Source organism: Variovorax rhizosphaerae (genome assembly GCF_037889975.1).
Classification (GTDB): Bacteria; Pseudomonadota; Gammaproteobacteria; order Burkholderiales; family Burkholderiaceae_C; genus Variovorax; species Variovorax rhizosphaerae.
Map to the genome: position 1 here is coordinate 1 of NZ_JBBKZT010000026.1, position 57,671 is coordinate 57,671.

At 67.0% G+C, this 57,671-nt stretch carries 37 protein-coding genes and 1 pseudogene (1 of these 38 running past the window's edge); 11 read left to right on the plus strand and 27 right to left on the minus strand.

The genetic code is table 11. The features are described from left to right. The first annotated feature begins 236 nt into the window (after positions 1 to 236). The 4 genes from WKW82_RS34015 to WKW82_RS34030 all read left to right on the plus strand — a co-directional run bounded on the left by WKW82_RS34015 (position 237) and on the right by WKW82_RS34030 (position 4,553). On the plus strand, positions 237 to 992 hold the full coding sequence (locus WKW82_RS34015) for a 5'-methylthioadenosine/adenosylhomocysteine nucleosidase (RefSeq protein ID WP_340347426.1): 756 nt from the start codon (positions 237 to 239) through the stop codon (positions 990 to 992). Beyond that, positions 989 to 1,516, plus strand: coding sequence for an MOSC domain-containing protein (locus WKW82_RS34020; RefSeq protein ID WP_340347427.1), 528 nt, complete (start codon positions 989 to 991; stop codon positions 1,514 to 1,516). The genes WKW82_RS34015 and WKW82_RS34020 overlap by 4 nt, the downstream gene beginning before the upstream one ends. A gap of 1 nt (position 1,517) precedes the next feature. After that, positions 1,518 to 2,033 (plus strand): hypothetical protein, encoded by a 516-nt coding sequence (locus WKW82_RS34025; RefSeq protein WP_340347428.1) that lies wholly within the window; start codon positions 1,518 to 1,520, stop codon positions 2,031 to 2,033. Positions 2,034 to 2,213: 180 nt separating this feature from the next. Next, positions 2,214 to 4,553: a xanthine dehydrogenase family protein molybdopterin-binding subunit gene (locus WKW82_RS34030; RefSeq protein WP_340347430.1), complete on the plus strand. Its 2,340-nt coding sequence runs from the start codon at positions 2,214 to 2,216 to the stop codon at positions 4,551 to 4,553. Positions 4,554 to 4,839: 286 nt separating this feature from the next. Here WKW82_RS34030 and WKW82_RS34035 read toward each other — a convergent pair whose 3' ends face one another. From WKW82_RS34035 to WKW82_RS34045, 3 genes are all read right to left on the minus strand, one after another. Then, positions 4,840 to 5,406: a Crp/Fnr family transcriptional regulator gene (locus WKW82_RS34035; protein WP_340347431.1), complete on the minus strand. Its 567-nt coding sequence runs from the start codon at positions 5,404 to 5,406 to the stop codon at positions 4,840 to 4,842. 13 nt (positions 5,407 to 5,419) lie between these two features. Further along, the gene (gene pdeM / locus WKW82_RS34040; RefSeq protein WP_340347432.1) at positions 5,420 to 6,094 is read right to left on the minus strand and encodes a ligase-associated DNA damage response endonuclease PdeM; all 675 of its coding nucleotides are present in this window, start codon (positions 6,092 to 6,094) and stop codon (positions 5,420 to 5,422) included. A gap of 110 nt (positions 6,095 to 6,204) precedes the next feature. Then, on the minus strand, positions 6,205 to 8,268 hold the full coding sequence (locus WKW82_RS34045; RefSeq protein ID WP_340347433.1) for an NAD(+) synthase: 2,064 nt from the start codon (positions 8,266 to 8,268) through the stop codon (positions 6,205 to 6,207). Positions 8,269 to 8,512: 244 nt separating this feature from the next. On the opposite strand from WKW82_RS34045, the gene WKW82_RS34050 reads away from it, so the two are divergent. From WKW82_RS34050 to WKW82_RS34070, 5 genes and pseudogenes are all read left to right on the plus strand, one after another. Then, positions 8,513 to 8,899: a VOC family protein gene (locus WKW82_RS34050; RefSeq protein ID WP_340347435.1), complete on the plus strand. Its 387-nt coding sequence runs from the start codon at positions 8,513 to 8,515 to the stop codon at positions 8,897 to 8,899. Positions 8,900 to 8,948: 49 nt separating this feature from the next. Continuing rightward, a complete protein-coding gene (locus tag WKW82_RS34055; RefSeq protein ID WP_340347437.1) occupies positions 8,949 to 9,596 on the plus strand; it encodes an FMN-binding negative transcriptional regulator in 648 nt (215 codons plus the stop codon). Then, positions 9,593 to 10,219: pseudogene (yfcF, locus tag WKW82_RS34060) on the plus strand (glutathione transferase). The gene WKW82_RS34055 and the pseudogene yfcF overlap by 4 nt, the downstream one beginning before the upstream one ends. A 337-nt stretch (positions 10,220 to 10,556) precedes the next feature. Further along, entirely contained in the window at positions 10,557 to 12,722 is a 2,166-nt protein-coding gene (locus tag WKW82_RS34065) for a TonB-dependent receptor (RefSeq protein ID WP_340347439.1), read from the plus strand. 10 nt (positions 12,723 to 12,732) lie between these two features. After that, positions 12,733 to 14,037 carry a PepSY-associated TM helix domain-containing protein gene (locus WKW82_RS34070; RefSeq protein WP_340347440.1) on the plus strand — a complete coding sequence of 435 codons (1,305 nt, stop codon included), beginning with the start codon at positions 12,733 to 12,735 and terminating at the stop codon, positions 14,035 to 14,037. Here WKW82_RS34070 and WKW82_RS34075 read toward each other — a convergent pair. The 6 genes from WKW82_RS34075 to WKW82_RS34100 all read right to left on the minus strand — a co-directional run bounded on the left by WKW82_RS34075 (position 13,983) and on the right by WKW82_RS34100 (position 30,182). After that, positions 13,983 to 15,353, minus strand: a complete 1,371-nt coding sequence (locus WKW82_RS34075; protein ID WP_340347442.1) for a TolC family protein — start codon at positions 15,351 to 15,353, stop codon at positions 13,983 to 13,985. The genes WKW82_RS34070 and WKW82_RS34075 overlap by 55 nt on opposite strands. Before the next feature lie 2 nt (positions 15,354 to 15,355). Then, positions 15,356 to 16,672, minus strand: a complete 1,317-nt coding sequence (locus tag WKW82_RS34080; protein ID WP_340347443.1) for an HlyD family type I secretion periplasmic adaptor subunit — start codon at positions 16,670 to 16,672, stop codon at positions 15,356 to 15,358. Then, on the minus strand, positions 16,669 to 18,876 hold the full coding sequence (locus WKW82_RS34085) for a type I secretion system permease/ATPase (protein WP_340347444.1): 2,208 nt from the start codon (positions 18,874 to 18,876) through the stop codon (positions 16,669 to 16,671). Before WKW82_RS34085 ends, WKW82_RS34080 begins: the two co-directional genes overlap by 4 nt. 259 nt (positions 18,877 to 19,135) lie before the next feature. Beyond that, positions 19,136 to 27,592, minus strand: coding sequence for an SdrD B-like domain-containing protein (locus WKW82_RS34090; RefSeq protein WP_340347445.1), 8,457 nt, complete (start codon positions 27,590 to 27,592; stop codon positions 19,136 to 19,138). Positions 27,593 to 28,011: 419 nt separating this feature from the next. Beyond that, on the minus strand, positions 28,012 to 28,959 hold the full coding sequence (gene gshB / locus WKW82_RS34095) for a glutathione synthase (protein ID WP_340347446.1): 948 nt from the start codon (positions 28,957 to 28,959) through the stop codon (positions 28,012 to 28,014). Next, positions 28,956 to 30,182: a benzoate/H(+) symporter BenE family transporter gene (locus WKW82_RS34100; protein ID WP_340347447.1), complete on the minus strand. Its 1,227-nt coding sequence runs from the start codon at positions 30,180 to 30,182 to the stop codon at positions 28,956 to 28,958. The genes gshB and WKW82_RS34100 overlap by 4 nt, the downstream gene beginning before the upstream one ends. A 192-nt stretch (positions 30,183 to 30,374) precedes the next feature. Here WKW82_RS34100 and WKW82_RS34105 point away from each other — a divergent pair, with 192 nt between their 5' ends. After that, on the plus strand, positions 30,375 to 31,304 hold the full coding sequence (locus WKW82_RS34105; RefSeq protein ID WP_340347448.1) for a polysaccharide deacetylase family protein: 930 nt from the start codon (positions 30,375 to 30,377) through the stop codon (positions 31,302 to 31,304). A gap of 48 nt (positions 31,305 to 31,352) precedes the next feature. Here WKW82_RS34105 and WKW82_RS34110 read toward each other — a convergent pair whose 3' ends face one another. The 18 genes from WKW82_RS34110 to WKW82_RS34195 all read right to left on the minus strand — a co-directional run bounded on the left by WKW82_RS34110 (position 31,353) and on the right by WKW82_RS34195 (position 55,414). Beyond that, positions 31,353 to 32,081 (minus strand): SDR family oxidoreductase, encoded by a 729-nt coding sequence (locus WKW82_RS34110; protein WP_340347449.1) that lies wholly within the window; start codon positions 32,079 to 32,081, stop codon positions 31,353 to 31,355. 187 nt (positions 32,082 to 32,268) lie between these two features. Beyond that, positions 32,269 to 34,137, minus strand: coding sequence for a potassium transporter Kup (locus WKW82_RS34115; RefSeq protein ID WP_340347450.1), 1,869 nt, complete (start codon positions 34,135 to 34,137; stop codon positions 32,269 to 32,271). Between the two features lie 189 nt (positions 34,138 to 34,326). Continuing rightward, positions 34,327 to 35,613, minus strand: coding sequence for a glutamate--cysteine ligase (gene gshA, locus WKW82_RS34120; protein ID WP_340347451.1), 1,287 nt, complete (start codon positions 35,611 to 35,613; stop codon positions 34,327 to 34,329). A 97-nt stretch (positions 35,614 to 35,710) separates the two neighbouring features. Then, the gene (locus tag WKW82_RS34125) at positions 35,711 to 37,177 is read right to left on the minus strand and encodes a TrkH family potassium uptake protein (RefSeq protein ID WP_340347452.1); all 1,467 of its coding nucleotides are present in this window, start codon (positions 37,175 to 37,177) and stop codon (positions 35,711 to 35,713) included. A gap of 16 nt (positions 37,178 to 37,193) precedes the next feature. Next, positions 37,194 to 38,654, minus strand: a complete 1,461-nt coding sequence (gene trkA, locus WKW82_RS34130; protein WP_340347454.1) for a Trk system potassium transporter TrkA — start codon at positions 38,652 to 38,654, stop codon at positions 37,194 to 37,196. A gap of 44 nt (positions 38,655 to 38,698) precedes the next feature. Beyond that, a complete protein-coding gene (locus WKW82_RS34135; protein ID WP_340347455.1) occupies positions 38,699 to 39,976 on the minus strand; it encodes a glutamate-5-semialdehyde dehydrogenase in 1,278 nt (425 codons plus the stop codon). After that, positions 39,973 to 41,046 (minus strand): DNA polymerase III subunit delta, encoded by a 1,074-nt coding sequence (gene holA, locus WKW82_RS34140; RefSeq protein WP_340347456.1) that lies wholly within the window; start codon positions 41,044 to 41,046, stop codon positions 39,973 to 39,975. The genes WKW82_RS34135 and holA overlap by 4 nt, the downstream gene beginning before the upstream one ends. 212 nt (positions 41,047 to 41,258) lie before the next feature. After that, complete coding sequence (locus tag WKW82_RS34145) at positions 41,259 to 42,173, minus strand: arginase (RefSeq protein WP_340347458.1); 915 nt, start codon at positions 42,171 to 42,173, stop codon at positions 41,259 to 41,261. A 10-nt stretch (positions 42,174 to 42,183) separates the two neighbouring features. Next, positions 42,184 to 43,236, minus strand: a complete 1,053-nt coding sequence (locus WKW82_RS34150) for an ornithine cyclodeaminase (protein WP_340347459.1) — start codon at positions 43,234 to 43,236, stop codon at positions 42,184 to 42,186. Between the two features lie 246 nt (positions 43,237 to 43,482). Then, a complete protein-coding gene (locus tag WKW82_RS34155; protein WP_340347460.1) occupies positions 43,483 to 44,358 on the minus strand; it encodes a universal stress protein in 876 nt (291 codons plus the stop codon). Further along, entirely contained in the window at positions 44,355 to 45,821 is a 1,467-nt protein-coding gene (locus WKW82_RS34160) for an APC family permease (protein WP_340347461.1), read from the minus strand. The genes WKW82_RS34155 and WKW82_RS34160 overlap by 4 nt, the downstream gene beginning before the upstream one ends. Positions 45,822 to 45,891: 70 nt before the next feature. After that, positions 45,892 to 46,986 (minus strand): porin, encoded by a 1,095-nt coding sequence (locus WKW82_RS34165; RefSeq protein WP_340347462.1) that lies wholly within the window; start codon positions 46,984 to 46,986, stop codon positions 45,892 to 45,894. Positions 46,987 to 47,276: 290 nt separating this feature from the next. Further along, the gene (locus WKW82_RS34170) at positions 47,277 to 48,152 is read right to left on the minus strand and encodes a universal stress protein (RefSeq protein ID WP_340347463.1); all 876 of its coding nucleotides are present in this window, start codon (positions 48,150 to 48,152) and stop codon (positions 47,277 to 47,279) included. Continuing rightward, positions 48,149 to 49,597, minus strand: a complete 1,449-nt coding sequence (locus WKW82_RS34175; RefSeq protein WP_340347465.1) for an APC family permease — start codon at positions 49,595 to 49,597, stop codon at positions 48,149 to 48,151. The genes WKW82_RS34170 and WKW82_RS34175 overlap by 4 nt, the downstream gene beginning before the upstream one ends. Positions 49,598 to 50,234: 637 nt before the next feature. Then, entirely contained in the window at positions 50,235 to 50,708 is a 474-nt protein-coding gene (locus tag WKW82_RS34180; protein WP_340347467.1) for an Lrp/AsnC family transcriptional regulator, read from the minus strand. Then, positions 50,708 to 51,178 carry an LPS-assembly lipoprotein LptE gene (locus WKW82_RS34185; protein ID WP_340347468.1) on the minus strand — a complete coding sequence of 157 codons (471 nt, stop codon included), beginning with the start codon at positions 51,176 to 51,178 and terminating at the stop codon, positions 50,708 to 50,710. Before WKW82_RS34185 ends, WKW82_RS34180 begins: the two co-directional genes overlap by 1 nt. Before the next feature lie 116 nt (positions 51,179 to 51,294). Continuing rightward, entirely contained in the window at positions 51,295 to 53,937 is a 2,643-nt protein-coding gene (leuS, locus tag WKW82_RS34190) for a leucine--tRNA ligase (protein WP_340347470.1), read from the minus strand. A 157-nt stretch (positions 53,938 to 54,094) separates the two neighbouring features. After that, entirely contained in the window at positions 54,095 to 55,414 is a 1,320-nt protein-coding gene (locus WKW82_RS34195) for a hypothetical protein (RefSeq protein ID WP_340347471.1), read from the minus strand. 169 nt (positions 55,415 to 55,583) lie between these two features. Between WKW82_RS34195 and glgB the strand changes: the two genes are divergently transcribed. Then, positions 55,584 to 57,671, plus strand: partial view of a 1,4-alpha-glucan branching protein GlgB gene (gene glgB, locus WKW82_RS34200; protein WP_340347508.1) — the 5' portion only. 78 nt of this gene lie beyond the right edge of the window; 2,088 of the gene's 2,166 nt are visible here — the first part of the coding sequence; the start codon lies at positions 55,584 to 55,586; its stop codon lies beyond the right edge, outside the window.

A 57,671-nucleotide genomic window follows, 5' to 3' on the forward strand; every position in this document is an offset into this window, starting at 1 on the left:
ACCCATGGGCGGCGATGCTGCGCTACATCAGCCACCGCATCGCACCCACCATCGGCCCCTTCAGGCCTCCGAATAGGCTCCCGGGGACTGGGTAACCGCCGGATTTAGGATAAATTGTTGCTCGCCCCCAGGATACGCGTCACTTCGTGACGCTCCTCCAACCCCCTGGCAGGGGCAACACCCTCCCCATACAAGCCGGTTCCGCGGTGTTCCTGGCGTGAATACCATCCTCTTCGATGACCACTGCAGTTCTCAGTGCGCTCCCTGAAGAGCAGGAGGGGCTGTCCTCGCAGCTCGACGGGCTGCGCGTCGTGCGGCATGCAGGGCGCGACTTCCATGCCGGCGAATGGCAAGGCCGGCCGGTGGTGTTTGCGCTCTCGCGCATCGGCAAGGTGGCCGCGGCCACGACGGCGGCGACGCTGATCGAGCGCTTCAACGCACGGCGCATCGTGTTCACCGGCGTGGCCGGTGGGCTGCATCCCGATGTGCGAGTCGGCGACACGGTCATCGGCACGGCATTCCTGCAGCACGACATGGATGCCTCGCCGCTGTTCCCGCGCTACGAGGTACCGCTCTACGGGCGTTCCCGCTTTGCAGCGGACGCGCAACTCGTCGGGCTGCTGCTGGCGGCGGCGCGTGATCCGGCCGTCGATGCGAGGTCGCATTTCGACGCGGCCACGCTGGCGCGCTTCGGCATCGATGCGCCGCGCGTCCACCAGGGCCTGTTGATCAGCGGCGACCGCTTCGTCTCGCGAGCGGACGAGGCTTGCGCATTGCGCGCCGCGCTCCCGGATGCGATGGCCGTCGAGATGGAAGCCGCGGCTGTCGCGCAGGTTTGCCATGACCATGGCGTGCCCTTCGCGGCGGTGCGCAACATCTCGGACCGGGCGGACGACCAGGCGCATGTGGACTTTCCCGCCTACCTCTCGCAGGTGGCCGGGCGGCAGGCCCGGGCGCTCATCGCCGCGCTGCTGCCGACGCTGCCGCCGTGAACGGACTGCGCGAACTGACGAGCCGCTTCGCCCACGCGGGCCGGCTCGACGCGATCCTGTTGCGACCGGCACGCGGCGCGCCGATCCAGCCTGTGGCGCAGGTCGTCGCACTGGCCGGACGCGGCCTGGCGGGCGACCGCATCGCCGCACGAACGCCCTCCGCAGCCGGCGGCGGCAAGCGACAGGTCACGCTGATCCAGGCCGAGCACCTGCCGGTCATCGCCGCCTTGTCGGGCCACGCTGCCATCAGCGCAGAACGGCTGCGCCGCAACCTGGTCGTCTCGGGCCTGAACCTGCTGGCCGCGCGCGGACTGTTCCGCGACCAGCCCTTGCATTTGCGCATCGGCGCCGAGGTGGTGCTCGAGATCACCGGCCCCTGCGAACCCTGCTCGCGCATGGAAGAAGCCCTCGGCCCGGGGGGCTACAACGCCATGCGCGGGCACGGCGGCGTGACGGCACGCATACTCGTGGGCGGTCCGCTTCGCTGTGGCGACGCGGTGATGGTCATGCATGCCCCGACTTGAAATGAAACCCACCAACGTGCGCCCGTTGCGGCCGTCCTGGCTTGAAAAGGCGCGGACCGCGTGGGTCGCCCTGAAGACTGGCCTGGGCCGCGAAGGAGGCATGAAGCTCCTGTTGTTCCCCCTCGCCGGCGCGATGCTCGGCTACTACCTGAGTGAACGCGGTGGCGGCGTGGGCGTCGGCGCGCTCATCGGCGCGCTGGCCACGCTCGTCTTCACGCTGGTGGGGGCCGGCATCGGCCTGCTGGCCAGCCTGGCGATTGCCGGCATCCAGGCACAGACCCCTGAAACGGAAAAGCGGCACCAGCGTGTCTGCAACGGCACGGACGTGTGTCCCGGCACCGGCGAGTGGATCGCCTGCGTGGACGCGAGGCATCCGCAGGCGCGCGTCTTCAACGTCTGGAACCGCACGGCCTATGTCGTGGAAGGCGAGGCCTTTCCGGATCCGCAGTCGCTGGTCGCGGGCGTGCAGGCGGTGGAAGTCACCTGGCGATGGGTGCGCCCCAGCCCCAGCGAATAGATCCAGCGCCGGCCCATGCCGGCCCGCCTCCTGCGGCGGATCAAGTCAAGCCCCGTCGACCTCAGAAATACCCGCGTCGCGCACGCGTCCGACCCCTCGATTGACCGCTCACACGACATCGCGTTTCGTGGCAAAGTCCACCCGCTGGCCGCTGGGGCCATTGATTGATGAGGTCGACACTTGAACACTTCCGTCTCCACCCCCGTCCCTGCAGCCGGCCGCTTCGGCAGCGGCAAGGAAGTCCGTCGCGTCGAGGACGACACCCTGGTCGCAGGCCTTGGCCGCTACACCGATGACATCTCCTTCGATGGCCAGGCGCAGCTCAGCTTCTCGCGCTCGCCGTACCCGCATGCGCGCATCGTCTCCATCGACACGGCCACCGCCGCGGGCATGCCGGGCGTGCTTCAGGTCATCACCGGCGCGGACCTCGTGGCGGCCGGCGTGGAGCCCCTGCCTGGCGCGGCCGGCTTCGTGCGGGCCGACGGCAGCCCCGCCGCCACCGCGCCACGCCGCCCGCTGGCGCATGAGCGCGTGCGCTTCGTCGGCGAACCCGTGGTCGCGGTGATCGCCCAGACCCTGCAGCAGGCGCGCGATGCGGCCGAGGCGGTGTTCATCGAATACGAAGCCTTGCCGATGGTCATCGACCCCGCGGAGGCCATCGCGCCCGGCGCGCCGGTGCTGTGCGACGAGGCGCCCGACAACATCTCCTGCGAAATGCGCCACGGCAGCGCCGAGGCCACCGACGCCGCATTCGCCAAGGCCGCGCACGTGGTCAAGCTGCACATCGTCAACCAGCGCCTGGCAGCCGTCACGCTGGAGCCGCGCTCCATCGTGGCCGACTACGACAAGGCCAGCGGCCGCACCACCATCCACATGAGCACGCAGATGCCTTCCGGCGTGCGCGACACGCTCTGCGACGCCGTGCTCAAGATCCCGCGCGACCAGATCCGCGTGCGCGTGCCCGACGTGGGCGGCGGCTTCGGCATGAAGACCGGCATGTACCCGGAGGACGCCGTCGTCGTCTTCGCAGCCCGCGCGCTCAAGACGCCGGTCAAGTGGATCGCTGACCGCAGCGAGGAATTCACCTCCACCACGCACGGCCGGGACGTGCACGTGGACGCCGAACTGGCGTTGGCCGCCGACGGCAAGATCCTCGCGCTGCGCGTGCATTCGCTGGCCAACGTGGGCGCCTACGGCACCGGCGTCGGCGTGGCGATCCAGCTGCTGATCGGACCGTGGGTGCAGACCAGCATCTACGACATCCAGACCATCGACTTCCACTTCAAGGCGGTGATGACCAACACCGCGCCGACCGGCGCCTACCGCGGCGCCGGCCGGCCGGAAGCCATCCACAACATGGAGCGCCTGATGGACGAGGCCGCGCGCCAGATCGGCATGGACCGCATCGCGCTGCGCCGCCGCAACATCATCCATCCGGACCAGATGCCCTACACCAACCCGATGGGCCAGGTCTACGACACCGGCCGCTTCGAGCACGTGATGGACCAGGGGCTGGCGCTGGCCGACTGGAAGGGTTTCGATGCGCGCGCCGCCGAATCGAAGCAGCGCGGCAAGCTGCGCGGCCTCGGCATCGCCACCTTCCTGGAATGGACCGGCGGCAATGTCTTCGAGGAACGCGTGACCGTCTCGGTGCTGGCCGACGGCATCATCGAAGTGTTCTCGGCCGTCAACGCGATGGGCCAGGGCATCGCCACCTCGCTCGCGCAACTCGTGGTCGACGCCTTCGGCGTGCCGCTCGACAAGGTGCGCGTGGTGCTCGGCGACACCGACCGCGGCGACGGCTTCGGCAGCGCCGGCTCGCGTTCGATCTTCACCGGCGGCTCGGCCGTGCGTGTCGGCTCCGAGCGCACCATCGACCATGCCAAGGGCCTCGCCGCGAAGGAACTCGAAGCCGCGCCTGAAGACGTGAAGTACGCGGAAGGAGCCTTCACCGTCGCCGGCACCGACCTGAGCATCGGCCTGTTCGAACTCGCCGGCAAGCAGCCTGATCACCGCATCTTCATGGACTCCACCAGCACCGTGGCCGGCCCGACCTGGCCCAACGGTTGCCACATCAGCGAGGTCGAGGTCGACCCGCTGACGGCGGATGTCGAAGTGGTGGCGTATGCCTCCGTCAACGACGTCGGCAACGTCGTGAACCCGATGATCGTGCGCGGCCAGCTCGATGGCGGCGCCGTGCAGGGCATCGGCCAGGCGCTGCTCGAGCAGATCGTCTATGACCCGGAGACCGGCCAGCCCCTGACCGGCAGCTTCATGGACTACGCGATGCCCGTGGCGCGCACCTCGCCTGACTTCAAGACCGAGATGGACCAGTCCACGCCCTGCAAGAACAACCCGCTGGGCGTGAAGGGCGTGGGCGAACTCGGCACGATCGGCGCGACGCCGGCGGTGGTCAACGCGGTGGCGGATGCATTGGCGCGCAACGGCCTCGGCGCCAGGACGACGCAGCTGCAGATGCCGTTGAGCCCGACGCGGCTCTGGGCGCAGATGCACGGCTAGCATCAAGCCCACCCCCGAATGCGCCTGCGGCGCCTGGGCGGCCGCCAGATGCGGCTGCTCTTGCAGGCCGTCCGAGCCTGCACAGGCAGGCTCGGAGCCGCGGCCTTCAGCCCCTCAAGGGGGCGCACCCAACGGCCCGGCAAAGCCGGTTCCGCGGGTGCCCACGAACAGGCATTGCTCGCTCGGTTTTCATTCGTCCTGGGTCACGCGATAGCGTGGTGAAAAACTGAATGACAGATGAATCCTCGGGCTCTTAACGAGCCCTGCTCGCACCGGAGGTTCTCGTTCAGGCCCCCAGCAGGCGGCGATTCACCGCGTGGGTCGCATCCAGCTCCTTTTGCACCGCGCGGCTGACGTTCGACAACGCCAGCAGCCTGCGGTTGTTCTCGCGCAGCCGCGCTGACATGCCGGTGCAGACGGCCAGCAACAGCCGCGCCGCGACGGCCGGGTGCTCGTCGATCAGCGCCAGCAGCATGGCGCTGGACAGGATCGCCAGCTTGACATCGGTGAGCGCGGTGCAGGTGGCCGAGCGCGGCGAGCCGTCGATGGCGCCCATGTCGCCAAGCAGGCCGCCGGGGCCGATCATCGAGATCACCATCTTCTCGCCCACGATGCCGTTGCCGCTCTCGGCGCGCAGTTCGCCTTCAAGCACCAACGCCATGTAGCCGGTGTCCTCGGTTTCACCTTCTTCCATCACCACCGTGCCCATGGTGACGAAGACAGGTTCCATTGAGTCCACGATGATCATCGCGTCGGCCAGGGTGAGTTGGGCCATGGGCGCGGACGCGATCAGCAAGCGGGCCGCGCGCTCGCGCGGGCCGGGTCCGGCGAAGGAGGGGTGTTCGAAAAGCATCGAGGATCTGTCGCTAAAGTGCCGGCAACGTCCATACGCTGTTGCCACCGACGCCGTGAAATCGCCGGTGCGGCAGGGCTTCCATCAGCCAGCCGCCAGTGAACTCCCCGAACGCAGGCAGGATAGCGCGATCCGGCTCACTCACGAAACAAGGTAAGCGCAAACTGTCGCGCCCGCGCCCATGCAGCTTGCAAACCGGGTGCAAATGTCCGGCCAGAACGAAGTGCGTGGGATGCGATTGCGGGTGGTGGCAGCAGGCGAAAGGGCCGAGCAGCCAGGGCTCATCGACGCGGTCGATGTGGAGTGCATCGGGCGGGTCGCCGGCGCGGCTGTCGTGGTTGCCGCGCACCAGCGTCATCGCGATGGCCGCATGGCCCGCGCGCCAGGCTTCCACAGCGCCGAGCACGGTACGCGCCTGTGCGGCATGCAGGAAGTCGCCGAGGAACACGATTCGCCGCGGCGCGTGGCGTGCGATCAGGTGGTCAAGCCGCGCCAGGTTCTGCCGCGTGGTCCCGCCCGGCACCGGTTGGCCCAGCGTGCGATAGGTCGCGGCCTTGCCGAGGTGCAGGTCGGCAACGAACAGCGTGTGCCCTGCCGGCCACCAGAGCGCTCGCTCGGGCAGGAGGTGCAGCGTTTCGCCGGCCCATGCTTGTGGGCAGGCGGACGATTCGGGCGCGAGGACGGGCATAGGGCGCAATGTGCGTCGAGTTTCGCAAAAGGCGAATGCCCTCGAATGCCATCGGTATGGCGAAGCCTCTCGCGGGGCCGTACGAGCGCTGCAGCCGTATTCGGCCGGTCCTATCCGGGAACCCCCTTCAATTCGGCCAGCCAGACCTCGGCTTCCGAATCGCTCGGCGCGCGCCAGTCGCCGCGCGGGGACAGCGAGCCCCCCGAACCGACCTTCGGCCCGTTCGGCACGCAGGAGCGCTTGAACTGGCTGGTCTTGAAGAAGCGCCAGAGGAAGGTGCCGAGGTGGCGCTTGATGTCGGCCAGCCCGTATTCGTTGCGCACCAGGTCGTGCGAGTCGTCGGGCCACGCGCCCAATGTGCGGTCGTGCCAGGCGGTGTACGAGAGGAAGGCCACCTTGGTCGGGCGGAAGCCGTAGCGCAGCGTGTAGTAGAGGTTGAAGTCCTGCAGCTCGTAGGGGCCGATGGTGTCCTCGGTCTTCTGGCTCGGCTGGTCGGCGCCTGGCGTGGACGGGATCAGTTCGGGGCTGACCTCGGTGTCGAGGATGGCGCGCAGCACGTCGCTGCCGTCGTTGCCGATCTGGCCCGTGTCGGCGACCCAGCGCACCAGGTGCTTGATGAGGGTCTTGGGCACGCTGGCGTTCACGTTGTAGTGCGACATGTGGTCGCCCACGCCGTAGGTGCACCAGCCGAGCGCCAGTTCGCTGAGGTCGCCGGTGCCGACCACGATGCCGTTGTGCAGGTTGGCCAGCCTGAACAGGTGACTGGTGCGCTCGCCGGCCTGCACGTTCTCGAAGGTGATGTCGTACTGGGGCGCGTCGTCGGAATGCGGATGCTTCAGGTCCTTCAGCATCTGCAGGCAGCTCGGGCGGATGTCGATTTCCTGCGCCGAACAGCCGGTCGCCGTCATCAGCTTGTGCGCCTGCGAGAGCGTGCGGTCGCTGGTCGCGAAGCCGGGCATCGTGTAGGCGAGGATGTTGGCGCGCGGAAGCTTCAGGCGGTCCATGGCCTGCGCGCAGACCATCAGCGCATGCGTGGAATCGAGGCCGCCGGAAACGCCGATGACCAGCTTCCTGATGCCGGTCGCCTCCATGCGCTGCACCAGCGACTGCACCTGGATGTTGAAGACCTCATGGCAGCGCTCGTCGCGCGTCTTCGCGTTGGCCGGCACATACGGGAAGCGCTCCACCTTGCGCAGCAGGCCCTGCGGCACCTGCGCTGGCACGGCCACGTCGAAATGCACCGTGCGCCATGTCGCCAACTGCGCCTTGTGCTTCTGCACCGACACGCCAAACGAGTTCTGCCGCATGCGTTCGCGCGAGACGCGCTCCAGGTCCACGTCGGCCGAGACGATGTGCGAGCTGTTGCTGAAGCGCTCACTCTCGGCCAGCATCTCGCCGCTTTCGTAGATGAGGCCCTGGCCGTCCCAGGCCAGGTCGGTGGTCGACTCGCCGATGCCCGCCGACGAGTACAGATAGGCCGCCAGGCAGCGCGCCGAATGCAGGCTCACCAGTTGATGCCGATACGCCGACTTGCCGATGGTGATGTTCGATGCCGAGAGGTTCACCAGCACCGTCGCACCGGCCAGCGCGGCATAGCTTGACGGCGGGATCGGCACCCAGACGTCCTCGCAGATCTCGACATGCAGCTTGAGCAGGGGAATCTGGCGGCACTGGAACAGCAGGTCGGCGCCGAAGGGGATGCGCTCGCCATGCCAGTCGAAGTCGGTGGACAACGCGCTGTCGGCGGCGTTGAACTGGCGACCTTCGTAGAACTCGCCGTAGTTGGGCAGGTAGGTCTTGGGCAGCACGCCGAGCAAACGGCCACTCGCGACCACCGCCGCGCAATTGAACAGCCGATGGTCGACGCGCAGGGGCAGACCGACGATGGCCACCGCGCCGATGTCGGCCGAGGCCTCGACCACCTGCTGCAACGCCACCTCGCACGCGTCGAGCAGCGCAGCCTGGTGGAACAGGTCGTCGCAGGTGTAGGCCGACAGGCCCAGCTCCGGGAAGGCCACGACGACGGCACCGTTCGAGGCCGCCTCGCGGTAAAGCTTGATCGCCTCCGCCGCATTGAACACCGGGTCGGCCACGCGGTTGCGCGGCACAGCGACGGCGACGCGTGCGAAGCCGTGGGTGTAGGGGTTGAGGAACGAGAGCTGCTGGTCAGTCATGCATGTCTTCCGATGGGACGTTCTTTTCTGGCGCCACGCGGATTGTCGGAGCACCGCCCGAATCCGTCTGGTGCAGGGCCATGCTACGCAGTCGCACGAAAGGCTTCGTCGCGGGCATACTTTGCGGCCATCGGTGAGCGCGAGTCCTGGCGCACAGGCCATGAGGACTCAGGCCGAAAACATGAGCCCGGCACGCTGCCCACGAACCTGGTCCCCATCATTTCACCCCACAGTCGAGGCACACATGATCGATCACACAGGCGTGTCCGTCAGCGACTTCGCCAAGAGCAAGGCCTTCTACGCCAAGGCGCTGGCGCCCATCGGCTACGGGCTGCTGATGGAAATCCCCGCCGCCGTCACAGGGCGCAGTGACGTGGCCGGCTTCGGCGTCGCGCCCAAGCCCGACTTCTGGATCGCCAGCGGCACGCCCAACGTCCCGCCGATCCACATCGCATTCCGTGTCGAGACGCGCGCGGAAGTCGACGCCTTCCATGCGGCCGGCCTTGCCGCGGGTGGCAAGGACAACGGCGCGCCGGGGCTGCGGCCGCACTACCACCCGAACTACTACGGCGCCTTCGTGCTCGATCCCGATGGGCACAACATCGAGGCGGTCTGCCACACGCCGGCGTAGTTCAACCGCGCCGACCATCGCGCCGAAGCGATCCCCAGGACGAAAAGACATGTACATCGCGCCCCATCACGAAGAACGCGATCTGGCCGCATTGCAATCGCTCATGCAGGCGCACCCGCTGGGCGCCTGGGTCACGCCCGGACTTGGCGGACTGGTGGCCAATCACATTCCGTTCGTGCTGGACAAGGACCGCGGTGAATTCGGCACGTTGCGCGCCCACGTCGCGCGCGCGAATCCGGTCTGGCGCGAGTTGCCTGCGGCCGTGCCCTCGCTGGTGATCTTCCAGGGGCCGCAGTCGTACATCACGCCCTCGTGGTATCCCGGCAAGCAGGTCGACGGCAAGGTGGTCCCGACGTGGAACTACGTCGCCGTGCATGCCGGCGGCGTGGCCTCGGCCATACATGATCGCGACTGGATCATGCAGGCGATCACGGACCTGACGCACCAGAGCGAGTCCGGCCGCATCGAACCCTGGCGCATCACCGATGCTCCGCGCGAGTACATCGAAGGTCTGTCGCGGGCCATCGTCGGCATCGAGATTCCCATCGCCAGCATTTCCGGCAAGTGGAAACTCAGCCAGGACGAAGCGATTGCGGACAGGGTGGGAACGGTGGCAGGACTCCGCGCGGGCGGCGACGCCAATTCGCTGGCGATGTCTCGCCTGGTCGCGGAGCGCATCGAGGCGCTGGCCCGATGACATCCATCCACCTGCATGTCGATTCGCAGTTCGCGAGCCCGTACGCGATGTCCGTGTTCGTCGCGCTGCATGAGAAGGGGCTGGCGTTCGACATGAGCACTGTCGACCTCGGCGCCGGGGAACACCGGGCTGCGGGTTTCGCGGACCTGTCGCTCACACGCCGTGTGCCCACGCTGGTTCATGACGGCTTTGCGCTGTCGGAATCGTCGGCGATCACGGAATACATCGACGAGGTCTTCGAAGGCCCGCCGCTGTATCCCGCACAACCGCGGAGCAAGGCGCGAGCACGCCAGGTCCAGGCATGGCTGCGCAGCGACCTGATGCCGCTGCGGCAGGAACGCCCGACGGAAGTCCTGTTCTACGGCGCCAGGCCGCCGCCGCTCTCTTCGGTGGCGCAAGAGGCCGCTGCCAAGCTGTGTACCGCTGCGCAGGCCCTGTTGCAGGATGGTGCCGAGCACCTGTTCGGCCAGTGGTGCATCGCCGACGTGGACCTCGCACTGATGCTCAATCGGCTCATCCTCGGCGGTGAGCCCGTGCCCGACCGGCTCCAGGCGTAGGCGGCGCGGCAATGGCGCCGGCCCTCCGTGCAGCTGTGGGTCGGGCAACGGCGGCCGCCACTGTAGGCGAGGGCGTCATCAAGGCCGGTCCAGACGCGTGTCAGCGCACGCTCCGGCGGTAGCTTCGCCCGAGGCGCGCCGCAGCGACCGCGGTCGACGCCATGCAGTGCGCGCGACTTCCGGAGCGATCCGCTCGTGAGCGTTGGCGCCCGGCTGGCCAACGCGCCCCGCCCGACGCACCAAGGTCATGATTGGAAATATCTGCCGCCCTGGGCACTTATTCGCGAATTCGCGCAGCAGTTCGCCCAGCGAGTGTTGCATTACGCGGAAAAACCATCGAATTCAGTGTGCACAAACGGTAATAATAACGGTTCTCATTAGTATTCGCACCAGATAAACTGACATGCCCGCCCCCGCCTTCCGCCCACTTCCTCACGTCACCGCCACGCTGTTCGCCATTTCGGCCCTCACGGCCCAAGCCCAGAACGCAGCGCCAGCCGCGCAGCCACAGCCGGGCGTGCTGCCGACGATCACCGTGGACGCTTCTGCCGACGCTTCGGCCGAAGGCCTGACCAAGCCCTACGCCGGCGGCCAGGTGGCACGCGGTGGCCGCATCGGCATCCTGGGCAACCAGGACAACATGAACACGCCGTTCAGCATCAACAGCTTCACGCAGGAACTGATCGCCAACACGCAGGCGCAGAGCATCGGCGACGTGCTGATGAACGACCCCGGCGTGCGCGTGGCGCGCGGCTTCGGCAACTTCCAGCAGACCTACTTCGTGCGCGGCTTCCCGGTCGCCTCGGATGACGTGGCCTACAACGGCCTCTACGGCCTGGTGCCGCGCCAGTACATGGCCGCGGAACTGGTCGAGCGCGTCGAGGTGTTCCGCGGCGCGAGCGCCTTCCTGAACGGCGCCGGCTCGGGCGCGACTTCGGGCGGCGGCCTCGGCGGCCTGATCAACGTGGTGCCCAAGCGCGCCGCCAGCGAGCCGCTGACCGAAGTGACGGCCGGCATCGAGAGCAGCCAACAGGGCTATGTGGCGGCCGACATCTCGCGCCGCTTCGGCCCCGACCAGTCCACCGGCATCCGCCTGAACGCAGCCGGCCGCGATGGCGGCACCGGCGTCGGCGACGAGAAGGCCAAGCTGGGCCTGGTCTCGGTCGGTCTCGACTGGCACAGCCGCAACGTGCGCCTGTCGGCCGACTTCGGCTACCAGAACTACGAACTCAAGCGCAGCCAGCCCAGCGTGACGCTGGCGCCCGGCATCCCCGTGCCGAAGGCGCCGGACGCCGCCTCCGGCTTCGCACAGCCCTGGACCTTCTCGGACGAACGCGACACCTTCGCCACCGTGCGCGGTGAAGTCGACATCACCGACAGCGTCACGGCATGGGCCGCCGTCGGTGGCCGCCAGGGCCGGGAGTTCGCTGCCTTTGCACCGCCGACGCTGACCTCCATCGATGGCACCACCACCGCCTATCGCTTCGAGAACCAGCGCGAGGACAACATCGCCACCGGCGAAGTCGGCATCCGCGGCAAGTTCAAGACCGGCAGCGTCGGCCACACGGTGATGGCGTCGGGCTCGATCTTCAGTTCGGATTCGAACGTGAACTACGGGCTGTCGAACAACTTCGCCAACAACCTGTACTACCCGTACGCGGTGCCGCCGCAGACCACGCCGTTCACCGGCAGTTTCGGCGAATCGATCAAGAACACCAGCTTCGCGGTCGGCGACACGATGTCCTTCTGGGATGACCGCATCCTGCTGACGCTGGGCGCGCGCGACCAGAAGATCGAGGACGAGACCTTCGGCCCCTTCGGCGCGGCCTATTCGGCTTCGAAGACGAGCCCGATGGGCGGCCTGGTGGTCAAGGCGACCAAGGAGATCTCGGTCTACGGCAACTACATCGAAGGCCTGGTCAAGGGCGACACGGCGCAGGGCGTCAACATCATCAACCAGGGCCAGGTGTTCGCACCGTACGTGGCCAAGCAGAAGGAAGTCGGCGTCAAGTACGACGGCGGCAAGTTCGGCGGCGCGCTGTCGTACTTCACCACCAACAAGCCCAGCGCCTATGTTCAGAACGGCGTCTACGGCGTGTTCGGTGAACAGCGCAACAAGGGCGTCGAGCTGACGGTGTACGGCGAGCCCGCCAAGGGCCTGCGCCTGCTCGGCGGCGCGACCTTCCTCGACGCGAAGATGATCAAAACACCCGGCGGCCTGCAGGACGGCAACCGCGTGATCGGCGTGCCGAAGCAGCAAGCCAACATCGGCGTCGACTGGGACGTGCCGGGTGTGCGCAACCTGTCGCTGAACGGCCGCGTGCTCTACACCGCGTCGGTGTACGCCGACGGCGCGAACCAGCAGCAGGTGCCGTCGTGGACCCGCTTCGACATCGGCGCGCGCTACCTGGTCGACATCGGCAACAACCGCCTGCTCACGCTGCGTGCCCGCATCGACAACCTGACCAACAAGAATTACTGGGCTTCGGCCGGCGGCTATCCCGGCCAGGGCTACCTGACGCTGGCCACGCCACGTACCTTCTCGTTGACCGGGACGATCAACTTCTAACTGGCCTTCGATGCGTTCCTTCTGGACGCTCATCCATCGCTGGGCGGGACTCACTGTCGCGCTGTTCCTGATCGTCGCCGGGCTGACCGGCGCGGTGACCTCATGGGACCACGAGATCGACGAGTGGCTCAACAGCGCGCTCTACGACAACGACAGCCGCGGCCCGTTCCGCGATCCGATGGCGCTGGCCGCGGTGGTCGAAGCGGCGGACCCGCACGCGAAGGTGAGCTACATCTCGCTCAACTTCGAGGAGGGCCACAACGCGGGCTACTTCGTGGAGCCGCGCATCGACCCGGTGACGCAGCAGCCCTTCGTGCTGGGCTACAACCAGGTCTTCGTGAACCCGGTCACCGGCTCCGTGGTGGGACGGCGCGATTCTACGGCCGTGTCGCTCTCGCGCGAGAGCCTGACGCCCTTCCTGCGCACGGTGCACTACAGCCTGCACATCCCGGCGATGTGGGGAACGGACCGCATCGGCTACTGGATCATGGGCAGCGTGGCGCTGGTGTGGCTGCTGGACAGCTTCGTCGCGCTCTACCTCACGACGCCGCGCCGGCTGCGGCCCTCGGTGAATCCGGACCATCGCACGCCCAAGGGTTGGATGGCCCGCTGGCTACCGGCCTGGGCCGTGCGCTGGCGCGCGGGCGGCTACAAGCTCAACTTCGACCTGCACCGTGCGGGCGGCCTGTGGGTGTGGGTCTTCATCATCGTGATCGCCTTCACCTCTTTCTCGCTGAACCTGTACCGCGAGGTGTTCTATCCGGTGCTGTCGCTGGTGTCCAGGACCACGCCCGGGCCGTACGAGACGCGCCCGATGGCGCCGCTGGGCACGACCATCACGCCGACGCTGGGCTTTGCCGAAGTGGTCGAGCGGGCCAAGGCCGAGGCGCAGCGGCGCGGCTTCGACCTGCCTCCGGGCGGCATCTACTACGAGGCGCGCTACGGCTTCTACAACGTGTCCTTCTTCGAGCCGGGTGCGGACCACGGCCAGGGCGGCATGGGCCTGGCCAACCTCTACATCGATGCGCACGACGGCCGCGTGCTGAGCCAGAACGTGCCGTGGAGAGGCACCGCCGCCGACGTGTTCGTGCAGCTTCAGTTCCCTATCCACTCCGGCCGCATCCTCGGCATGCCGGGACGCATCCTGATGTCGCTGATGGGCCTGATGGTCGCGATGCTGTCGGTAACGGGCATCGTGATCTGGGAGCGCAAGCGGCGCTCACGCCGCCTGCAGGCGCACCGTGAGAAGAGCGCCGAGGCTCAGTCGGACGCCAAGCCCATCGCGGCCAGGAAGTCGCCCCTCAACGCCAGGTAGCGCAGGCGCGAGGTCAGCAGCTTCAGGCGCTCCTCGGCGCGGCGCTGCTGTGCGACGAAACGGCTGTCGAGCAGCTGCACCAGTTGCGTGAGGCTGCGGCGGCCGGCCTGGAACTGCAGGTCGCCCACGCGCACCAGTTCGTCATATTGCGCGATCTGCTGGTCGAGCTGCGCGATCGCTTCCTCGCTGTGCCGCATGCGCGGCGGCAGCGTCGCCAGTTCGGACTGCACGTTGCGCAGCACGCGGTCGGCCTCGGCCTTGGCCGCCTGGGCACGCTTGAGTCCCTCGGCACGGCGGGCCTGGTTCTCGCCACCCAGCGGCAGGTCCCAGCGGGCGGTCACTTGCCAACCATGCAGTTCCGTCGGGTCGGTGGCTGGCACGGTCCGGTTGCTCAGCAGCTTGTTGTATTCCAGGTCGACGCGCGGCGAGAAGCTCGACAGCCACGGCAGCACGCGTTGCTCGGCAGCGTCCGCACGCAACTTCGCGGCGGCCACGATGCCGGCGGACCCCATGGGCGAGTCGGGCGCCAGCAGGCCGGGCGCCAGCTTCACTGGCAGGGTCGGGCGAAGCTCGCTGGCCGTGATGACGATCATGCGGTCGCGTGCGGCGCGCAGGTCGGCCAGCAACTGGCCGTGCGCCACCTCCGCATCCAGGTACGCGGCCTGCGCCTGGCGCGCATCGACGTCGGCCAGCTTGCCCAACTCGTTCGACTTCTGCACCAGGGCCAGCAGGCGCTTCGCCTCCTTCATGCGCTCCATCGAATGCGGCAGCAGCTCCTCGTGCCGCAGGATTTCGGCATAGGCGTCGCCGATGCGCTCGCCGATCTCCTCGCGCGCGCGACGCACGTCCTGCTGCGCGGCGGCCACGTCCTGGGTCGAGCCCTTGAACTCGGCGATGTCGTTGCCGCCGTTGAAGAGGTTCCAGCGCAAGGCCATGGAGGCCTGGTCGGTCTTGCCGTCGACGTTGCGGCCGAAGTTCGCTTCCTGCGACCTGCCGCGCGACCCCTGCACGCTGAACACCGGCCCCAGGCGCGAGCGCGCCTGCGCGCGGCGCTCCTCGGTCACGCCGAGCAGTGCGCTGGAAACCTCCAGTTGGGGGTCTTGTTCGAGGGCGCGCGCCAGCAGGGCCTGCAACGATTCAGGCGCGCCGCTGGGCGCCAGGAGGTCGGTGCGTGCCGCGAGCGGGCCGCCGGGTAGCACGTCGCTGGCCGGCACGGCGCGTTGCGCCAGCGCACTTGAGGCCATGGCCAGCAGGCACGCCAGGAGGATGGGTCCGGACAGGCGCCGGGGCGTGGATGCGAAAGAGGGCTTGCCCATGATCAACGTTCCTGCAGCGCGCCTTGCACACCGCGCAGCACTGGTTTCAAGAGGTATTGCATGACGCTGCGCTGGCCGGTGAGGATGCTCACGTCCAGCGGCATGCCGGGGCTGATCGCCAGCGGCTTGCCATGCGACTTCAACTGGTCGCGCGCGGCCGTCAACTGCACTTCGAAGTACGACTCGCCCTTCTCGTCGACCACCGCATCGGCGCCCACGCGCTCGACCTTGGCATCCATCTGGCCGTAGGTCGCGGAGTCGTAGGCCAGCACGCGCACATGCGCATCCTGGCCGGGCCGCAGGAAGCCGATGTCCGAGGGCTGCACGCGTGCGGTCATCTGCAACAGCGACTCGTCGGGCACGATCTCGAGGATCGGCTTGCCCGCCAGCGCCACGCCGCCCTTGGTGGCAACGAGCACGCGATTGACCACGCCATCCACCGGCGAGGTCAGCTCGCGCCGCGCCACGCGGTCGTCGTGGCCTTCCAGCGTCGAGGCGATGCTGGTCACCTTGGTCTCGAATTCCGAACGCTCGGCGCCCCACTGGGCGCGCAGGCGCGAGGTGGCTTGCGTGGCCTGCGCGTCGGCTTCCGCCAGGGCGGCCCTGAGGCGCGGGATCGACTGGCGCAGCGCGTCGAGCTCGGCCTTCTGGCCCAACAGCTTTTGTTGCGCGGACAGGTAGTCGGCGCGCGCACCGGCGCCTTCCTTGAACAGGCGCTCCTCGATCGCGAAGCCTTCCTCGGCCACCTTCACGCTCGGCTGCAAGGACTGGATGCGGGCCTGGGCCTCGCGCAGTTCGCTGCTGTGGCGGGCCGTGCCTTCACGCGCCGCCTCGACGCTCGCGTTGTACTCGCGCAGGCCGTCGCGCCACAGTTGCATTTCCTTGTCGATCAGGTCGGGCGCCTCGGCGCTCCAGGCCGGGTCGAACTTCGGCGCGCCGCCATTGAGCAGCGCATCGGTGCGCGCCCGTCCCGCGAGTGCGGCGAGATAGCGCTGGCGGCTTTCACCGCGGCCGGCCGTGTATTGCGCTGTGTCCAGGCGGACCAGCAGCTCGCCTTTCCTGACGTGGTCGCCGGCCTTCACCAGCAGGTCCTGCACGATGCCGCCTTCGAGGCTTTGCACTTCCTGCATCTTGCTCGGCGCCGTGACCACGGCGCGGGCCTGTACCGCCACATCGAGGTCGGCGACCGTGGCCCAGGTGAGTGCCACGACGAGGAAGAGGACGACCACCCCCACCATGGCCAGCACCGTGCGGCGCGGCCCGTGGTCCGGGTCGGGATGGGCCGCAGGCAGCGGCCGGGATTTCAGATCTTCACTCATGACGCAACTCGCAATTCCTGGGAAGGCGCCTGGGGCCGGGGGGGCGCACCATCGGTTGGGGGCCGCTGCGCCAAGGCCTTCAGCACCTCGTCGCGCGGGCCGTCGGCCACGACGCGGCCGCGGTCCATCACGATCAGGCGATCGATCAGCGCCAGCATGGCCATGCGGTGCGTGACCAGCACGACGGTGGTGCGCGGCAGCGCGCGGAGGCGGGCGATGAGCTTCTGTTCGGTGGCCGGGTCGACCATGCTGCTGGGCTCGTCGAGCAGCAGCAGCGGCGGCTTCATCAACAGGGCGCGCGCGATCGCGACCAGTTGTCGCTGGCCGCCGGAAAGCCGCTCGCCGCGTTCGCCGACCTCGGTGGCGACGCCTTGCGGCAACTGCGCGACGACCTCGTCCAGGGAGGCATTGCGCATGGCTTCGAGCAGGCCCGCGTCGTCGCCCTGCACGCGGCCGATCTCGATGTTCTCGCGCAGGCTGCCGTGAAACAGCGTGACGTCTTGCGGCACATAGCCGATCTGGCGACGCAACGACAGCGGCTCCAGCTGCGTGGCCACGATGTCATCCACCAGCACGGCGCCGGTGGCCGGCGCGTACTGGTTCAGGATTAGCTTGAGCAAGGTGCTCTTGCCCGAGCCCAGCTTGCCGATGATGCCGACGCGTTCGCCTGGGCGAATGCGCAGGTTGAGCCGCTCGATGGTCGGCGGCTGCTTCGGATAGCCGAAGCTCATGTCGCGGAATTCGATGGTGCCGCTGAGCGGCGGCGCCTGCAGGCTGGCAGCGGCCTCGTCGGTCGGCGCCGCCATGATCTTGTTGAGCGCGGTGAAGCTCAGCTTGGTCTGCTCCCAGCGCAGCACCAGGCCGGCGATCTGGCTCACGGGCGACAGGGCGCGCGCCGTCAGCATGCTCACCGCGATGATCTGGCCCATGCTCAGCGAGTGATCGGCGGCCAGCATCGCGCCCACCGCGACCACGGCCACGCCGGCAAGGCCCAGCACCGCCGTGTTGGCGTAGTTCATGCGCGTCGTGATCTCGCGCGTCTCGAGGCTGTTGTGCGCGATCGCCTGCGTCAGCGACTCCCACTTGCGACGGCTCCAGGCCTCGGCGCCCAGCGCCTTGACGGTGTCCAGGCCGTTCATGGTCTCGAACAGGTGCGCGGTGCGCTGCGAGCTTTCTTGCATCGACTCGTTGACCTTGCGCGCCAGCGGCTTGCGGGCCATGAAGGAGATGCCCAGCAGGATCGGGATGCAGACCAGCGGGACCAGCGCGAGCTTGCCACCCACCAGCGCGATCACGGCTAGGTACAGCACCATGAAGGGCAGGTCGCCCAGAACGGTCAGCGTGCTGGTGGCGAAGAATTCGCGCACCGATTCGAAGTCGCGCACGGTGTTGGCCAGCACGCCGCCGGAGGCGGGACGATCGGCCGCCCGCATGCGCAGGCACTGCGCGAACACCTTGGCCGACAGGGCCACGTCCATGCGCCGCGCCGCGGTCTCGAGCAGGTTGCTGCGCAAGAGCCGCATGACGAACTCGAAGCCCGTGAGCAGGATGACGGCCGAGGTCAGCACACCCAGGCTGCCCAGCGCGTTGTGCGGAATCACGCGGTCATACACCGCCATGCTGTAGAAGGGAATCAGCGCGCCGAAGATGTTCAGCGCCACCGTGCCCAGCAGCGCCCAGACGAACATCCAGCGGTTGCGCTCGAAGGTGTCCCAGAACCAGCGGCCCATCTGGGGCAGGGTGTAGAGCAGGCTGCGCTGGTCGAAATGGAGTTGCGGGCGGACAGCGAGCCAGCGCGCGTTGGGTACCTCGCGCGCGATGGCATCGGCATCGAGCCAGCTCACGCCCTCGATGGCGGGCAGATGGCATTCCATCTGGCCGTCCTTGAGCGCGAGCACGACGAGGCAACGGCCGTTCTCGCCGAGCACCAGCGCCGGCAGTTCGGTATGGCGGCGGCGCTGGCCGGCCGGCAGCGGCGTGGCCGTCAGGCCGCCATGGGCCAGCAGCTGGGCCAGGGCTTCGCCCTCTGGAACGATGCGATGGTCCTGCTCATGCGCAGCCAGGCTGTCGCGCAGGCGTTCGACCTGGATCGGTGCGCCGAAGAAGCGCGCCAGGAAGACGACGCTCTCTTGCAGTGGCGATTGCGGCAGCAGCCTTGCGGTTGCTGTCTCCGCCGAAGCGTGGTTTGAAATGTTGTCGGTCATGTAAGGCCCGGAAGGCTGGGCTGCATGAACAGTTCATGCGAAACGGGAGGACAACGCGCGCGCATGGCCGGGACAGGACGCTTCGGGTCCGTATGGCTGTGGCGCGAGACACCTCCCTCTGGGGCTGCATGGATGATCGGGCGGCAAAGCCCCCGGTGCCATGGGAAAGGTCTGGTGGCCGGTGCGATCCGTCCGAAATCTCAACAAGAAAAGGGTGATCGGGCCCTTCGACCCGATCACCCTTTCAAGGCGCGCCCGTTCAGGCGGCTGCGGCGTGCGCTTCCGCGCCCTGCTGCATGGAAGCCACCAGCTTGCGGATCAGTTCAGCGGCCTGCGACACATCCATCGCCTCGGCCACCGATGCCTGGGTTGCTCCGGCCGATGCCCCCATTCCGGCGGCATCCAGCACGGAGTCATCGCTCACCAGAGCCGACAGCGCCGGCGTTTCACGCGTACCAGCGAACCAGACGTCCGCCATGGCATGTGTGCTGCCGTCGGCGGCGGTGTAGCTGGAGGTCAGGCCCAGCGTGTTGCCGAACTGCTGCTCGCTGCCTTCGACGGCATTGAGCGACATCGCAGCCACGCCCGCCTGGCCCAGGGTCAGCAACTCGCCGGCATCGGTGTTGCCATTGCCGTTGCCGTCCACCCAGACGCGCAGGCTGGAGAAGATCCCGTCCTTTGCGTCGATCTTGCCGTCGTGGTTGTCGTCGTACTGGGCCAGGGCTTCGTAGCCGTTGAAAGCTGTTCCGCCCTTGACCAGTGCCATCGCATCGCCGAACAGTTCCTTGCCGCTGTTGATCTTGCCGTCGCCGTTGAGGTCCAGCGCCAGCAGGCCATCGTGACGATCGACCCAGCCGGACTGCGTGTGGGTGCCGTTGCCGACGAAGTCGAAGCTCACGCCATGGTCGCTGCCCACCGTATGGACGCCATCGCCATTCAGGTCCAGCACCAGCGGCGTGTTGTTCGCCGAGGTCATGCAATTGCCGCCGGCCTTGGAAACGATGTTGCCTTCCGAATCGGTCTCCACGACGAAAGCCTGAGCCGTCACGTCCTGATGGCTCATCACACTGCCGTTGGGGCCGCTGCCCCATTGGCGGAACTCGTAGAACTTCGCAGCCTGCGCGGCGCTGAGCCAGTAGTCACCGTTGGCGTCCGCCTGTGCGATCGTGCCATCGGCCAGCTTCAGGAAAGTCGGGGCCACAGCGTAGTCGACCTGGTTGATCGTCACCTTGTAGAACAGGCTCTCGCTGCCATCGGTGTCGGGCGAAGAGTTCGTCCCGGCGATGGTGACCTGATGCCAGACACCGACATAGCCGCCGGCCGTACCCACGGCAACGGCATTGCCCTGGGCATTGACGGTCTGCCAGTCGGGGGCGGTGTACCCGCCCATCGTGACCGAAGTGACTGTCGCCACGCCGTCGGCCACCGGTGCCACATCGATCGTCATGTGACCCTTGACCGTCGCGCCGCCACTGGTTTCCACATAGTCGAAGGACGAGTAGTGCGCCTTCATGTTGCCTTCACCGGCCGTGCTGTATTCCGGTCCACCCGACTGATTCACACCCGGTATGTACAGCAGCTTTCCTGCCTGGATCTCCGCCTGGGAGATCGACTGACCTGCCGTCACCATCTTCCATTCGGAAGTCGGCGTGTAGTACCAGAGCCATCCGCTCGCAGGCAAGCTGGAAATGGTGATGACGCCCTTGCCATCGCCCACCGTGCTGCTGAAGGAATCCCACCCGATGAAGGATTGGACGTCCTCCGCCAGCTTGAACGTATTGAACTCGCCGTAGCTGGAGACCAGACCGATATCGACGATCGAGTTCTGCTCGCCGGCGTTCAGCCGGAACCAGCCCGTGCGTCCATCCGCACCCACGTCGGAGTCCAGGCCGCCATTCGTACCCCTCATCGCGGCGGTGTAACCCGTCATGTAGGCCGGCAGTGCCGCCGTGCCCAGGTCGTACAGGCTGTCGGACTGCAGGTTGGTGAACCTGAAATTGCCGTTGGCATCGGTGACGGTGGTGGAGAAGGTGTCGTTGCCATCACCCAGCAACCCACCCGAGCCGGTACCGCGCAGCGTCACGGTGACGCCTGCCACGCCCGCCTCGCCGGCATCCTGGATCCCGTTCTTGTTCGTGTCCAGCCAGACGCGATCGCCGACGGAGGCAAGCCCCGCCTTGATCAGGCCCACATCGATGCCGGTTTCGCTCTGACCATGCTTGATGGTGAAGGCCGCCGAGTTGCCCGCTGCATCGACGTTGCTGTCAATGCCGCTGCGTCCACCAGCCGTCTGCGTGGTGAAAGCCATGCCGGTGGGAGCGTCGGCGTGGATCTTGTACTGGCCCGCAGCCACCGCGCCGAAGCCATACCAGCCGTTGGCATTGGTCGTCGTACTGCGGCTGCTGTCGTCAGCGGTGCCGAACACGCCGTCCTTGCCCGCGCCGATCAGGGTGATCTTCACGCCGGCCACAGACGATTCACCGGCGTCCTGCAGACCATTGCCGTTCGTGTCGTTCCAGACCCGGTTGCCCACCGTGGCCGAGAACTTCGCGAAACCCGCATCGATGGTTTTGTTGGCCTCACCGGTGGCGAGATTGATGATCCCGGTCTTGCCGTTGGCATCGATGTCGCTGTCGGTTGCGGAAGTGGCGTTGCTGTTGTTGGCCTTGACAGCCTCGTAGCCCGCGGGTGCACCGAAGGTCAGTTGGTACTGGCCACCCAGCAGGTTGTTGAAGCTGTACTTGCCGCTGGCATCGGTGGTGGTCGTGGCCTTGATGTCGTCGGCGGTGCCGAAGACCTTGTCCGCGCCCGCGCCGAGCAGCGAAACGCTCACGCCAGCCAAGCCCTTCTCGCCGGCGTCCTGCACGCCGCAGCCGCAGGCATCCGCCCAGACGAAGTCGCCAATGCTCGCCGTGCCGGTGCTGATGCCCGCATCCACGTCGGTGCGGTCCTGGCCAACGGCGAGGGCGATCGTGTCGGTTCGCCCCGTTTGCTGATTGGCGTCCGAGTCAGCCGTGTCGTAGCCATTGTTCCCGTAGTTGGCGGTGGTGAGCTGATAGCCCGCCGGCACGTTGCTGAACTGAACCTGGTAGTTGCCGGCAACGAGGCCGGTGAACAGGTACTTGCCGTTGGCGTCCGTGGTCGTGGTCTGCAGCGTGGTGTCGTCGGCCGTGCCGAACACACCGTCGGCGCCAGCGCCCTTCAACTGCACCGTGACGCCAGCCACGCCGGTGTTGCCGTCGTCCTGGTAGCCGTTGCGGTTGGTGTCCATCCATACGGTGTCGCCGATCGAGCCGAGCCGTGCCGTGATGCCGATGTCCACCGTCAGGTTCTGCTCGCCCTTGCCGAGCTTGACCACGTCGGTGTAGCCGCCCACGCGGTCAGCGTCGAGCTTGGTGAGGTCGGAGTCGGTGGCATCGTTGCCGCCGGCGTTGGCCACGGTTGCCTCTTGCGTGGCAGCGTTCAGTCCGTGGCCGTTGTAGGTCCTGACGGCATAGCTGCCGGCGTTCAGTTCGGTGAACAGGTAGTTGCCGTTGGCGTCGGTGTTCTTGTCGGCCACGTGCACGTCGTCGCCAGTGCCAGCGACGCCGTCCGCGCCCACGTTGTAAAGGCGCACCAGCACGTTGCCGATACCCGCCTCGCCCGCATCCTGGATGCCGTTGCGGTTGGTGTCGAACCAGACGCGGTCGCCCAGGCTGGAGAGCTTGTCGCGAATGCCGGCGTCCACGTCCGTGCGGTCCTGACCCGCCGTCAGCGTGATGGTGTCGGTGCGGCCAGTGACCTGGTTGGCATCGCTGTCGGACGTGTCGTAGCCGTTGTTGCCGTAGTTCGCCGTGGTGAACTCGGTGCCTGGCAGCAGGCCGCTGAACTGCACCTGGTAGTTGCCGGCCGTGAGGTCGGTGAACAGGTACTTGCCGTTGGCATCCGTGGTCGTGGTCTTGAGGGTGATGTCATCGGCCGTGCCGAAGACGCCGTCCGCGCCCGTGCCCTTCAGTTGCACCGTGACGCCAGCCACGCCCGTATTGCCGTCGTTCTGGTAGCCGTCGCGGTTGGTGTCGACCCAGACGGTGTCGCCGATGCTGCCCAGCTTCGAGGTGAAGCCGATGTCCACCGTCAGGTTCTGCTCGCCCTTGCCGAGAGTGACCGCGTTGGTGTAGCCGATGTTGGCCGCCACCTTGGTGACGTCCGAGTCGATGGCGTCGTTGGTGCCTGCATCGCCCTGGGTGAAGACGGTGGTCGTCGGATCGATGGTCCAGTTGTAGCCGTAGGTCTTGACGTAGTAGTTGCCGGCGGAGAGATCGTCGAACAGGTACTTGCCGTCGGCCAGCGTGAACATCTGGTTCACGTAGACATCATCGCCGGTGCCGACCAGACCGTCTGCGCCGGTCCTGTAGAGCTGCACCAGCACATCCTTGATGCCGGCTTCGCCCGCATCCTGGATGCCATTGCGGTTGGTATCGAACCAGACGCGGTCGCCCAGGCTGGAGAGCTTGTCGCGGATGCCGGCGTCCACATCGGTGCGGTCCTGACCCGCCGTCAGCGTGACGGTGTCGGTGCGGCCGGTGGTCTGGTTGGCGTCGCTGTCGGCCGTGTCGTAGCCGTTGTTGCCGTAGTTCGCCGTGGTGAACTCGGTACCCGGCTGCAGACCGCTGAACTGCACCTGGTAGTCACCCGCCGTGAGGCCGGTGAACAGGTACTTGCCGTTGGCGTCCGTGGTCGTGGTCTTGAGCGTGGTGTCGTCGGCCGTGCCGAACACGCCGTCGACGCCCGCGCCCTTCAATTGGACCGTGATGCCGGACACGCCCGTACCCGTCTCGTCCTGGTAGCCGTTGCGGTTGGTGTCGACCCAGACGGTGTCGCCGATTGAGCCGAGCCGAGCCGTGATGCCGATGTCCACCGTCAGGTTCTGCTCGCCCTTGCCGAGCTTGACCACGTCGGTGAAGCCGCCCACGCGGTCGGCATCGAGCTTGGTGAGGTCGGAGTCGACGGCATCGTTGGTGCCGGCGTTGGCAATCGTTGCCTCTTGCGTGGCAGCGTTCAGTCCGTGGCCGTTGTAGGTCCTGACGGCATAGCTGCCGGCGTTCAGGTCCGTGAACAGGTAGTTGCCGTTGGCGTCGGTGTACTTGTCGGCCAGTTGCACGTCGTCGCCGGTGCCGGCCACGCCGTCCGCACCGACGTTGAACAGGCGCACCAGCACGTTGCCGATGCCTGCTTCGCCCGCATCCTGGATGCCGTTGCGGTTGGTGTCGAACCAGACGCGGTCGCCAAGGCTGGAGAGCTTGTCGCGAATGCCGGCGTCCACGTCGGTGCGGTCCTGACCCGCCGTCAGCGTGATGGTGTCGGTGCGGCCAGTGACCTGGTTGGCATCGCTGTCGGACGTGTCGTAGCCGTTGTTGCCGTAGTTCGCCGTGGTGAACTCGGTGCCTGGCAGCAGGCCGCTGAACTGCACCTGGTAGTTGCCGGCCGTGAGGTCGGTGAACAGGTACTTGCCGTTGGCATCCGTGGTCGTGGTCTTGAGGGTGATGTCATCGGCCGTGCCGAAGACGCCGTCCGCGCCCGTGCCCTTCAGTTGCACCGTGACGCCAGCCACGCCGGTGTTGCCTTCGTCCTGGAAGCCGTTGCGGTTGGTGTCGACCCAGACGGTGTCGCCGATGCTGCCCAGCTTCGAGGTGAAGCCGATGTCCACCGTCAGGTTCTGCTCGCCCTTGCCGAGAGTGACCGCATTGGTGTAGCCAATGTTGGCCGCCACCTTGGTGACGTCCGAGTCGATGGCGTCGTTCGTGCCTGCATCGCCCTGGGTGAAGACGGTGGTCGTCGGATCGATGGCCCAGTTGTAGCCATAGGTCTTGACGTAGTAGTTGCCGGCTTCGAGGCTGTCGAACAGGTACTTGCCATCGGCGGCGGTGAACATCTGGTTCACGTAGACGTCATCGGCCGTGCCGACCAGACCGTCTGCGCCGGTCTTGTACAACTGCACCAGCACGCCGCCGATGCCGGCTTCACCCGGATCCTGCAGGCCGTTGCGGTTGGCGTCGAACCAGACGCGGTCGCCCAGGCTGCCCAGCTTGTCGACCAGACCCGCATCCACGTCGGTGCGGTTCTGGCCCGGCGTCAGGGTGATGGTGTCGGTGCGGCCAGTGGACTGGTTGGCATCGCTGTCCATCGTGTCGTAGCCGTTGTTGCCGTAGTTCGCCGTGGTGAAGGCGGTGCCGGCCGGCAGGTTGCCGAACTGCACCTGGTAGTCGCCTGGCGCGAGGTTGGTGAACAGGTACTTGCCGTTGGCGTCCGTGGTGGTGGTTGCCAGCGTGGTGTCGTCGGCCGTGCCGAACACGCCGTCGGCGCCCGCGCCCTTGAGTTGCACCGTGACGCCGGCCACGCCCGTGCCCGTCTCGTCCTGATAGCCGTTGCGGTTGGTGTCGAGCCACACGGTGTCGCCGATGCTGCCGGGCTTGAAGAAGCCGGCGTCGACGGTGGTGTTGGTCTCGCCCGACTTGAGCGTGTAGCAGCCGGTGAAGCCGTTCGCGCCTGCATCGGAGTCGAAGGCATCGTTGCCGACGTTGGCGGTGCTGAGCACCGAGCCGTCGTTGGCGATGAATTTGACCATGTAGTCGCCGGGCTTCAGGCCGGTGAAGCTGTAGTTGCCGTTGGCGTCGGTGGTCTGCGTGCCAATGAGCGTGCCGGGCTGGTCGTTGACGCCGCAGGTGTAGAGCTGCACCGTGACGCCGGCCTTGCCGGTTTCGCCGGCGTCCTGGACGCCGTTGCCGTTGGTGTCGTTCCAGACCTTGTCGCCGATGGTGGCGGGCTTGTAGAAGCCGGCATCCACCGTGTTGTTGGTTTCGCCCGAGCCCAGCGTGTAGCAGCCGGTGAAGCCGTTGCTGCCGGCGTCGGAGTCCAGCGCATCGTTGCCGACGTTGGCGGTGCTGAGCACCGAGCCATCCGCGGCGATGAACTTGACCATGTAGTCGCCGGGCTTCAGGCCGGTGAAGCTGTAGTTGCCGTTGGCGTCAGTGGTCTGCGTGGCAACCAGCGTACCGGGCTGGTCGTTGACGCCGCAGGTGTAGAGCTCGACCCGGACGCCGGACTTGCCGGTTTCGCCCGCATCCTGCACGCCGTTGCCGTTGGTGTCTTCCCAGACGCGGTCGCCGATGGTGGCGGTCTTGTAGAAGCCTGCATCGACGGTGTTGTTGGTTTCGCCCACTGCCAGCGTGTAGCAGCCGGTGAGGCCGCCCGCGCCCGCATCGGAATCCGTGGCGTCGTTGACGCCGGCATTGGCCGTGCTCAGCACCGAGCCGTCGGTACTCGTGAACTGCACGATGTACATGCCGGCGGGCAGGTTGTTGAAGTGGTAGTTGCCGTTGGCGTCGGTCACGGTGCTGCCGACCAGGCCGGACGGCACGCCGTCCATGCACACGAACAGGTTGACGATGACGCCGGCCTTGCCGGTTTCGCCGGCATCCTGGATGCCATTGGCGTTGGTGTCGTTCCAGACGCGGTCGCCGAGGCTGGCCGTGTTGTTCGGCTTGAAGCCCGCATCGACAGTGTTGTTGGTCTCGCCGGAGGTGAGGGTGTAGCAGCCGGTGAAGCCGTTGCTGCCGGCGTCCGAATCGAGCGCATCGTTGCCGACGTTGGCCGTGCTCAGCACGGTGCCGTCGGTGGCGATGAACTTGACCATGTAGTCGCCCGGCTTCAGGCCGGAGAAGCTGTAGTTGCCATTGGCGTCGGTGGTCTGCGTGGCGACGAGCGCACCTGGCTGGTCGTTGACGCCGCAGGTGTAGAGCTCGACCCGGACGCCGGACTTGCCGGTCTCGCCCGCGTCCTGCACGCCGTTGCCGTTGGTGTCGTTCCAGACGCGGTCGCCGATCTTCGCGTACTTGTAGAAGCCGGAGTCGACGGTGGCGTTGTATTCGCCTGGCGCGAGGTAGGTGATGTTCGACAGCTTGCCGTCACTGTTGGTGCCAGAGGCTGCGTTGCCGTCGACCTGGCGCGGGCTGGCCGCGTCGTAGCCGGCCGGATCGGTGAAGCGAACCTGGTAGCCCACGCCCGGCGTGAGGCCCTTGAAGCTGTAGTTGCCATTGGCGTCAGTGGTGGTGCTGGCGAGCACTTCGTTGGCGCTGATGGCACCGTCGCCGTTGGCGTCGCGCACCAGTTCCACCTTGGCACCGGCAATGCCGGCTTCGCCTGCTTCCTGGATGCCGTTGGCGTTGCTGTCGCTCCAGACGCGGTCGCCGAGCTTGGCGGCACGGGTCTCGACGATGAGGTTCTGGTCGTGGAACTGTTCCCACCTGACGGGGTCGATGACGACAGCCAGGACCTCACCCGCATCGGGGACGAAATCGTTGTGGGTCAGCGCAAGATCGGCCAGCGTGCTGCCGTACGAAGGATCGTGGGTAATCAGGTACCAGATCGCGTTCTGGACGTCGGTGGCGGTGAAGCTGCTCGTTCCGCTGCGGTAGTAGTTGAGCAGCCAGTTGATGGCGCCGTCCGAGGTGAAATTGTTCTCGGCCGACACCTCGAAGGCGGCATAGCCGAAGCCGGCGTAGGAGAGTCCGTTGTTGTAGTCGAGGTAGACCTGTGGCTGGATGCACCAGGCATTCAAGACCGTGCCCGTGGGACCAAGCGGCGACACCGCATTGAACAGGACATCGTAGTAGCTGTCATTGCCGGGCGCCGCCGGCTTGGTGATGACGATCGGAGAAGAAAAGTAGGGGGAGGCCATATTGAGCGGTCCTTGGCTGACAAAACAAACCCCGGCTTATTCGACCGTCGACACGTAGGTGCGACTGCGCAGAAAGGCCAGGAACAGCGAAAGGAAGAGGGAGTTACGCAACCGCTCGCACACAATCCCGCAGGTCCTGGGGGAAATCCCAGGGCCTTGCACGTGGCCTAGCTGTCTTGTTGCATCCGCCGGTCGCACGCACGAGTGCTCCGTCGATGTTTTTCATGCATCCCCCTACCAATCGGGCCCACTCACCGAAGTAAACGGACCCGGCACGAATACTAAACACAAAGTGCTAAGCGGTAGCCCGCCAATCGTTCTAGTCCAGGTGGAGATTGGAACCTTTACACGGAATTGAAGGCATCAATGTTGAGCATTTGTCACCAAGGCAGACGCCCGCTGTTGATGCCTCGACGGCGTCACGCCGCCAGGCTTTGCTCCAGCGCGTCGATGAAGCGCCTGGGCACGTCGAAGCCGGTCTGGTCCGAGATTTCCTGGAAGCAGGTCGGGCTGGTGACGTTGATCTCGGTGACGTACTCGCCGATCACGTCGAGGCCGATCAGGAGCAGCCCGCGCGGAGCCAGCGCACGGCCTACCGCCTCGGCGATCTTGCGGTTGCTGTCGGAGAGCGGTTGCGCCACGCCCTTGCCGCCGGCCGCCAGGTTCCCGCGCACCTCGGTGCCTTGCGGGATGCGCGCGAGCACGAAAGGCACCGGCTCGCCGGCGATGATGAGGATGCGCTTGTCGCCCAGCGAGATCTCGGGCACGAAGCGCTGGACCATGATGGTTTCGGCGCCGTTCTTGTTGAGCGTCTCGGTGATCGAGCCGAGGTTCAGCGCGTCCTCGCGCACGCGGAAGATGCCCATGCCGCCCATGCCGTCGAGCGGCTTGAGGATGATGTCCTTGTGCTCGGCATGGAAGGCGCGCACGGCGGCGGGGTCGCGCGTGACGAGCGTGGGGCTGGTGAACTGCTGGAACTCCATCACGGCGAGCTTCTCGGGATGGTCGCGCAGGGCGGCGGGGCTGTTGAAGACCTTGGCGCCTTCGCGTTCGGCCTGGCCGAGCAGGTGCGTGGCGTAGATGTATTCGGCGTCGAAGGGCGGGTCCTTGCGCATGATCACTGCGTCGAAGGTGTGCAGCGGGGTGGCGCGCGCGGGCGTCTCGGTGAACCACTGGTCGGCATGGCCGGTGAGTGTGATGTCGCGCACGGTGGCCGTCACCGGCTGGCCGGTCTGCCAGCCGAGGTCGCGCGGCTCGCAGGCCGAGACGCTGTGCCCGCGGCGTTGCGCTTCGCGCATCATCGAGAAGGTGGTGTCCTTGTAGATCTTGAATTGTTCGAGCGGGTCGGCAACGAAGAGGATGTTCATCGGGGAGCCTTTTCGGCGGACGAGGGTGTGGAAGTGGAAGCGGGCACGGAGGCGGCCCGGCGGCTGCCCAGGCTCTGGATGCCCAGGGCCACGGCGCCGGCGACGACGCCCCAGAAGGCCGAGCCGATGCCGGCCAGCGTGACGCCGGAAAGCGTGACCAGGAAGGTGATGAGCGCGGCCTCGCGATGGGCGTCGTCGCGCACTGCTGCGGCGAGTCCGCCGCCGATGGTGCCGAGCAAGGCCAGGCCGGCGATGGCCGCGACCAGTTCTTTCGGGAAGGCGGTGAGCAAGCCGGTGACGGCCGCGCCGAACAGGCCGATGACCACGTAGATCGCGCCGCAACTCACGGCCGCCGTGTAGCGCCGCGCCTTGTCGTCATGCGCCTCGCGGCCCATGCAGATGGCGGCGGTGATGGCGCTGAGGTTCAGCGCGAAGGCGCCGAAGGGCGCGAGCACGAGCGTCACCAAGCCGCTGATGGTGATGAGCTTGCTGACCGGCATGTCGTAGCCGGCCGCGCGGATCGCTGCCACGCCGGGCAGGTTCTGCGAGGCCATCGTCACGACGAAGAGCGGCAGCGCCAGGCTGATGGCTGCCTGCAAGGTGAACACGGGCATCGTGAACACCGGCATTGCGAGGTGGAAGTGGACTTCAGACCAAGCGAGTTGGCCGCGCGCCGCGGCGAAGACGATCGCCACCAGCAATGTCAGCGGCACCGCATAGCGCGCGACGAAGCGCTTGGCCAGCAGGTAGGTGGCAAGCATCAGCAGCACCAGCGGCAGGGCCGTCTGCGCGGCGGTGAAGGCCTGCAAGCCGAAGCGCGCCAGCACGCCCGCGAGCAGCGCGGAGGCGATCTCCATCGGGATCTTGTTCATCACGCGCTCGAACCAGCCGGTGGCGCCCGCGAGGGTGATGAGCACCGCGCAGACGATGAAGGCGCCGACCGCCTCGTTCATCGAATAGCCGGCACCGGCCACGGCCAGCACCGCGGCGCCCGGCGTGCTCCACGCAATCATCACCGGCATGCGCCACCACAGCGAGGGCAGGGCGGACGCCAGCCCCATGCCCAGGCCCAGCGCCCACATCCACGAACTGATGACTTCCGGAGAGGCGCCAAAGGCCAGCGCGGCCTGGAACACGATGGCCACCGAACTCGTGAAGCCCACGAGCACGGCGACGAATCCTGCCGTGAACGCCGACAGGCTGAGGTCCTTGAAAAAACGCATCGGGCGATTGTGCCGGCTGGGCGGGGCCGTCGCCCGGACAAGGCTTCCGTGCCGGTCGTCGGACTTTGGACATGCACATATGGAAAGATCCGAGGCCGACCGCCGTGGGCCTCCGCAGCGCTGGCTATCCTCGCGGCGCATTTCTTGCGGCACCCGCTCGCGCATCCACTCGAATCGCCTAGACCGCATCACATGACCGAACGCTGGCCCCACCTGCTGCCCCACCACGGGCGCTTCGACTACTCGCCGATCACGCGCCGCCCCGACTGGCACTGGCCCAACGGCGCGCGGCTGGCGGTCTACCTGGGCTTCAACCTCGAGCACTTCGCGTTCGGCGACGGGTTGGGCGCGCGCATCGGGCCGCCTTCGGCCGAGCCGGATGTGCTGAACCATGGCTGGCGCGAATACGGCAACCGCGTCGGTGCCTGGCGTTGCATGGAACTGTTCGACCAACTCGGGTTGCCGACCGGCGCATTGGTCAACACCGCGCTCTACGACCACTGTCCGGAACTCGTCGCAGCCGTGGTCGCGCGCGGCGACGAACTCATCGGCCACGGCCACAGCAATGCCGAGCGGCAGGCCGAGTTCGACGAAGCCGGCGAGCGCGCCTTGCTGCAACGCTGCAGCGCCCGCATGGCCAGCGAAAGCGGACAAGCGCCAACGGGCTGGCTTTCGCCCTGGATCTCCGAAAGCAGATTGACCCCCGACCTGCTGGCCGAGACCGGCTACCGCTACACGCTCAACTGGTGCCACGACGACCAGCCCACGCGCATGCACACGCGCAGCGGCCGGTCGCTGTGGGCCGTGCCCTATCCGCAGGAACTCAACGACATCCCGATGATCGTGACGCGCCAGATGGACGCAAAGGACTTCTGCGCGATGGTGCGCGACAACTTCGACGAGATGCTGCAACAGTCCGCGCGCCAGCCGCTGGTGATGGGGCTGGCGCTGCATCCCTACATCTTCGGCCAACCGTACCGGCTGCGGCACCTGCGCACGGTGCTCGAAGTCTTTGCCGCGGCGCGCGACCAAGGTGAGATCTGGTTCACCACACCCGGCGGGATCTGCCGGCACATGGAAGCGCTGGCGGCCGAACGGCCGGAGGAATTCAGCGCGATCTGAACTGAAGTCCCGGGCGCATTGCAGCCGGGGTGGCTGTGCAACTTCGGTTCAGAGATCGAAGTTGGTCGGCAGCATGACCACGTCGCGAATGGTCATGCCTCGCGGCCGCGTCAGCATGAACCGCACCACCTCGGCCACCTCGCTCGTCTCCAGCAGGCTGCCGGACGCCTTGGCTTCCGCCAGCTTCTCCGCCGGCCAGTCCGCGAGCAGCGCACTGATCACCGGCCCCGGCGAGATCGAGCCGACACGGATCCCATGCTTGAACACCTGGCGCCGCACCGTCTGCACGAAGCAGTTGATCGCCCATTTCGACGACGCGTAGACGGGCTCCCAAGGCGTCGGGAAGTGCGCCGCCAAGGAACTCGTGACGATGATGTCGCCGGTCTTTCGCGCGATCATGTGCGGCAGCACGTCGTGCACGTTCTTCATCACGACGTTGACGTTGAGGTTGAGCATGCGGTCGATGGCCGTGGTGTCCGAGTCGACCAGGTCGCCGCCGACATAGCTGCCGGCATTGGCATGCAGGATGTCCAGTTGGCCGGCCAGTTCCAGCACGCGGGGCAGCAGCGTCGCGCAGTCCTTGGCGTCCAGAAGGTCGATGACCAGCGGGATCACCGCATCGCCATGCTTGCTGCAATGCACTTGCAACGCCGCGTCGTCGCGGTCCACCATCACCACGCGTGCGCCGGCGGCGAGCATCGCCTCGGTGCTCGCCAGGCCGATGCCCGACGCGGCGCCGGTGACGACGGCCACCTTGCCTTCCAGTTCTCTTGCCATGCTGTGTCTCCGGTTCAGTCCTGGAGGCGACGATAGACCTCGCCGAGGGCGCCGGGCATATCGCAAAGTGCTCGACCGATACTCTCCTGCGCTGGCAGGGCGGGAACATCCCTGAGCCGTGGCAGCCCGTCGGCTGAATGGGCAGGATCGGGTGGACAGCAACCATCCGATCTCAGTGATCAGTGGACTAGATCTCTATCTTCGACCCCAGCTCCACCACCGCGTTGTTCGGCAGCCCCAGGAAGCCCGCCGCGCCGCTCGCGCTGTGGTGCATCTGCGCGAACAGCTTCTCGCGCCACGGTGCCATGCCGCTGCCCAGCGTCGGGATGACAACATCGCGCGAGAGGAAGTAGCTGGTCGTCATCGGCTCCAGCTGGCAGCCGCGCATGCGGGCATGCTCCAGCGCGCGCGGCAGGTCGATGTCGTTCTTGAAGCCGTAGTGCACCGTGATCTGCCAGCAGTGATGGCCGAGCGCCTCGATCTCGATGCGCTTGTCCATCGGCACCCAAGGCACCTGGTGATTGCGCACCGTGACGAACATGTTCTGGTCGTGCAGCACCTTGTTGTGCTTGAGGTTGTGCAGCAGCGCGTTCGGCACCACGCCGGGCTCGGCGGTGAGGAACACGGCCGTGCCGTCGACCCGCGTGGGCGGGCTCACGAACACCGAATCCAGGAAACTCTGCAGGTCGATCGCATCGGCGCGCTGCACCTCGCCCATCAGGCGGCGGCCTTCCTTCCAGGTGATCATCAGCGTGAACACGCAGCCGCCGATCAGGAGCGGGAACCAGCCGCCCTCGAACAGCTTCAGCAAGTTCGACGCGAAGAACAGGAAGTCGACGATGAAGAACATGGCCGTCGACGCGATGCACAACGCCAGCGGCAGCTTCCAGGCAAAGCGGATCACGAAGAAGGTCAGCACCGTGGTGATCAGCATGTCGGTGGTCACGGCAATGCCGTAGGCCGCGGCCAGGCTGCTCGACGAACGGAACATCACCACTGCCAGCACGATGGCCACGAACAGTCCCCAATTCACGAAGGGGATGTAGATCTGCCCGGCTGTGCGCACGCTGGTGTGCTCGATGTTGAGGCGCGGCAGGTAGCCGAGCTGGATGACTTGGCGCGTGACGCTGAAGGCGCCGGTGATGAGCGCTTGCGACGCGATCACGGTGGCCGCCGTCGCCAGGATCACCAGCGGTATCAGCGCCCAGTCCGGCGCCATGTTGAAGAAGGGGTTCTTCACCGCCTCGGGGCTCCCCAGCAGCAGCGCGCCCTGGCCGAAATAGTTGAGCGTCAACGCCGGCATGACCACCGAGAACCACGCGATGCGGATCGGCCCCTTGCCGAAGTGGCCGAGGTCGGCATAGAGCGCCTCTGCCCCGGTCACGCACAGCACCGTCGCGCCCAGGATGATGAAGCTGGTGACCGGGTTGTCCCACATGAACTTCAGCGCGTAGTGCGGGCTCAGCGCCTTGAGGATTTCGGGGTGCGTGAGGATCTGGTTCACGCCCAGCACGGCGATCACCGCGAACCATATCAGCGTGATCGGCCCGAAGAACTTGCCGATGCCGGCCGTGCCGTTCTTCTGCACGAAGAACAGGCAGAACAGCACCACCAGGGTGATCGGGATCACGTAGCGGGTGAAGTGCGGCGACACCACCTCCAGGCCCTCGACCGCCGACAGCACCGAGATGGCCGGCGTGATGACGCCGTCGCCGTAGAACAGCGAGGTGCCGAAGATGCCCACCATCAGCAGCACCTGGCGCAACCTGGGCTTGTCGTGCACCGCCTGCGAGGCCAGTGCCAGCATGGCGACCAGGCCGCCTTCACCCTCGTTGTCGGCGCGCAGCACCAGCACCACGTACTTGAGCGAGACGATGACCGTCAGGGTCCAGAAGAACATCGACAGGATGCCGTAGACGTTCTCGATGGTGAACTGGACGTGTCCGTGCGCGAACACTTCCTTCATCGCGTAGAGCACGCTGGTGCCGATGTCGCCGTAGACGACGCCGATGGCCGCGATGATCAGCGCGGGGGATGAGGATTTGGGGGCTGACACGAAGGTCGCTGGAGAGCGGGTCGGCGAAAGCTGCCGGGCACCGCGGGCCGCCTGCGCTGCCTCGCTTACCCTCCCGCCCTCTTTTTGTCCGATTGCTGTGGGGTTGCTATTTTGACGCTGCGGCCAAGCGCCGCAAGGGGCGCTGTGGCCCGTTGGCATCAATCGAATGTGCTACACGCACGCGAAAGCTCACTCGTAGACCTCGGCATCCGGATTGGTCGCCTCCAGCTCGTAGCTGGCCGCGACCATCGCCAACCGGGCCACCACGCCGTACATGTAGAAGCGATTCGGCGCGCTGGCACCCGGCTTGGCGCCTGGCTGAGGTAAGTGCGCACTCTCCGAAAAAGCCAACGGCACGAAGCTCGCACCTGGCGAGACCAGGCTTTCATCCGGGCTGCGGCCGGCATGCACGCGGTAGAAGCCGCCGACCACGTAGCGGTCCATCATGTAGACCACCGGCTCGGCCACGCCGTCGTGCACGCGCTCGTTGGTCAGCACGCCTTCCTGCACGATCAGCGGCTCGAACTCGGCGGTCGGGCTCATCATGCTGCGCGTCTTGGGGTCGAGGTTGTCCAGGTCCTTGACGTCGCGCACCGTCAGCACGCCCACCCCCGCCGCGCCGTTGTCCGGCTTGACGATGACGAAGGGCTTCTCGTTGATGCCGTATTCCTTGTACTTGCGGCGCACCTTGGTCAGCACCGTGTCCACATGGCTGGCCAGCACGTCCATGCCGGTCTTCGAACCGAAGTTGACGCCCTGCGCCCGCGCATACATCGGGTTGATCAGCCACGGGTCGATGCCCAGCAGCTTGCCGAAGCGCTTGGACAGCTCCTCGTAGCTGTGGAAATGGTTGCTCATGCGCCGCGACGGCCAGGCGGCATGCAACGGCGGCAGCAGGTATTGCTCGTGCAGGTCTTCCAGGATGCCCGGGATGCCGGCCGACAGGTCGTTGTTCAGCAGGATGGTGCAGGGGTCGAAGTTCTTCAGCCCGAGGCGGCGCTTGGTGCGCACCACCGGCTCCAGGCAGACCGTCTCGCCGTTCGGCAGCGCGATCTTCTTCGGCGTCTTGATCTGCGGGTCGATCGAGCCGACACGGACGTTGAGCCCGGCCATCTGGAAGATGTGCACCAGTTGGGCGACGTTGGCCAGGTAGAAGGTGTTGCGCGAGTGGTTTTCCGGAATGACGAGCAGGTTGCGCGCCTCCGGGCAGATCTTCTCGATGGCGGCCTGGGCGGCCTGCACGGCCAGCGGCAGCATCTCCCGGGTCAGGTTGTTCCAGCCGCGCGGGAACATGTTGGTGTCCACCGGCGCCAGCTTGAAGCCGGCATTGCGCACGTCGACCGAGGTGTAGAACGGCGGCGTGTGCTCCATCCACTCCAGCCGGAACCAGCGCTCGATCGCCGGCATGGAGTCGAGCACGCGCTGCTCGAGCTCGTTGATGGGGCCGGTCAGGGCGGTGACGAGGTGGGGGACCATGGACGGGGTGACCTTCGGAAAACCGGAGTGCGATTGTAGGGAATTGGGGCTGACTGCCCGCTTTGCAACCGCCCAACGGCGTCGGCGCGACGCCTGACTACTTGCGCCAGAAGGACGGCGTGAGCAGTGCGATGAAGCTCAGAAGTTCCAGCCGCCCCAGCACCATCGCGAAGGTGCAGACCCAGACCTGAAAGTCCGTCAGCACGCCGAAATGGGAGGACGGCCCGATGTCCCCCAGCCCCGGGCCGGTGCAGTTGACGCTGGCCACCACGGCGCTGAACGCGGTGATCGGGTCTAGGTCGGTCAGCACCAGCAGCATGCTCAGCGAAATGATGGTCACGCCGTACACGAGCATGAAGGCCAGCACCGAGAAGATGACCCGGTTGTCGATCACTGTGTTGCCGAGCGTCACCGGCTGCACCGCGCGTGGATGCACCAGCCGGGTCATCTCGCGCAGCGCCTGCTTGACCAGGATCAGCACCCGCACCATCTTGATGCCGCAGCCTGCCGAGCCGGCGCTGGTGGCCAGCCCGGAGAGCAACAGCATCAGCATCGGCGCGAAGGCCGGCCATTTCAGGTAGTCGACGGTGGCATAGCCGGTGGTGCTGGCCACGGAGACGGTGTGGAAGATGCCGAGGCGCAGCGAATCGAGCGGGCCGTAGATGCCCTTGGCCCACAGCACGGCCGAGACCACCAGGCCGCCGCCAAGCAGCGCGATGATCGTCGCGCGCATCTCCAGGTCGCGCCAGAAGCCGCGCAGGCTGCGCTTGCGCACGGCGACGAAGTACAGCGCGAAGTTGCAGCTCGCCGCCAGCATGAAGACGACGGAGATCGCCTCCAGCCATCCCGAATTGAAATGCGCAAAGCTCGCGTCATGCGAGGACAGCCCACCCAGGCTCACCGTGCTGAACATGTGCATGAGGGCGTCCATGAGCGTCATGCCCGCCGCCCAGTAGGCCAGGAAGCAGACGATCGAGAAGGTCGAGTAGATGCCCCACAGGCCCTTGGCGGTTTCCTTCACGCGCGGCGTGAGTTTGCTGTCCTTGATCGGACCGGCGATTTCCGCCTTGAAGAGCTGGCTGCCGCCCACGCCCAGCAACGGCAGGATCGCCACCGCCAGCACCAGGATGCCCATGCCGCCGAGCCACTGCAGGAAGGTGCGCCAGAAGTTGATCGACAGCGGCAGTTCGTCGAGCTTGGTGAGCACCGTGGCGCCCGTCGTCGTGAGCCCCGAAACGGCCTCGAAATAGGCATGCGTGAAGTTGATCGGGCGGCCGATGTCGTCGAGCGCCCACATCAGCGGCACGCTCGCGAAGAATGGCAGCAGCACCCAGGTCAGCGACACCAGGAAGATGCCGTGGCGCGGTTGCAGCTCCCGCTTGAACTTGCGCAGGCCGGCCCACAGCAGCGCCCCGCTCACCAACGCCGTCCCCGCCGAAATGCCCCAGACGTGGACCAGCCCGTCCTTCTGGACCCAGGACACGACGCAGGGCAGCAGCATCCCCAGCGAGAAGAAGGTGAGCAGCGCGCCCAGCACGCGCAGGACCGGGAAGAAATCGATCATGTCGAAGGCCCCGGGGTCAGAAGAAGGTCGCGCTGACGCGGAACAGCTTTTCCACTTCGCGGATCTGGCGCTTGCGTGGAATGAAGATGACGATGTGGTCGTTGCTCTCGATGACGGTGTTGCCGTGCGGAATGATCACCTTGGGCGGCAGCGGCAGTTCAGTGGTCGGCGGCGCGTCCACGTCGATCTCGGGCAGGCCGCGCATGATGAGCCCGACCTGCGCCCCCTTGGGCAGCTTGAGGTCGTCGATGCTGCGCCCGACCACGCGCGAGGTCTTGCGGTCGCCCCGCGCCACGATCTCCAGGGCCTCGGCCACGCCCCGCCGCAGGCTGTGCACCGCCTGCACGTCGCCCTGCCGCACATAGGCCAGCAACTCGCCCAGCATGGTCTGCGAGGGCGACAACGCGATGTCGATCTGCGTGCCGTGCATCAGCTCCGCATAGGTGCGCCGGTTGATCAGCGCCAGCACGCGCGTCGCGCCCATGCGCTTGGCCAGCAGGCTGGCCATGATGTTGTCCTCGTCGTCGCTGGTCAGCGCCAGGAAGAGATCGATGGTCTCGATGCCCTCGTCTTCCAGCATGTCCTCGTCCGTGCCGTCGCCGTGCAGCACCAGCACCCCGGGCAGTTCGGAGGCCAATTGCACGCAGCGGTCGTGGTCGCGCTCCAGCACCTTGAGCTGGTAGTTGCGGCCCGTCGCCAGCAGTTGCTTGGCCAGCCGCAGCCCGACCCGGCCGCCGCCCGCGATCATGATGCGCTCCACCTCCCGCTTGGCCGACTGGTCGTACCGGTGCAGTGCCGTCAGCACCGCTGGGAGGTGCTCGCGCGCCGACAGGACGAAGACCTCGTCGCCCGGCTCGATGCGGGTGATGCCCTCGCAGGTGATGAACACGTCCGGCCTGTCTTCCAGCCGCCGGTAGATCGCGACGATGCGCATGTCGGCATTCGGCACGCACTCGCTCAACTCCGCGATGCTGTGCTGTACCAGCGGCGCCCCGGCCACTGCCCGCACCGACACCAGGCAGGCCAGGCCGCCGGCGAATTCCCGCACCTGCAGCGCCTCGGGGTATTCGACCAGCTTGCCGATGTAGCGGGTGAGCGATTCCTCGGGGCAGATGATGCGGTCGACCGCGAAGCCATCCTTGCCGACGAGCGGGCTGTCGTCCTTGAAGGCGCTGGAACGCACGCGTGCGATGCGGGTGGGAATGCCGAACACCTGGTGCGCCACCTTGCAGCACACCAGGTTGGTCTCGTCCAGCGCGGCGCAGGCGATGAGCATGTCGGCGTCGCGCGCGCCGGCCTCGGCCAGCACGTCAGGGTCGATGCCGCTGCCGACCACGCCGCGCAGCTCGAAGCGGTCTTCCAGCTCGCGCAGGCGCCGCGCGTCCGTGTCGATGACCGTGATGTCATTGCGTTCGGACACCAACGTGCCCGCGACGCTCTCGCCGATTCGGCCTGCGCCGAGGATGATGATTTTCAAGTTGTGCTCCCCCGGGGCGCTTTATACGCCTGAAGGAGCCAGCTTCAACTGCGGACTTCGCCTTGGCCTAGAACAACGTACTTCAGCGAGGTCAGTCCTTCGATGCCGACCGGGCCGCGCGCATGGAACTTGTCGGTGCTGATGCCGATTTCCGCGCCGAGGCCGAACTCGAAGCCGTCGGCGAAGCGCGTGCTGGTGTTGACCATGACGCTGGCCGAATCGACCTCGCGCAGAAAGCGCTGGGCATGGACGTGGTCGCGCGTGACGATGGCGTCGGTGTGGTGGCTGGAATAGCGGTTGATGTGGGCGATGGCTTCGTCCACGTCCTTCACCACCTTGATGCTGATGACGGCGGCGAGGTATTCCTCGGACCAGTCGGATTCGACCGCGTCGACCGCGGCCAATCCGGCACCTCGCACGATGGCGCCGGCGGCAGCGTCGCAGCGCATCTCCACGCCCTTGGTCGCAAAGACCTGGCCGATCCGCGGCAGGAACTTCGGCGCCACCGCTTCCGTGACCAGCAGGCCTTCCGCGGCATTGCAGGGGCTGTACTTCTGCGTCTTGGCGTTGTCGACGATCTTCAGTGCCATGTCGATGTCGGCCGTGTCGTCCACGAACACATGGCAATTACCGTCCAGGTGCTTGATCACCGGCACCTTGGCCTCGCGGCTGATGCGCTCGATCAGGCCCTTGCCGCCGCGCGGGATGATCACGTCGACGTATTCGGGCATAGCGATGAGGCGGCCGACGGCTTCACGGTCGGTGGTCTGCACCAGTTGCACCGCATCCACGGGCAAACCGACCTCGGCCAGCGATTCCGACACCAGCAGCGCCAGCGCCTTGTTCGATTCAATGGCCTCCGAGCCGCCGCGCAGGATCGCCGCGTTGCCGCTCTTGATGGCCAGGCTGGCGGCCTCGATGGTCACGTTGGGCCGGCTCTCGAAGATCATGCCGAACACGCCGAGCGGCACGCGCATCTGGCCGACGCGGATGCCGCTGGGCATCTGCTTCATGCCGATGATCTCGCCGATCACGTCGGGCATGGCGGCGAGCTGTTCGCAGCCTTCGGCGACGGTGGCCAGCACCTTGGGCGTGAGCTTGAGGCGATCGACCATCGGCGCGGACAGGCCCGCGGCGACGGCACGGTCGATGTCGCGGGCGTTGGCTTCGGCCAGCTCTGGACCGGCTTCGCGCAGGCGGCGGGCCAGTGCCTTCAGGGCCTTGTTCTTGATGGCGGCATCGGCGCGCGCCATCTGGGCGGCAGCGGCCTTGGCTTGCAGGCCCAGGGCCTGCATGTGTTCGTTGACGTTGAACGCGTTCATGCCGGCATTTTCCCACCGCTTGCACCGGCGCAGGCGCGGCAGGTCATTTGCGCCAGCCGGTGCAGCGCCTGCCAGCCATTGGCGGGCCAGTCGGGCTGCTTCAGGCCCTTGACGATGCCGTCGACCACATGGGCCGCGCGCAGCAGCTGGTTCAGCCGGCGCTCGTCGATGCGTGGCAGCACGCGCTCGAAGGCACGTTCCTTGTTGCCCCAGATACGGTTCTCGCGCAGGGCCATCGGCAGCGGGCGACCGGCGGCCATCGCGTCCTTCACGCGCTTGAGCGCGCGGATGTCCTCGGCCAGCGTGTAATGCACCAGCACCTCGGCCTCGCCCTCGGCCTGCAGGCCGTCGAGCATGCGCGCCACGCGCTGCGAATTGCCGGCCAGCACCGCCTCGCCGAGCTTGAACACGTCGTATCGGGCCACGTTGTGCACCGCGCTCTCGACCTGCTCCCAGCCCAGCTCGCCGGGCGGATGCAGCAGCGCGAGCTTCTGGATCTCCTGGTGCGCGGCCAGCAGGTTGCCTTCGACGCGGTCCGCGAAGAACTGCAAGGTGCGCTGGCCCTCTTCGCCAGCCTTCACGCGCTGGCCTTGCAGGCTCAGGCGCTGGGCGATCCATTGGGGCAGGGCGGCGCGGTCGATCGGGTCGATCTGCAGCGCCACGCCATTCGATTCGAGCGCGCCGAACCAGGCGCCGGTGCGTGTGGCCTTGTCGAGGCGGGGCAGCATGACCAGTGTGAGCGTGCTGTCGTTGCCGACGGCCGATTGGGCCAGCTGTTGCAGGGCCACGCTGCCGTCCTTGCCGGGCTTGCCGGAGGGGATGCGGATCTCGACGATCTGCTTGTCGGCGAACAGGCTCAGCGATCCGCCGGCCGCGAGCACGGCGCTCCAGTCGAAGTGGGCGCCGGCGACGGTGTACGAACTGCGCTCGGTGTAGCCCTGTGTGCGCGCGGCCGTGCGGATGGCGTCGGCCGCTTCCTGCGCGAGCAGCGGCTCATCGCCGTGAAGGGTGTAGAGCGGGCGCAGGCCGTCTTTGAGGTGCGCCGCGAGCCGGCCGAGGGCGAGTTCCATGGGCCGCGAGTTTACGCACCCCCGGCCGCGAAGAAGGTGTGAATCTTTCTACTGCGGCCACCGATCTCGGGGCTGCGGTGCTGGCTCCGGCATAACAAGCGCTATCGCGCAGTTGTTAGCCTCTGCCGCAACTTCGTTGTCACCGCACGAGAGTGCGGTTCCGCTCCTCGACCCGACCTCGGTGCCCTCGCTACGAAATCTTCACACCTTCTTCAGGCGGCCAGCGCTTGCTCCGGCAACTCGGCCCGCGCGAAGGCAGACAGCAGCGCGAACGCGGACGCCGCCGTGCGGTGGTCGACGTCGTGCAAGGGGTTGTACTCGGTCACTTCGACGGCCACGCAAGCCGGGTCGGCGGCATGGCCGCGCAGGGCCTGCAGGGCGTCCACCAATGCGATGCCGGCCTCGACCGGCGTGCCGGTGCCGGGGGCATCGGCAGGATCGAGCGCATCGAGGTCGAAGCTTAGGCCCCAGGCCACGGTGCGCTGGCGCACCAGCGCGAGCGCCTCCGCGAAGCACGCGCCAAAACCGCGGCGATCGACCTCCGGCATGTACATCACGCGCACGCCCAGCGACTCCAGCAAGTCACGCTCGCCTGCCTCGTAGCTGCGCGCGCCGATGATGACCAGGTTGCCCGACTTGATCTTGCCGGTCCAGCCGTAGAGCGAGGTCAGTCCCGGCGTGCCATGGCCCAGCAGCGCCGCCACCGGCATGCCGTGCGGCGCCAGGCTGTCGGAGGAATCGAGCGTGTGCGCATCGAGGTGCGCATCGATCCAGATGAGTCCGATGTCACCCTTCTCGCGCCACGCATCGGCGACCGCACTCCAGGTGCCGACCGCGCACGAATGGTCGCCGCCGACGACCACCGGCATCGCGCACTGCTGCAACTGCCGGCGCACGGAAGCGGCCAGCCGGACGCTGAATTCCTCGACCGAATCCAGCCGCGCCTGCGGTTGCTCCTCATGGCGCGCGTGCACCATGTCGACCCAGCGCGCATCGCGATGCGGTTCGGCCAAGTGCTTCGCGAGGCCGCGGTCACGCAGCGCCTGCGCGCCCAGCTTGCAGCCGCTGTCGCTCGCGCCTTCGCCGACCTCGGCGCCGATCAGGGCGAGGGGTTTGTGCTTCTTCATCGACGGCTCCTCAGGCTGCTTTCAGCGCGGTGTTGGCGCCTTGCAATGAATAGCCGAACAGATCCTTCGGGTCGTCCATGGTCGGCACCAGGTCGATCTCACGGCCCACGTCGTGCGCCAGCGCGAGCTTGTGCACGTAGCGCAGCGCCGACAGGTCTTCCAGCGCAAAGCCGACCGAATCGAACAGCGTGACCTGCTCCGCGTTGTCCCGTCCGGCGACGCGGCCGGCCAGCACTTCCCACAGCGCCGTGACGGCGAAGTCGGCCGGCATCTGCTGCAGCTCACCCTCGATGCGGGTCTGCGGCTCGTACTCGACGAACACCTTGGCGCGGTTGAGGATTTCGGCTTCCAGCTCGGTCTTGCCCGGGCAGTCGCCGCCGACCGCGTTCAGATGCATGCCGGGTTCCAGCAGGTCGGCCGTGAGGATCGTCGCGTAGGCCTTGTCGGCGGTGACGGTGGTCACGATGTCCGCGCCCTGCACGGCTTCACGCACGCTGGCGGCGCGGATCACCTGCAGCGCGCCGCTGCGGATCTGCGGCGCCAGGTTGGCCAGCAGCTTGTGGGTGGCCATCGGGTCGACGTCGAACACGCGCAGTTCGCGGATGCCGAGCCGGTCCATGAAGGCCAGCGCCTGGAACTCCGATTGCGCGCCATTACCGATCAACGCCATCGAGCGCGCGCCGGGCCGGGCCAGCGCGGCGGCGGCCATGACCGAGGTGGCGGCGGTGCGCAGCGCGGTGGTCATGGTCAGCTCGCTCAGCAGCATCGGGTAGCCGGTGGCCACGTCGGCCAGCACGCCGAAGGCCATCACGGTGGACATCTGCACGCTCGGGTTGCCGGGATGGCCGTTGACGTACTTGAAGGCGTAGAGCTGCTGGTCCGACACCGGCATCAGCTCAATGACGCCGCCCTTCGAATGGTTGGCGGTGCGGGCGCTCTTCTGGAAGTCTTCCCAGCGCAGGAAATCCTCGTGGATGCAGGCTTCCATCTCGCGGGTCATGCGTTGGGCCCCGAGTTGCCGGATCAGGTGCCTCATGTCGTGGATGTCGACGTAGCGTGTCATTTTTGTCTTCCTTGAAGGCCACCGCGGCCGATAAGGAAGTCTAGGTTTCGAGCCCTCTCCACAAAGGACGTTGTGCGCTGCGTCGACGCCTTTTCAGGCTGTTTTGAGGCCACTTCACTTCCGATTCGGAAGCGGCGATTGCATGCGATCTTGCAGTCGAGCGCAGGACAAAGCGGAGCGCCGCAGACAGTGCTTCAGCACGGCAAGGCGCTCCAACGCCGTCATGTGTTCGAATGCAAGACCGCATCAGCCTTGCCGAGGCACGATGATCACCGGCACCCGCGACGCGCGAACGATCTTCGCGGCGTTCGAGCCCAGGAACACGCGCTGCAGCGCACCGAGCCGGCTGGAGCCGAGCAGCATCAGGTCGCCCTCGCGCCATTCGACGGCCGCGAGCGCCGCTTCCCAGTCCGGTCCGACGCCGATCGCCGTCTCGACCGGATAGCCCGTCACCGCGATCTGCGCACGCACCGCGTCCAGGGCCGCTTCCGCTTGCGCCGTCCATCGCTCGAGGATCGCAAGCTCAGGCTCTGGCCCGAAGCGCGACGGAAACGCCAGCCGATCACGCACCGCGAAGCTGGCCAGGCGCAACGGCACCTGCAGCGTGCCGGCCAGCCCCAGCGCGTGCAGCACCGTGCTGCTCGCGCCTTCGGTGCCGGAGAAGCCGACCGTCACGCGCGTCGGCGCCGCGGTCGAGGCATAGCCCTGCGGCGCCACCGCCACCGGCCGCGACGACACGTGCAGCACTTCATCCGAGACGCCGCCCAGCAACAGCCGCCCGACCGCATTGCCGCGCGCCGAGCCCAGCACGATGAGGTCCGCATGCTCGCGCTCGGCCGCCTGCGTCAGGCCCACCGTCACCGACTTGGCGGCGATGCGCTCGTAGCGCACGTTCGGCGCCTCGCCGAGGATGGCGCGGGCACTGTCGAGCAATGCCGTCGCGTGCTCGTCGAGGAAGCGGTTGTAGTCCTGGTCCACGCCCAGGGAAGAAGGCCCCCAGGTCTCCGGCGTCACGACGCACACCACCAGCGTGGTGTCGCCGCGCGCGGCGATCGACCGGGCCAGCGCCAGTGCGTCCTGGCCGCCCGCATCCTTGGTGTAGCCGACGATGACGGTCTTCATGCTTGTCCCTTTCTTTGAGCCGCGCGGGCCAGGTTCGAATTGCGGATGCCATAGCCGAAGTACGCCACCAGCGCCACCGCGATCCAGCTGAAGAACACCACGTAGGTCGCATGCGACAGGTCCTTCAGGATGTAGCAGCAGGCCGCGATGCTCAGGCCCGGGATCAGGTAGGGGCCGAATGGCAGGCGGAAGCCCTGCACCGTCGATGCCGCCTTGAGCCGCGCCCGCACCACCGGCACGCTCGCCGACACCGCCATGAACGCGACCAGCGTGCCCATGCTGACCATGTCCCAGAGGTAGCTGGAGTCGACCGTGCCGGCCACGATCGCCACGCCGATGCAGACGTAGACGATGTTGTTGACCGGCGCCAGCGTGCGCGGGTTGACCTGCTGGAAGGTCTTGGGGATCAGGCCGTCACGGGCGATCGCGAACAGGATCCGCGTCTGGCCGTAGATCGCGACCAGCGTCACGCTGAACACCGAGATGACGGCGCCGGCGGACAGCACCACCGACGGCCAGCTCTGGCCCGTGACCTTCTGCAGGATCACGGCGAGGCCGGCTTCCTGGTGGGCGAAATCCGCGGCCGGTTGCGCACCCAAAGCGGCCATCGCCACCACCACGTAGCCGGCCATCACGATGATCAGCGCCAGCACGATGCCCAGCGGCACGTTGCGCTTGGGGTTGCGCACTTCGGCGCCGGCGGTCGAGATCGCATCCAGCCCGATGAAGGAGAAGAACACCGTGCCCGCCGCGGCCGTCACGCCCTTCATGCCCGCCTCGTTGTAGAAGGGTGTGAAGTTGTCGGCCTTGAAGGCGGTGAAGGCGATGACCGAGAAGAAGATCAGCACGGCCAGCTTGAGCATCACCATGATGGCGTTGGCGGTGGCCGACTCCTTGGCGCCGCGCATCAGCAGCAGGCCGCAGAGCGCGACCAGGATCACCGGGGGCAGGTTGAACTGCCCGGCATGGATCTCCAGCCCGTTCGCGCCCGACACCAGCATCGGGCTGCGCAAGGCCTCCGGTATCGGCACGCCGATGAGGTTGACCAGGAAGTTGTTGAGATAGCCCGACCAGCCGATCGCCGTGGCGCTCGCCGACAGCGCGTACTCCAGCATCAGGCAGGCGGCGACGATGAAGGCGGCGAACTCGCCCAACCCGACGTAGGCATAGGAATACGACGAGCCCGATGCCGGGATCGACGCAGCCAGTTCGGCATAGCAGAGCGCCGTCAGCCCCGCCGTGAAGCCGGCCAGCAGGAAAGCCAGCAGCACCGCCGGCCCGGCCTTGGGCACGGCCTCGGCCATGACGAAGAAGATGCCGGTGCCGATGGTGGCACCCACCCCCAGCATCGTCAGTGAAAACAGCCCGAAGGATGGCGCGAGGCTGGCGCCGCCATGCGCACCCGGTTCGCCCACGTCCCCCTCGAGCCCCTTGGTGCGCAGCAATGTCTGGATCATTCCCATGATGTCTTTGTCTCTCGTTCTGATGTTGTCATTTGCAATGCGAAGGGCCCCTCGTCGAGGGGCCCTGTTCCTAGAAAGAGTGGCGCATCCCGGCCTGCACGCCGGAGGCGCTGGAGCCCGGCGCCACCGGCACCCCCAGGTCGAAGGTTCCACGCGCATTGTTGTGCACGTAGACCACCGCCCCGTATAGCGCGGTGCGCAGCGACAGGTTGTATTCGTACCCCAGCGCATAGGCCGTCGCCCCCAGCGACTCCATGCCGGCGCGCTTGATGCGGCTGGTCACCACCTGCGCCTTGATCGCCTGCACGCCGATCGTGTAGCGCAGGCCCAGCGCGCCGGCGTCGTTGGTGTGGCGCACACCGTCGATCGTGGTGCGCTCGCGGCTCAACTGGCCGAAGAACTGCAGGTCGTTCCAGGTGTAGGTGCCGCCGAGATGAACGTTCTCCAGGTTGTCCTGCGACGCAAGGATGCTCTTGCCGTAGGCCAGCGCCACGTTCAGGCCCGCGCCTTCCCAGCCCAGCCGTGCACCGCGGTGGCCGCCGTCGCGGCCGCGAAAGCCGGGCAGCGGTTCGTTGTTGTTTTCGCCGATGGCGTACATGCCGTAGCCCCAGAAGCCACCCAAGTCGGGCGGCAGCACGTAGACCACGGCATTGGAGGCACGCACGTCGGTGCGCACGCCCCGGCCGGCCACGAGGCCGATCGCCAGCGCCTGCGTGAGCAGGCTCGAATCGGCGTTGCCGGAATTGCCGAAGACGTCGAAGTCGGTGTGGTTGTCGGCCACCGGCGTGTAGTCGCGGCCGGCACGGACCTCGCCGAAGCGGCCGATCAGGCCGACGGTCGAGCGGCGGTTGAAGCTGATGAAATCGCCCGGGGTCTCGACGACGTTGTTGATGCTGTTCGGCCGGCCGCGTCCGGTGTCGGCATTGATGCCGGCCTCCAGGTGGAAGCTGGCGGCGAGCCCGCCACCCAGGTCTTCCTGGCCCTTGAAGCCGAACCGGCTGCCGTTGAGCGCGCCGGATTCGAGTCGGGTCAGGTGGCCGTCGCCACGCAGGTGCTGCACCGCCAGGTCAACCACGCCGAACACGGTCACCGAGGATTGCGCGGCTGCGGGCATGGCAGCGCAGAGGGCCGCCGCGGCGCCCAATGCCAAGCTCGGCGCCCTCATCTTGAAAGCCCCGCGCTCGCGCGGATCTCCATGGCCGGTGAATGGGGCGCTGGCTGCCGAGCGGGCACGCGCAAAGATTCATGTCGCACGGGGCGACACGTCGTGTGTTGCATTGAGTCTCCTCCCTAGTCGGCCTCTGTCGGGCCTGCGAAATTCTAGGGAGGGGACTCTCGCCGTTCCCGCCTTTGCGGACGGTGTGACTGCCCCTCGTCGCCGTTGCGAGGGCTTGGGACTTCCGATTCGGAAGTCGTGCCGATGGCAGGCCGGGGCACAGCCCAGCCCTGGCGACCTCATCCCTGGCGGGGCACGACAAGTACCGGCACGGGTGATGCCCGCACGATCTTCGTCGCGTTCGAACCGATGAACACGCGCTGCAACACACCCAGCCGGCTCGAACCCAGCAACAGCAGGTCGCCTTCCTGCCAACCCGCCGAAGCGAGCGCTTCGTCCCAATTCCCGCCGACGCCGATGGCGGTTTCCACCGGGTAGCCCGTCACCGCGATCTGGTTTTTCACCGCATCGAGCGCGGCCTGTGTTTGCGCCGTCTGCCGGTCCAGCATCGACTGCTCCACGTCCGGGCCTACCCTCGCCGCGTAGCCAAGGCGCTCACGCACCTCGAAGCTGGCCAGGCGAAGCGGCAGGCCCAGCGCGCCGGCCAGGCCCAGCGCATGCAGCACCGTGCCGTGCGCCGCCTCGCTGCCAGAGAAGCCGACCGTCACGCGCGTCAACGCGGACGCACCCGCAAAACCTGGCGGCGCGATGGCCACCGGCCGCGACGCGGAGTGCAGCAGTTCGTCCGTCGCGCTGCCCAGGAAGACGCGCCCGATGGAGCCGGCGCCCGAGTAGCCCAGCACGATCAGGTCCGCGCGTTCGCGCTCGGCCGCCTGGGTCAGGCCCACGCTGGCCGACGAGGCGCCAACATGCGCGTAGCGAACGTTCGGCGTGTCGCCCATCAGCGCGCGCGCCTCGTCGAGCGAACCCTTCGCATGGTCCTCCAGGAAGCGGCTGTACTGCGCGTCGGCGCCCAGCGACGTGGGACCCCAGGACTCCGGCGTCACCACGCAGACCACCAGCGCCACGTTGCCGCGCCCGGCGATGGTGCGCGCGAGCGCAAGGGCTTCGCGCCCGCCCGCATCTTGTGTGAATCCGACAATGCAAGTCTTCATTTCGAGGCTCCCTGTGACAGTTTGGAATGGCGCATGCCGTACCCGAAGTACGCCACCAGTGCGAGCGCCATCCAGGCAAAGAAGATGATGAAGGTGGCCGCCGACAGGTCCTTGATGATGTACAGGCAAGCCGCCAGGCTCACGCCCGGGATCACGTAGGGACCGAAGGGCAGGCGGAAGCCGGTCGGGCGGATGCCCTTGGCCTTGAGGCGTGCGCGGTGCACTGGCACGCTGATGGACACCGCCATGAACGCGACCAGCGTGCCCATGCTGACCATGTCCCACAGGTAGGCCGAGTGGACCGTGCCGGCGATGACCATCACCACGCCGCAGACCAGGCCGATGTTGTTGACCGGCGCGTGGGTGCGCGGATTCACCTGGCGGAACTTGCCGGGGATGAGCCCGTCAAGGCTGACCGCGAACAGCATGCGCGTCTGCGCGTAGATGGCGACCAGCGTCACGCTGAACACGGAGATCACCGCGCCGGCAGCGAGCACGATCGCGGGCCATGCCTGGCCGGTCACGTTCTTCAGGATCACGGCCAGCCCGGCGTCCTGGTGCAGGAACTTGTCGGCGGACTGGGCGCCCAGCGCCGCCGTGGCAACCAGCGCATAACCCCCGCACACCACGAGCAGCGCCAGCACGATGCCCAGCGGGATGTTGCGCTTGGGATTGCGCACCTCCGCGCCAGCCGTGGCAATCGCATCCAGCCCGATGAAGGAGAAGAACACGGTGCCCGCCGCCGCGGCCACGCCCTTCATGCCGGACTCGTTGTAGAAGGGCGTGAAGTGGGTGTCGTTGAAAGCAGTGAAGGCGATGGCCGCGAAGAAGACCAGCACCGACAGCTTGATGACCACCATGATCGAGTTCACGGTGGTCGACTCCTTGGCGCCGCGCATCAGCAGCAGGCCGCACATCAGCACCAGGATCACCGGCGGCAGGTTGAAGCGCCCGCCTCGGATTTCCAGGCCATTCGGGCCTGAGAAGAAGATGGGACTTCGCAGGGCCTCCGGAATCTGCAGCCCCGTCGTGTTCATCAGGAAGTTGTTGAGGTACCCCGACCATCCGATGGACGTGGCGCTGGCCGCCAACCCGTACTCCAGCACCACGCAAGCCGCCACGATGAAGGCCGGGAACTCACCCAGCGCTGTGTAGGCGAACGAGTAGGACGAGCCTTCCGCCGGAATGGACGCGGAAAGCTCCGCATAGCAAAGCGCCGTCATCCCGGCGGTGAAGCCCGCCAGCAGGAAGGCCAGCAGCACCGCCGGCCCGGCCTTGGGCACCGCCTCGGCCATCACGAAGAAGATCCCCGTGCCGATGGTGGCGCCCACGCCGAGCATCGTCAGCGAGAACAAGCCGAACGACGGCGCAAGGCCGCCATGCCCGCCGCCGCCCGCATCGGCGCTAACTGGCTTTGTTTGAAACAATCGATCCGTCAATCCCATGCTGTCTCCCCTTCGTTGTAGTAGTGAAATGAAAGCGGTCGATGTGCCGGGCGGCTGAGCTTGCAGCCGCGCGAGGTGTGCCTGCAGAGGGCGTCGAGTCGGGCCCGGCAATGCAGCGGGCCCGTCAAGGCCGGGCCGCTGCGCTGGATGTCGTGGTTTTGGGCGGGCGACGCGATGGCGTGCCGGTCGCGCATGCGCCGGAAGAGCGAAGCGCCGGCGCCGATCGAAGGTGCCCCCGCGCGGGTGCTGGACGGCGCGACCAAGGCGGCGCGCCGGATGCGTCATGTCGTACTTCGCGACATGTTGTGCTTTGCATGAAGTCTCCCCAAGGGCCTCGAGCCGGTGTCGCGTGCCGTTTCTCCCTGATTCGGCCTTCTTGGCGCGACACCGTTGCCTGGACCGCCGCGGATTCTACGGACGGACGAGGCGGCTGTCCCCCAAAAGTGGCGCACTCGTACTTTTGGGGGTGGCGGGTGTGCTGTCCCACCCATAGCGCGCTCGATGAAATCGATGTCTTTTCGTGTCGGGGCAAAGCGCAACCACAGCGATGCCAGCAGGTATTGCGAGGATCTGCAACGCCGCCTGGCGCGAAAAGGCCGGCGCGGCAAGCCCGGAGCCCGTGTTCCGAATCGAAGCGTCAGGCCTGCACGACCGGAAAGCCGGTGAATTCCTTGACCGTCTGCAGTTCCGTGTTGGTCACGATCCGGTCGATGCCGAGGCCGACTTCTTCCAGCCACGCATTGGTCAGGTTGCGGTAGTGCGTGAGGTCGCGGCAGCCTAGGCGCAGCAGGTAGTCGTAGCGGCCGCTGACCAGCCAGCAACCCACCACCTCGCGGCAGGCGCCGATATGCCGCTCGAAGCGCTGCACCGTGGCCTGGCGCTGGTCCTTGAGCGTGACTTCGGCGAACACCGCGACGTGCTCCCCCAGCGCAGCCCGGTTGATCTGCGCGCGGTAGCCCTCGATGACGCCTTCCGCCTCCAGCCGGCGCACCCGGTTCAGCGTGGCCCGGGCCGACAGGTGAACCGCCTCCGACAGCGCCTGCATGCTCTGCCGGCCGTCGGCCTGGAGCAGTTCGATCAGGAGCCGGTCGACGCGGTCGAAGGACGCCATCAAAGTTGCTTCACGGCCCCGAGCTGCCGCACGATCTGCTGCGCGATGTCGTTCTGCATGTCGCGGTAGAGCAGGATCTGCTCGGTCTCCTTGGCGAGCGCAACGGTTTCGTTGTACGTGATGTCGCGCTGCTGCCGGATCTCGCCGGCGCTGATGAGTTCCTTGCCGGCCGGCGTGCGCAGGCGAAAGCGCACCGTCAGGCGCAGCGTCATTTCGCGCACCTGGCCGGCGGCGGTGGTGGAGAGCACGAGCGAGTCGCGCGGTTCGGCGAGGATGTCGAAGATCACGTCGGCGGTCTGCGCGTCGGCCTCGGGCACGACGACGACATTGCCCGCGGCCTGCAGGTTGCGCCGCAGGCGGATGGCCACCCAGGAAGTGCCCATGACCGCGATGGTCTTGAACGCGAAGTTGGGCGCCTTGCGCAATTCGAAGCCGCAGCCGGCAAGCGCCAGCGTGGCGCCCGTCAGCAAGCCCCGGCGCGATATTCCGGGCGCGCCGCGGAACCGGCTTTGCGGGCTCGCTGGGATCGACCCCTCAAAGGACGCAGGTTGCGCGACACGAAGCGCGCGGAGGCGGGAGGCGAGCTTCATACGACGACGTTGACCAACCTGCCTGGCACCACGATCACGCGCTTGACCGCTGCACCGGGCGCGAACTTGACGAAGTCGTCGCTGGCCACGGCCAGCTTCTCGATGTCCAGCTTCGAGGCCGCCGAAGGCACGCGCACCGCGCCGCGCAGCTTGCCGTTGACTTGCAGCATGAGTTCGATCTCGTCCTGCTCCAGCGCGCCGGCGTCGACCTTCGGCCAGGCCGTGTCGAGCAGATCGCCATGGCCGTCCTCGTAGTTCAGTTCCTTCCAGAGTTGCTGCGCGATGTGCGGCGTGGCCGGGTAGAGGCAACGCAGCAGGATGCAGAAGCCCTCGCGCACGGCCGCCGTGTCGCCCACGTTGCCGGGCTGTGGCTTGAAGCCTTCCAGCGCGTTGAGCAGCTTCATCGCGCCCGACACCACCGTGTTGTATTGCATGCGCTGGTAGTCGTAGTCGATCTGGCGCAGCACGGTGTGCACCTCGCGGCGCAGCTTCTTCGCCTCGGCGCTGTAGCTCGACGCGACCTTCGCGCCCATGACTTCGGAGGCCATGTCCTTCAGGCTCGCGCCGTAGTTCCAGACGCGGCGCAGGAAGCGGTAGCTGCCTTCGACGGCGGCATCGTTCCATTCGAGCGTGGCCTCGGGCGGCGCGGTGAACATGGTGTAGAGGCGTGCGGTGTCGGCGCCGTACTTCTCGATCAGGTCCTGCGGGTCGACGCCGTTGCGTTCGGTCTTGCCCATCTTGCCGACGCCGCCGTATTCGACGGTGGTTCCGTCGGCCAGCTTGCCGCCCGTGATGCGGCCCTGCTCGTCGAGCACCGGGGTGACGTCGGCTGGCGGGAAGTATTCCTTGCCGCCCTTGTCACCGCGGCGGTAGTAGATGTGGTTGAGCACCATGCCCTGCGTGAGCAGCTTGCTGAAGGGCTCGTCGACCGTGACCAGCTTCAGGTCGCGCATGACCTTGGTCCAAAAGCGCGCGTAGAGCAAGTGCAGGATCGCGTGCTCGATGCCGCCGATGTACTGGTCCATCGCCATCCAGTACTTCGCGCCGCCGTCGACCATGGCGTTGTCGCTCCTGGGGTCGCAGTAGCGCATGAAGTACCAGGACGAGTCGACGAAGGTGTCCATGGTGTCGGTCTCGCGCCGCGCGGGCTTGCCGCAGACGGGGCAGACCACGCCGGCATGGAAGCCTTCGTGCTTGTTCAGCGGGTTGCCGGAGCCGTCGGGCACGCAGTCGGTGGGCAGCACCACCGGCAAGTCCTTCTCGGGCACGGGCAAGGCACCGTGTTCCTCGCAATGGATGATCGGGATCGGCGTGCCCCAGTAGCGCTGGCGGCTCACGCCCCAGTCGCGCAGGCGCCAAGTGGTCTGCTTGTCGCCCAGGCCCTTGAGTTGCAGCGCGTGTGCGACGGCGTTGACCGCCTCTTCGTGGCGCATGCCGCTGAAGACGTCCGAGTTGATGGTGACGCCATTGGTCTTCTCGCCGTACCAGTCCTGCCACTTCTTGTAGTTGAAGTGCGGTGCGTCGTCGTCGATGATGACCTGCAGGATCTCGAGGTGGTACTTGTTGGCGAAGGCGAAGTCGCGTTCGTCGTGCGCGGGCACGCCCATCACGGCGCCGTCGCCATAGCTGATGAGCACGTAGTTGCCGACCCACACCGGGATCGGCTCGTCCGTGATCGGATGCTGGACGAACAGGCCGGTGGCGACGCCCTTCTTTTCCTGCGTCGCGAGTTCGGCCTCGGTGGTACCGCCGCTCTTGCATTCCTCGATGAAGGTGGCGACCTTGGGGTTGGTCGTTGCCGCGTGCAGGGCCAGCGGATGCTCGGGTGCGACGGCGCAGAAGGTCACGCCCATGATGGTGTCGGCACGCGTGGTGAACACGTACATGCGACCGTCCTGGATCAGCTTGCCGCTGGCATCCTTGATGGTGTGCGGGAAGGCGAAGCGCACGCCGCTGGACTTGCCGATCCAGTTCTCCTGCATCAGCTTGACGCGCTCGGGCCAGCCCGGGAGCTTGTTCTGCGTGTGCTCCAGCAGTTCCTCGGCGTAGTCGCTGATCTTGAGGTAGTAGCCGGGGATCTCGCGGCGCTCGACGGTGGCGCCGGTGCGCCAGCCCTTGCCGTCGATGACCTGCTCGTTGGCCAGCACGGTCTGGTCGACCGGGTCCCAGTTGACGACCTGGGTCTTGCGGTAGGCGATGCCTTTTTCCAGCATCTTCAGGAACAGCCACTGGTTCCACTTGTAGTAGGCCGGGTCGCAGGTGGCGATCTCGCGGCTCCAGTCGATCGCCAGGCCCATCGCCTGGAGCTGCTGTTTCATGGACGCGATGTTCTCGTAGGTCCACTTGGCGGGCGGCACGCCGTTCTTCAGCGCGGCGTTCTCGGCAGGCAGGCCGAAGGCGTCCCAGCCCATCGGCATCAGCACGTTGTAGCCGCTCATGCGCAGGTAGCGCGTGAGCATGTCGTTGATGGTGTAGTTGCGCACGTGCCCCATGTGCAGCCGGCCGCTGGGGTACGGCAGCATGGAGCAGGCGTAGTACTTCTTCTTGTTGGTGTCTTCGGTGACGCGGTAGGCGTCCTTGTCGCGCCATTCGGCCTGGGCGGCGGACTCGACTTCGCTGGGGGTGTAGCTGGGGTTCATGGCATTCGCTGGGGCCCGGCGCCAGGCGGCCGGGGAAGGCGGATTATCGCGGCTGGAGGACGCCAGGGCGGAGCCTCGGGGCATTTGAGGGCCAGCGCAAACCCCAGCGAGGGGTTGACACGCTGTTCCGGCCCTTGGGGACGCGAGATAAGTGCCGCTACTGTTCGACCTCGAATCGCACGATCCGCGCTGTGTTGGCGCCCGAGGTTGCACTGCGGCTGTCCAGGCTGATGGCCAGGCCCAGGTCTTCCAGAAACACGCGCTCCTCGGTGTCGGCGCCGTAGTCGCCGGACCGGCACGACAGCCCGATGGCGCGACCGGGGATCGAGGCAAGGATGGCGCTCGCCACGTACGCTTCCTTGACGTTGCAGGTGGTCGTGGTCTTTCGGCGCGCATCGCCTGGGCGCGCGGGCACGTCGGCCTGGTCGGTCGAGACCAGGATCGCCTCGCCCGGCACCAGGCGGGCCGGCAAGGCCATCGCCAGCCCGCTCACGAGTTGCACGCGGCCGTCGGACAGGCCGTTCATCCGCGTCTTGAGCGGGACCACGCCCGCCAGCCCGAGCCGCTGCACGTTGAACGACGGATCGTAGGTTTCCCGGGTGCGCAACAAGCCGTCCTGCAGCGCTTCCACCTCGACGGTGTAGGTGGTTTCCTTGTCGTGCTTCGAGGATTTGGCGACCACCGTGTAGCGCAGCCTCTTGAACTTCGGCGTCCAGAGCCCCTTGCCGGCGCGTTCGGCGTCGAGAGAGGCGCGCACGTCGGGCGGCACCTTCACCTCGTCGAACAGCGCGCGTGTCAGTTGCACGGGATAGTCGGCGGGCGCGATATCGGGTCGCACTTCCTGCAGCAGTTCGGCATTGACGCCGCCCTGCAAGCGACAGCTCACGCGGGTCAGGTTGGCGCGCTTTCCGTCCCGTTCGATCAGCAAGGCCCGCTCGGTCCTGGAGAAGCCGGGTGGCGTGAGCGCCGGCGTGTCCACCGGCAGCCATCGAAAGCCCAGCACCTTGATCTCGGTGCGCGCATAGCCGCCCGTATCCAAAGGGCGCAAACGGCCGCCCTGGTAGGCCAGCGGGCCGAGCCTGTTGTAGACCGCATCGACGTCGCCCTCGACCATGAAACCCCAGCGGTAGGACAGCCCCGCGCTGCCGAGGTCCGCGGCTTCGTCGAAATACGAGAGCGCCTTCATGCCGCCGATGTCCACCGGCGCGCGGAAGGCCACCTCGTTCAGCCCGGCTGGCTTGCGGTGGGGCGACTTCGGCCAGCTTCGATCGCCGCGGGTCTCGAGTGGCACATCGGCGCTCCAGGCGGCGGCGTCGCGGTTCAGCGTGCGAAAGAAGCCCGCATCGCAGACGCTGAAGTCGGTGAAGCCGTCCTCGATCGCATCGGCGTGGGCAACAGGGCCCAGTGCAAGGCAAGCGAGTGCGACGCCGGGCGCGGCACCCGCACGTGTCACCGCCTTGATTGCATACACGATCACGTCCACTCCCTGTCTGCCACTCGTTTTCGAAGCTCGCAATTCTGCGGGATCGCGCTGCACCCCCGTGGAATGAATTCACGACTGCGCGGACGGATGCAAGGGTCCGTGCCATCATGCTGTGCCCTTCTCCCGACCGCGGATCATTTCTGCCGAGAGCCTGCCCATGCCAATGCTGCCCGAGCCCGAGATCCACGCGCTGATGCGCGCCGAACATGGCGATCCCTTCGCCGTCCTGGGGCCGCACGAGACGGACGAGGGGCTGGCGGTGCGCGTGCTATTGCCAGATGCGCAAGCGGTGGCCGTGATGCATTCGAGTTCCGGCTGGCCGCTGGCCACGCTGGAGCGGGTGCCCGGCAGCGACCTGTTCACCGGGCTCGTCCCGGCCGACCCCGCGCGCGACAGCTACAGCCTGCGGGTGACCTGGACCGATCACACCTCCGTCATCGAGGACCCTTACCGCTTCGGCCAGGTGCTCGGCGAAATGGACGTGTGGCTGCTGGCCGAGGGCACGCACCTGCGGCCCTACGAGAAGCTGGGCGCGCACATCCGCGAGATGGACGGCGTCAAGGGCGTGGCCTTCACCGTGTGGGCGCCCAATGCGCGGCGCGTGTCGGTGGTCGGCAACTTCAACAACTGGGACGGTCGCCGTCACATGATGCGGCTGCGCAGCGAATGCGGCGTGTGGGAGATCTTCGCGCCGGGGCTGGCGCCGGGCGATGTCTACGAATACGAGATCCTGTCGTCCAGGGGCGATCTGCTGCGCAAGGCCGATCCCTTCGGCTTCTCCGCGCAGCTGCGCCCCGACACCGCCAGCGTGGTGCAGCCGCTGCCCGGCGTGGCCGAGGTGCCGCCGCAGCGCGCCACCGCCAATGACCGGCGTTCGCCGATCAGCATCTACGAGGTGCACCTCGGTTCCTGGCGCCGCAAGAACAACGGCGTCGACTGGCTCGACTACCGCGAGCTCGCCGACTCGCTGGTGCCCTATGCGCGCGACATGGGTTTCACGCACATCGAGCTGCTGCCGGTGACCGAGCATCCCTTCGATGGCTCCTGGGGCTACCAGCCGATCGGTCTCTACGCGCCGACCTCGCGCTTCGGCACGCCGGGCGACTTCCGCTATTTCGTCGAGACCGCGCATGCGGCGGGCCTCGGCGTGATCCTCGACTGGGTGCCCGCGCATTTCCCGACCGATGCACACGGCCTCGGCCAGTTCGACGGCACCGCGCTGTACGAATACGCCGACCCGCGCGAAGGCTTCCACAACGACTGGCAGACGCTGATCTTCAACTACGCGCGCATCGAGGTGCGCAATTACCTGGTCGGCAATGCGCTGTACTGGCTGGAGCGCTACGGCGTGGACGGCCTGCGCGTGGATGCCGTCGCCTCGATGCTGTACCGCGACTACAGCCGCGAGCAGGGACAGTGGGTGCCCAACGCCTATGGCGGCCGCGAGAACCTGGAGGCCATCGCCTTCCTGCGTCGCATGAACCACGTGGTCGGCGTGGAGCGCCCCGGCACGATGACGGTAGCCGAGGAGTCGACCAGCTTCCCCGGCGTGACGCGCCCGCCCGAGGACGGCGGCCTGGGCTTTCACTACAAGTGGAACATGGGCTGGATGAACGACACGCTGTCGTATGCCGGCATCGACCCGGTGCACCGCAAGCACCACCATCGCAAGGTCACCTTCGGCCTGATGTACGCACACAGCGAGAACTTCGTGCTGCCCTTCTCGCACGACGAGGTGGTGCACGGCAAGGGCTCGATGATCGGCCGCATGCCCGGCGACGAATGGCAGAAGTTCGCCGGACTGCGCAATCTGTATGGCTACCTGTGGGCCTACCCGGGCAAGAAGCTGCTGTTCATGGGCTGCGAGTTCGCGCAATACGCCGAGTGGAATGCCGACAAGAGCCTGGATTGGCACCTGTTGCAGGACAACGCGCCGAACCAGGGCGTGCATCGTCTGGTGCGCGACCTCAACAACGTCTACCGCCACTTCCCGGCGCTGCACGAACTGGACTGCGATGGCGCCGGCTTCGACTGGATCGTGCACGACGACGTGGACCAGTCGATCTTCGCGTTCATCCGCAAGGCCAGCGACGGGGCATTCGTGATCGCGGTGTGCAACTTCACACCGGTGGTTCGGCATGGGTATCGGTTGGGTGTGCCGGAGGCGGGGTCTTATCGTGAGGTCATCAATACCGACAACGGGGTGTATGGGGGGAGTGGGGTCGGCAACGGGGTTCTGGCTTCCGAGGCT

Coding starts and splice junctions, on each gene's coding strand:
- WKW82_RS34015 (WP_340347426.1), top strand. CDS start 237: ATGACCACTGCAGTTCTCAGTGCGCTCCCTGAAGAGCAGGAGGGGCTG.
- WKW82_RS34025 (WP_340347428.1), top strand. CDS start 1,518: ATGAAACCCACCAACGTGCGCCCGTTGCGGCCGTCCTGGCTTGAAAAG.
- WKW82_RS34035 (WP_340347431.1), bottom strand. CDS start 5,406: ATGCTTTTCGAACACCCCTCCTTCGCCGGACCCGGCCCGCGCGAGCGC.
- pdeM (WP_340347432.1), bottom strand. CDS start 6,094: ATGCCCGTCCTCGCGCCCGAATCGTCCGCCTGCCCACAAGCATGGGCC.
- WKW82_RS34045 (WP_340347433.1), bottom strand. CDS start 8,268: ATGACTGACCAGCAGCTCTCGTTCCTCAACCCCTACACCCACGGCTTC.
- WKW82_RS34050 (WP_340347435.1), top strand. CDS start 8,513: ATGATCGATCACACAGGCGTGTCCGTCAGCGACTTCGCCAAGAGCAAG.
- WKW82_RS34055 (WP_340347437.1), top strand. CDS start 8,949: ATGTACATCGCGCCCCATCACGAAGAACGCGATCTGGCCGCATTGCAA.
- WKW82_RS34065 (WP_340347439.1), top strand. CDS start 10,557: ATGCCCGCCCCCGCCTTCCGCCCACTTCCTCACGTCACCGCCACGCTG.
- WKW82_RS34070 (WP_340347440.1), top strand. CDS start 12,733: ATGCGTTCCTTCTGGACGCTCATCCATCGCTGGGCGGGACTCACTGTC.
- WKW82_RS34075 (WP_340347442.1), bottom strand. CDS start 15,353: ATGGGCAAGCCCTCTTTCGCATCCACGCCCCGGCGCCTGTCCGGACCC.
- WKW82_RS34080 (WP_340347443.1), bottom strand. CDS start 16,672: ATGAGTGAAGATCTGAAATCCCGGCCGCTGCCTGCGGCCCATCCCGAC.
- WKW82_RS34085 (WP_340347444.1), bottom strand. CDS start 18,876: ATGACCGACAACATTTCAAACCACGCTTCGGCGGAGACAGCAACCGCA.
- WKW82_RS34090 (WP_340347445.1), bottom strand. CDS start 27,592: ATGGCCTCCCCCTACTTTTCTTCTCCGATCGTCATCACCAAGCCGGCG.
- gshB (WP_340347446.1), bottom strand. CDS start 28,959: ATGAACATCCTCTTCGTTGCCGACCCGCTCGAACAATTCAAGATCTAC.
- WKW82_RS34100 (WP_340347447.1), bottom strand. CDS start 30,182: ATGCGTTTTTTCAAGGACCTCAGCCTGTCGGCGTTCACGGCAGGATTC.
- WKW82_RS34105 (WP_340347448.1), top strand. CDS start 30,375: ATGACCGAACGCTGGCCCCACCTGCTGCCCCACCACGGGCGCTTCGAC.
- WKW82_RS34110 (WP_340347449.1), bottom strand. CDS start 32,081: ATGGCAAGAGAACTGGAAGGCAAGGTGGCCGTCGTCACCGGCGCCGCG.
- gshA (WP_340347451.1), bottom strand. CDS start 35,613: ATGGTCCCCCACCTCGTCACCGCCCTGACCGGCCCCATCAACGAGCTC.
- WKW82_RS34125 (WP_340347452.1), bottom strand. CDS start 37,177: ATGATCGATTTCTTCCCGGTCCTGCGCGTGCTGGGCGCGCTGCTCACC.
- WKW82_RS34135 (WP_340347455.1), bottom strand. CDS start 39,976: ATGAACGCGTTCAACGTCAACGAACACATGCAGGCCCTGGGCCTGCAA.
- holA (WP_340347456.1), bottom strand. CDS start 41,046: ATGGAACTCGCCCTCGGCCGGCTCGCGGCGCACCTCAAAGACGGCCTG.
- WKW82_RS34145 (WP_340347458.1), bottom strand. CDS start 42,173: ATGAAGAAGCACAAACCCCTCGCCCTGATCGGCGCCGAGGTCGGCGAA.
- WKW82_RS34150 (WP_340347459.1), bottom strand. CDS start 43,236: ATGACACGCTACGTCGACATCCACGACATGAGGCACCTGATCCGGCAA.
- WKW82_RS34155 (WP_340347460.1), bottom strand. CDS start 44,358: ATGAAGACCGTCATCGTCGGCTACACCAAGGATGCGGGCGGCCAGGAC.
- WKW82_RS34160 (WP_340347461.1), bottom strand. CDS start 45,821: ATGGGAATGATCCAGACATTGCTGCGCACCAAGGGGCTCGAGGGGGAC.
- WKW82_RS34165 (WP_340347462.1), bottom strand. CDS start 46,986: ATGAGGGCGCCGAGCTTGGCATTGGGCGCCGCGGCGGCCCTCTGCGCT.
- WKW82_RS34170 (WP_340347463.1), bottom strand. CDS start 48,152: ATGAAGACTTGCATTGTCGGATTCACACAAGATGCGGGCGGGCGCGAA.
- WKW82_RS34175 (WP_340347465.1), bottom strand. CDS start 49,597: ATGGGATTGACGGATCGATTGTTTCAAACAAAGCCAGTTAGCGCCGAT.
- WKW82_RS34180 (WP_340347467.1), bottom strand. CDS start 50,708: ATGGCGTCCTTCGACCGCGTCGACCGGCTCCTGATCGAACTGCTCCAG.
- leuS (WP_340347470.1), bottom strand. CDS start 53,937: ATGAACCCCAGCTACACCCCCAGCGAAGTCGAGTCCGCCGCCCAGGCC.